Annotated in this window: 48 protein-coding genes and 2 pseudogenes (1 of these 50 running past the window's edge); 29 read left to right on the top strand and 21 right to left on the bottom strand. The window is 65.1% G+C overall.

From position 1 onward, the window contains the following. The 4 genes from CWO91_RS15720 to CWO91_RS15705 all read left to right on the top strand — a co-directional run. On the top strand, positions 1 to 533 hold the 3' portion of the coding sequence (locus tag CWO91_RS15720; RefSeq protein ID WP_130214246.1) for a transketolase. 313 nt of this gene lie to the left of the window's left edge; the window shows 533 of its 846 coding nt (coding positions 314-846); its start codon lies beyond the left edge, outside the window; the stop codon is at positions 531 to 533. Then, positions 530 to 1,540, top strand: a complete 1,011-nt coding sequence (locus CWO91_RS15715; protein ID WP_208753028.1) for a transketolase family protein — start codon at positions 530 to 532, stop codon at positions 1,538 to 1,540. The genes CWO91_RS15720 and CWO91_RS15715 overlap by 4 nt, the downstream gene beginning before the upstream one ends. A 165-nt stretch (positions 1,541 to 1,705) precedes the next feature. Beyond that, complete coding sequence (locus CWO91_RS15710) at positions 1,706 to 2,731, top strand: TRAP transporter substrate-binding protein (RefSeq protein ID WP_130214244.1); 1,026 nt, start codon at positions 1,706 to 1,708, stop codon at positions 2,729 to 2,731. Next, positions 2,728 to 4,620 carry a TRAP transporter large permease gene (locus CWO91_RS15705; RefSeq protein ID WP_130214243.1) on the top strand — a complete coding sequence of 631 codons (1,893 nt, stop codon included), beginning with the start codon at positions 2,728 to 2,730 and terminating at the stop codon, positions 4,618 to 4,620. Before CWO91_RS15710 ends, CWO91_RS15705 begins: the two co-directional genes overlap by 4 nt. A 36-nt stretch (positions 4,621 to 4,656) precedes the next feature. On the opposite strand, the gene CWO91_RS15700 is transcribed toward CWO91_RS15705, so the two are convergent. Continuing rightward, positions 4,657 to 5,061, bottom strand: coding sequence for a GFA family protein (locus tag CWO91_RS15700; RefSeq protein WP_130214242.1), 405 nt, complete (start codon positions 5,059 to 5,061; stop codon positions 4,657 to 4,659). 417 nt (positions 5,062 to 5,478) lie between these two features. On the opposite strand from CWO91_RS15700, the gene CWO91_RS45005 reads away from it, so the two are divergent. After that, positions 5,479 to 5,610 carry a hypothetical protein gene (locus CWO91_RS45005; protein ID WP_283810961.1) on the top strand — a complete coding sequence of 44 codons (132 nt, stop codon included), beginning with the start codon at positions 5,479 to 5,481 and terminating at the stop codon, positions 5,608 to 5,610. A gap of 29 nt (positions 5,611 to 5,639) precedes the next feature. Continuing rightward, positions 5,640 to 6,140 (top strand): GlcG/HbpS family heme-binding protein, encoded by a 501-nt coding sequence (locus CWO91_RS15690; RefSeq protein WP_130214254.1) that lies wholly within the window; start codon positions 5,640 to 5,642, stop codon positions 6,138 to 6,140. Positions 6,141 to 6,148: 8 nt separating this feature from the next. Here CWO91_RS15690 and CWO91_RS44305 read toward each other — a convergent pair whose 3' ends face one another. After that, positions 6,149 to 6,349, bottom strand: a complete 201-nt coding sequence (locus CWO91_RS44305; protein ID WP_245471270.1) for a hypothetical protein — start codon at positions 6,347 to 6,349, stop codon at positions 6,149 to 6,151. A 595-nt stretch (positions 6,350 to 6,944) separates the two neighbouring features. On the opposite strand from CWO91_RS44305, the gene CWO91_RS15680 reads away from it, so the two are divergent. Further along, a complete protein-coding gene (locus CWO91_RS15680; protein WP_130214241.1) occupies positions 6,945 to 8,546 on the top strand; it encodes a hypothetical protein in 1,602 nt (533 codons plus the stop codon). Positions 8,547 to 8,568: 22 nt separating this feature from the next. Then, entirely contained in the window at positions 8,569 to 9,135 is a 567-nt protein-coding gene (locus CWO91_RS15675) for a hypothetical protein (protein ID WP_130214240.1), read from the top strand. Positions 9,136 to 9,472: 337 nt separating this feature from the next. On the opposite strand, the gene CWO91_RS15670 is transcribed toward CWO91_RS15675, so the two are convergent. The 3 genes from CWO91_RS15670 to CWO91_RS15660 are packed head-to-tail and all read right to left on the bottom strand — an operon-like array spanning position 9,473 to position 12,930. Further along, positions 9,473 to 10,057 carry a DUF1254 domain-containing protein gene (locus CWO91_RS15670; RefSeq protein ID WP_130214239.1) on the bottom strand — a complete coding sequence of 195 codons (585 nt, stop codon included), beginning with the start codon at positions 10,055 to 10,057 and terminating at the stop codon, positions 9,473 to 9,475. Continuing rightward, complete coding sequence (locus CWO91_RS15665) at positions 10,054 to 10,632, bottom strand: DUF1214 domain-containing protein (RefSeq protein ID WP_130214238.1); 579 nt, start codon at positions 10,630 to 10,632, stop codon at positions 10,054 to 10,056. The genes CWO91_RS15670 and CWO91_RS15665 overlap by 4 nt, the downstream gene beginning before the upstream one ends. Before the next feature lie 9 nt (positions 10,633 to 10,641). Next, entirely contained in the window at positions 10,642 to 12,930 is a 2,289-nt protein-coding gene (locus CWO91_RS15660) for a transglycosylase domain-containing protein (protein ID WP_130214237.1), read from the bottom strand. Positions 12,931 to 13,225: 295 nt separating this feature from the next. Between CWO91_RS15660 and CWO91_RS15655 the strand changes: the two genes are divergently transcribed. Next, entirely contained in the window at positions 13,226 to 13,741 is a 516-nt protein-coding gene (locus tag CWO91_RS15655; RefSeq protein ID WP_128934941.1) for a YcgN family cysteine cluster protein, read from the top strand. Positions 13,742 to 14,064: 323 nt separating this feature from the next. Continuing rightward, positions 14,065 to 15,642, top strand: a complete 1,578-nt coding sequence (locus CWO91_RS15650; RefSeq protein WP_130214236.1) for an MDR family MFS transporter — start codon at positions 14,065 to 14,067, stop codon at positions 15,640 to 15,642. A gap of 3 nt (positions 15,643 to 15,645) precedes the next feature. Here CWO91_RS15650 and CWO91_RS15645 read toward each other — a convergent pair whose 3' ends face one another. Further along, the gene (locus CWO91_RS15645) at positions 15,646 to 18,141 is read right to left on the bottom strand and encodes a GAF domain-containing sensor histidine kinase (protein ID WP_165405489.1); all 2,496 of its coding nucleotides are present in this window, start codon (positions 18,139 to 18,141) and stop codon (positions 15,646 to 15,648) included. 107 nt (positions 18,142 to 18,248) lie between these two features. Beyond that, on the bottom strand, positions 18,249 to 19,904 hold the full coding sequence (locus CWO91_RS15640; RefSeq protein WP_283810962.1) for a thiamine pyrophosphate-requiring protein: 1,656 nt from the start codon (positions 19,902 to 19,904) through the stop codon (positions 18,249 to 18,251). A gap of 41 nt (positions 19,905 to 19,945) precedes the next feature. Here CWO91_RS15640 and CWO91_RS15635 point away from each other — a divergent pair, with 41 nt between their 5' ends. Genes CWO91_RS15635 through CWO91_RS15620 form a run of 4 tightly spaced genes read left to right on the top strand, consistent with a single transcriptional unit; the run spans position 19,946 to position 23,627 of the window. Beyond that, positions 19,946 to 20,239, top strand: coding sequence for a hypothetical protein (locus CWO91_RS15635; protein WP_130214233.1), 294 nt, complete (start codon positions 19,946 to 19,948; stop codon positions 20,237 to 20,239). Between the two features lie 28 nt (positions 20,240 to 20,267). After that, positions 20,268 to 20,729, top strand: a complete 462-nt coding sequence (locus tag CWO91_RS15630; RefSeq protein WP_165405488.1) for a (2Fe-2S)-binding protein — start codon at positions 20,268 to 20,270, stop codon at positions 20,727 to 20,729. 1 nt (position 20,730) lies between these two features. Beyond that, the gene (locus CWO91_RS15625; protein ID WP_130214232.1) at positions 20,731 to 22,986 is read left to right on the top strand and encodes a xanthine dehydrogenase family protein molybdopterin-binding subunit; all 2,256 of its coding nucleotides are present in this window, start codon (positions 20,731 to 20,733) and stop codon (positions 22,984 to 22,986) included. Positions 22,987 to 22,994: 8 nt separating this feature from the next. Further along, on the top strand, positions 22,995 to 23,627 hold the full coding sequence (locus tag CWO91_RS15620; RefSeq protein ID WP_130214231.1) for a hypothetical protein: 633 nt from the start codon (positions 22,995 to 22,997) through the stop codon (positions 23,625 to 23,627). A 37-nt stretch (positions 23,628 to 23,664) separates the two neighbouring features. Here CWO91_RS15620 and CWO91_RS15615 read toward each other — a convergent pair whose 3' ends face one another. From CWO91_RS15615 to CWO91_RS15595, 5 genes are all read right to left on the bottom strand, one after another. Continuing rightward, complete coding sequence (locus CWO91_RS15615; RefSeq protein ID WP_130214230.1) at positions 23,665 to 24,084, bottom strand: hypothetical protein; 420 nt, start codon at positions 24,082 to 24,084, stop codon at positions 23,665 to 23,667. A gap of 297 nt (positions 24,085 to 24,381) precedes the next feature. After that, a complete protein-coding gene (locus CWO91_RS15610; RefSeq protein WP_091890949.1) occupies positions 24,382 to 24,546 on the bottom strand; it encodes a Flp family type IVb pilin in 165 nt (54 codons plus the stop codon). A gap of 205 nt (positions 24,547 to 24,751) precedes the next feature. Then, positions 24,752 to 25,018 (bottom strand): hypothetical protein, encoded by a 267-nt coding sequence (locus tag CWO91_RS15605; RefSeq protein ID WP_130214229.1) that lies wholly within the window; start codon positions 25,016 to 25,018, stop codon positions 24,752 to 24,754. A 108-nt stretch (positions 25,019 to 25,126) separates the two neighbouring features. Further along, on the bottom strand, positions 25,127 to 25,363 hold the full coding sequence (locus tag CWO91_RS15600) for a hypothetical protein (protein ID WP_130214228.1): 237 nt from the start codon (positions 25,361 to 25,363) through the stop codon (positions 25,127 to 25,129). Between the two features lie 59 nt (positions 25,364 to 25,422). Next, positions 25,423 to 26,406: a Ku protein gene (locus CWO91_RS15595; RefSeq protein WP_130214227.1), complete on the bottom strand. Its 984-nt coding sequence runs from the start codon at positions 26,404 to 26,406 to the stop codon at positions 25,423 to 25,425. 234 nt (positions 26,407 to 26,640) lie between these two features. Between CWO91_RS15595 and CWO91_RS42970 the strand changes: the two genes are divergently transcribed. From CWO91_RS42970 to CWO91_RS15530, 14 genes and pseudogenes are all read left to right on the top strand, one after another. After that, positions 26,641 to 26,796, top strand: coding sequence for a hypothetical protein (locus CWO91_RS42970; protein WP_164934544.1), 156 nt, complete (start codon positions 26,641 to 26,643; stop codon positions 26,794 to 26,796). Between the two features lie 241 nt (positions 26,797 to 27,037). Then, positions 27,038 to 27,709 carry a response regulator transcription factor gene (locus CWO91_RS15590; protein WP_128934932.1) on the top strand — a complete coding sequence of 224 codons (672 nt, stop codon included), beginning with the start codon at positions 27,038 to 27,040 and terminating at the stop codon, positions 27,707 to 27,709. Positions 27,710 to 27,793: 84 nt separating this feature from the next. Further along, entirely contained in the window at positions 27,794 to 29,170 is a 1,377-nt protein-coding gene (locus tag CWO91_RS15585; protein ID WP_130214226.1) for a sensor histidine kinase, read from the top strand. Between the two features lie 161 nt (positions 29,171 to 29,331). Next, on the top strand, positions 29,332 to 30,732 hold the full coding sequence (locus CWO91_RS15580) for a hypothetical protein (protein ID WP_130214225.1): 1,401 nt from the start codon (positions 29,332 to 29,334) through the stop codon (positions 30,730 to 30,732). A 99-nt stretch (positions 30,733 to 30,831) separates the two neighbouring features. Continuing rightward, positions 30,832 to 31,101, top strand: a complete 270-nt coding sequence (locus CWO91_RS15575; protein ID WP_130214224.1) for a hypothetical protein — start codon at positions 30,832 to 30,834, stop codon at positions 31,099 to 31,101. Positions 31,102 to 31,231: 130 nt separating this feature from the next. Then, a pseudogene (gene ccmI / locus CWO91_RS15570) lies at positions 31,232 to 32,340 on the top strand (c-type cytochrome biogenesis protein CcmI). A 37-nt stretch (positions 32,341 to 32,377) separates the two neighbouring features. Next, positions 32,378 to 32,917, top strand: a complete 540-nt coding sequence (ccmE, locus tag CWO91_RS15565) for a cytochrome c maturation protein CcmE (protein ID WP_130214223.1) — start codon at positions 32,378 to 32,380, stop codon at positions 32,915 to 32,917. Continuing rightward, the gene (locus CWO91_RS15560) at positions 32,914 to 34,896 is read left to right on the top strand and encodes a heme lyase CcmF/NrfE family subunit (RefSeq protein WP_130214222.1); all 1,983 of its coding nucleotides are present in this window, start codon (positions 32,914 to 32,916) and stop codon (positions 34,894 to 34,896) included. The genes ccmE and CWO91_RS15560 overlap by 4 nt, the downstream gene beginning before the upstream one ends. A gap of 4 nt (positions 34,897 to 34,900) precedes the next feature. Beyond that, entirely contained in the window at positions 34,901 to 35,383 is a 483-nt protein-coding gene (locus CWO91_RS15555) for a cytochrome c-type biogenesis protein (RefSeq protein ID WP_091890976.1), read from the top strand. A gap of 115 nt (positions 35,384 to 35,498) precedes the next feature. Further along, positions 35,499 to 36,842 (top strand): methyl-accepting chemotaxis protein, encoded by a 1,344-nt coding sequence (locus CWO91_RS15550; RefSeq protein ID WP_130214221.1) that lies wholly within the window; start codon positions 35,499 to 35,501, stop codon positions 36,840 to 36,842. A gap of 222 nt (positions 36,843 to 37,064) precedes the next feature. Further along, positions 37,065 to 38,648 (top strand): Do family serine endopeptidase, encoded by a 1,584-nt coding sequence (locus tag CWO91_RS15545; RefSeq protein ID WP_130214220.1) that lies wholly within the window; start codon positions 37,065 to 37,067, stop codon positions 38,646 to 38,648. Positions 38,649 to 38,931: 283 nt separating this feature from the next. After that, a complete protein-coding gene (locus tag CWO91_RS15540) occupies positions 38,932 to 39,612 on the top strand; it encodes a response regulator transcription factor (RefSeq protein WP_130214219.1) in 681 nt (226 codons plus the stop codon). Then, on the top strand, positions 39,596 to 41,056 hold the full coding sequence (locus CWO91_RS15535) for a sensor histidine kinase (RefSeq protein ID WP_130214218.1): 1,461 nt from the start codon (positions 39,596 to 39,598) through the stop codon (positions 41,054 to 41,056). The genes CWO91_RS15540 and CWO91_RS15535 overlap by 17 nt, the downstream gene beginning before the upstream one ends. After that, positions 41,053 to 44,043: a bifunctional [glutamine synthetase] adenylyltransferase/[glutamine synthetase]-adenylyl-L-tyrosine phosphorylase gene (locus tag CWO91_RS15530; protein ID WP_130214217.1), complete on the top strand. Its 2,991-nt coding sequence runs from the start codon at positions 41,053 to 41,055 to the stop codon at positions 44,041 to 44,043. The genes CWO91_RS15535 and CWO91_RS15530 overlap by 4 nt, the downstream gene beginning before the upstream one ends. On the opposite strand, the gene CWO91_RS15525 is transcribed toward CWO91_RS15530, so the two are convergent. From CWO91_RS15525 to CWO91_RS15505, 5 genes and pseudogenes are all read right to left on the bottom strand, one after another. Further along, the gene (locus CWO91_RS15525; protein WP_165405487.1) at positions 44,000 to 44,233 is read right to left on the bottom strand and encodes a formate dehydrogenase subunit delta; all 234 of its coding nucleotides are present in this window, start codon (positions 44,231 to 44,233) and stop codon (positions 44,000 to 44,002) included. The genes CWO91_RS15530 and CWO91_RS15525 overlap by 44 nt on opposite strands. After that, complete coding sequence (fdhD, locus tag CWO91_RS15520; protein WP_130214215.1) at positions 44,223 to 45,050, bottom strand: formate dehydrogenase accessory sulfurtransferase FdhD; 828 nt, start codon at positions 45,048 to 45,050, stop codon at positions 44,223 to 44,225. The genes CWO91_RS15525 and fdhD overlap by 11 nt, the downstream gene beginning before the upstream one ends. A 4-nt stretch (positions 45,051 to 45,054) precedes the next feature. Continuing rightward, positions 45,055 to 47,928, bottom strand: coding sequence for a formate dehydrogenase subunit alpha (gene fdhF / locus CWO91_RS15515; protein WP_130214214.1), 2,874 nt, complete (start codon positions 47,926 to 47,928; stop codon positions 45,055 to 45,057). Between the two features lie 10 nt (positions 47,929 to 47,938). Beyond that, a complete protein-coding gene (locus tag CWO91_RS15510; protein WP_130214213.1) occupies positions 47,939 to 49,495 on the bottom strand; it encodes a formate dehydrogenase beta subunit in 1,557 nt (518 codons plus the stop codon). Next, positions 49,492 to 49,964: pseudogene (locus CWO91_RS15505) on the bottom strand (formate dehydrogenase subunit gamma). Before CWO91_RS15505 ends, CWO91_RS15510 begins: the two are co-directional and overlap by 4 nt. Before the next feature lie 224 nt (positions 49,965 to 50,188). On the opposite strand from CWO91_RS15505, the gene CWO91_RS15500 reads away from it, so the two are divergent. Beyond that, entirely contained in the window at positions 50,189 to 51,082 is an 894-nt protein-coding gene (locus CWO91_RS15500; RefSeq protein ID WP_130214212.1) for a LysR family transcriptional regulator, read from the top strand. Between the two features lie 66 nt (positions 51,083 to 51,148). Here CWO91_RS15500 and CWO91_RS15495 read toward each other — a convergent pair whose 3' ends face one another. From CWO91_RS15495 to CWO91_RS15480, 4 genes are all read right to left on the bottom strand, one after another. Then, a complete protein-coding gene (locus tag CWO91_RS15495; RefSeq protein WP_130214211.1) occupies positions 51,149 to 53,476 on the bottom strand; it encodes a PAS domain-containing sensor histidine kinase in 2,328 nt (775 codons plus the stop codon). 223 nt (positions 53,477 to 53,699) lie between these two features. Then, positions 53,700 to 55,073 carry a cation-efflux pump gene (locus CWO91_RS15490; protein ID WP_130214210.1) on the bottom strand — a complete coding sequence of 458 codons (1,374 nt, stop codon included), beginning with the start codon at positions 55,071 to 55,073 and terminating at the stop codon, positions 53,700 to 53,702. Between the two features lie 231 nt (positions 55,074 to 55,304). Continuing rightward, on the bottom strand, positions 55,305 to 56,276 hold the full coding sequence (locus CWO91_RS15485) for a zinc-binding dehydrogenase (protein ID WP_130214209.1): 972 nt from the start codon (positions 56,274 to 56,276) through the stop codon (positions 55,305 to 55,307). Positions 56,277 to 56,394: 118 nt separating this feature from the next. Then, positions 56,395 to 57,390, bottom strand: coding sequence for an NAD(P)H-dependent flavin oxidoreductase (locus CWO91_RS15480; RefSeq protein WP_091891017.1), 996 nt, complete (start codon positions 57,388 to 57,390; stop codon positions 56,395 to 56,397). Positions 57,391 to 57,671: the final 281 nt, after the last annotated feature.

Genomic DNA, 57,671 nt, shown 5'->3' with positions numbered 1-57,671 from the left:
CGATGTCCGGCATGGCGTCCTATACGCCGGGCATGGAGATGTCGGGCGGCTCGCTTGGCCTTGGTCTTGGCATCGCCGTCGGCATGGCACTTGGGCTGAAGCGCAAGCGGTCGGCGTCGCGCATCTTCACGCTGTTCTCCGACGGCGAGCTGGACGAGGGCTCCAAATGGGAGGCCATCATGTCGGCGGCTCACCACCAGCTCGACAATCTGATCGCGATCGTCGACGTCAACAATCAGCAGGCCGATGGTCCATCGAAGCAGATGCTGGGCTTCGAGCCTCTGGTCGACAAGCTCGAGGCGTTCGGCTGGTTCGTGCAGCGTGCCGACGGCAACGATCTCGACGCGGTGTTGGGTGCCTTCGATGCCGCGATGGCGCATCCCGAGGCAAAGCCCCGCATGATCGTCGCGGACACGCTGATGGGCAAGGGCGTTCCTTTCCTGGAGCAGCGCGAGAAGAATCACTTCATTCGCGTCGAGCCGCATGAATGGCAGCTCGCGCTATCGGCACTGGACGCGGGAGAGCAGTCATGAAGTCCGTGGGATCGACACCGTCCGGAAAGCCGCGGCTGACCACCTCGGCCATGATCGCCTCGATCGCGGCGGAAGGGCAACGCACCAAGCCCGCGCCATTCGGCCATGCGCTGGTTGAGCTTGCCCGCAGCCGCGAAGACGTCTTGGGCATGACAGCCGATCTCGGCAAATACACTGATCTGCACATCTTCGCTCAGGCCTTTCCCGATCGCTACTATCAGATGGGCATGGCCGAGCAGCTTCTGTTCGGCGCCGCCTCGGGGCTCGCCGCCGAAGGCTTCATGCCGTTCGCCACGACTTATGCGGTGTTCGCCTCGCGCCGCGCCTACGACTTCATCCATCAGACCATCGCGGAAGAAGACCGCAATGTGAAGATCGCCTGCGCGCTGCCCGGCCTGACCTCGGGCTACGGACCGAGCCACCAGGCCGCCGAGGACCTCGCGCTGTTTCGCGCGATGCCCAACATGACGGTGATCGATCCCTGCGATGCGCATGAGATCGAGCAGATCGTGCCGGCCATCGCCGCGCATCACGGGCCTGTTTACATGCGCCTGTTGCGCGGCCAGGTGCCGCTGGTGCTCGACGAGTACAACTACCGTTTCGAGCTCGGCAAGGCCGCGCTGCTGCGCGACGGCGCCGACGTCCTGATCATCTCCTCGGGCATCATGACCATGCGCGCACTGGAGGCGGCCCAGTCCCTCCAGGACGATCGCGTCAATGCGGCTGTCCTGCACGTGCCCACGATCAAGCCGCTCGACACCGAGACGATCCTGCGCGAAGCGGGCAAGCCGGGCCGTCTGGTCGTGGTCGCCGAGAACCACACCGTGATCGGCGGCCTCGGCGAAGCGGTCGCGGCGCTGCTGATGCGCGCGGGCGTTCATCCGGCGTTCCGGCAGATTGGGCTCCCCGATGAATTTCTCGCCGCCGGCGCGCTTCCGACCCTGCACGACCGCTACGGCATCTCGACCGCGGAAGTGACGCGGCAGATCAAGGAGTGGCTGCGCTAACGCCGCGGCCACCTTTCGTAACTGACCAGATCGACATGCTTCGCGGCAACGCTGTGGAGAACGAGAGCTGCTGTCCAATGCCGGCGCATCGAGAGCCGGCCAGCAGCAACAGCTGGTGGCGAAAGCCGTCGCTGCAGATCAATCCATGCTCAACAGGAGGAAACGATGACCTTGCGCAAGCCGACCACCCTCAGCCGTCGCAGATTGCTGATGGCGGGCGCCGCCGTGCCACTCTGCGGTATTCTCACACGCCCGGCGTCGGCGGCGGAGTTCACTTACAAGCTCGCGACGGGGCAGGACCCGACGCATCCGGTCAACACCCGCGCCAAGGAGGCGATCGACCGCATTCGCGAGGCGACGAGCGGCCGGCTCGAGATCAACCTGTTTCCGGCCAACCAGCTCGGTTCAGACACCGATCTCCTGACGCAGGTGCGCAACGGCGGTGTCGAGTTCTTCAACCTGTCGTCGCTGATTCTCGCAACGCTGGTGCCGGCTGCGGGCATCGTGAACCTCGGGTTCCTCTTCACGAGCTATGACGCCGTCTGGAAAGCTATGGATGGCGAGCTTGGCGCCTATATCCGCACGCAGATCGCCAGGACGCCGATCATGGCGGTGTCGAGCCCCTGGGACAACGGCTTCCGCCACGTCACCTCGTCCGGCCGCGAGATCAGGACGCCGGAGGACCTGAAGAATTTCAAGCTGCGCGTGCCGGCGGCTCCCAATCTGACCTCTCTGTTCCAGGCCCTCGGTGCGGGACCTGCGCCGTTCAATTTCAATGAAGTGTACTCCGCGCTCCAGACCAAGGTGGTCGACGGGCAGGAGAACCCGCTGCCGATCATCGCGACCGCCCGTCTCTACGAGGTGCAGAAGACCTGCTCCCTGACCGGGCATGTCTGGGACAATTACTGGATCCTCGGCAACAAGCGCGCCTTCGCGAAATTGCCGAAAGACGTACAGGCTATCGTGACGCGCGAGTTCGATCGTTCGGCCAAGGACGAGCGCGCCGATATCGCGAAGCTGAGCGACTCGCTGCGCGCGGATCTGACCGCCAAGGGCATGCAGTTCATCGAGGTCGACCGCGGTGCGTTCCGGCAGGCGCTCGCCAAGACGAGCTTCTACGCCGACTGGAAGGGCAAGTTCGGCGAAGAGGCCTGGGCGCAGCTCGAGAAGGCGGCGGGCAAGCTGTCATGACGGCCATCAACCATACGCCCAACATCGACGAAGGTGTCGCCGTGGCGGCGCCTCAAGCTGGTGTGCGCCTGTGGGCCGTCAAGGTCAACAAGGTGCTCGGTCATGTGGTTGCGATCCCGGCCGCCCTCCTGGTGCTGGCCGAGATCGTCGTATTGTCGGCCGGCATTGTAGGCCGATACGTGTTTCATGCCCCGATCATCTGGGCTGACGAGCTTGCCGGCATCCTGTTCCTGTGGCTCGCCATGCTGGGATCCGTGATCGCCTTCCAGCGCGGCGAGCACATGCGGATGACGGCCATCATCGGCATGCTCCGCGCCGATGCGCGCGCCTTCCTGGACGTCGTTGCCGCCGCAGCGTCACTGGCATTCCTGCTGCTGGTGATCCATCCCGCCTACGAATTTGCGGCCGATGAGGTGTTCGTCACGACGCCGGCGCTCGAGATCGTCAACAGCTGGCGGGCCACGGCATTGCCCGTCGGCATCGGATTGATGCTGGTCGCGGCGGTTCTGCGGCTCGTTCGCATCGCCGGCCTGCGCAGCCTGCTGGCGGCCGTCGCACTCGTCTCCGGCATCATCGCCGTGCTCGTGCTAGCAGCGCCGGTGCTGAAGCCGCTCGGCAATCTGAACCTGCTGATCTTCTTCGTGGTCATCGTCGGCGCCATGGTGCTGGCGGCGGTGCCGATCGCGTTCGCCTTTGGCCTTGCCACAGTCGGCTATCTGACTTTGACGACGAGCACGCCGGATGTGGTCATCATCGGACGGATGGACGAAGGTATGAGCCATCTGATCCTGCTGGCGGTGCCTCTGTTCGTGTTCCTCGGCCTGCTGATCGAAATGACCGGCATGGCGCGGGCCATGGTCGGCTTTCTCGCCAGCTTGCTCGGCCACGTGCGCGGCGGCCTGCATTATGTCCTGGTCGGGGCGATGTACCTGGTGTCGGGCATCTCGGGGTCGAAGGCGGCCGACATGGCGGCAGTGGCGCCGGTCTTGTTTCCCGAGATGACCAAGCGCGGCGCCAAGCCTGGCGATCTCGTCGCGCTTCTTGCGGCAACCGGAGCGCAGACCGAGACCATTCCGCCGTCGCTGGTGCTGATCACGATCGGCTCGGTCACCGGCGTGTCGATCGCGGCGCTGTTCACCGGCGGTCTGCTGCCTGGCATCGTGCTGGCGATCGGTCTCTGCTCCGTCGTCTGGTGGCGATACCGCGGCGAAGACCTTTCGCATGTGAAGCGCGCGACGGGGAGGGAGATCGGCCGCGCCTTCGTCATCGCAATTCCGGCCATGGCGCTGCCCTTTGTCATCCGCGCCGCGGTGGTCGAGGGCGTCGCGACCGCGACCGAAGTGTCGACGATCGGCATCGTCTATTCGGTTCTCACCGGGCTCCTGATCTACCGCCAGTTCTCCTGGCGCCGGCTTTATCCGATGCTGGTGGAGACCGCATCGCTGTCCGGCGCGATCCTGCTGATCATCGGCGCCGCGACCGGCATGGCGTGGGCCCTGACGCAATCGGGTTTCTCCGCATCGCTCGCGAAGTTCATGACCGCGCTGCCGGGCGGAACGCCGGTCTTCCTGGGCGTGACGATTCTCGCGTTCGTCATTCTCGGCAGCGTGCTCGAAGGCATTCCGGCGATCGTGCTGTTCGGGCCGCTACTGTTTCCGATCGCCCGCCAGGTCGGTGTGCACGAGGTGCATTACGCGATGGTCGTCGTTCTCGCGATGGGCATCGGGCTGTTCGCCCCGCCATTCGGGGTCGGCTATTATGCGGCATGCGCGATCAGCCGCATCAGCCCCGACGAAGGCATCAAGCCGATCGTCGGCTATATCGTGGCCTTGCTGGCCGGCACGCTGGTGGTCGCCGCGATCCCGTGGATTTCGACCGGGTTCCTGTGATGCGGGAGATATTGTCGGCGCGTGTCACTGCTCGCGCTACGGCTGTGGGGGAAACCGGTCGAACGTCGGCAGTTCGTGCGCATGCTCCATCCAGCGCAGGCGCTCGGCGACCTGGATGTGCATCGTCGGCGGTATGGCATTGGGATCGTCATAGGTTGCGCTCTGGACGTCGATGATCCCAGGCATGCTGGCGTTGAAATAGAACAGGCCGGTTCCGCAGTTAGCGCAGAAGTGCCGCCGCACATGTTCCGAAGACCGGTACACCTTGGGTTCACCCTTGGTCACCTTGACGGCATCCTCCGCGTACATCGTCCAGCCGACCACCGGGGCGCCGGCGTGAAGCCTGCAATCGCGGCAGTGGCACAGCGCGTGCACGATCGTTTCGCCCTCGACCTCATAACGGATTGCGCCGCAGTGACAGCCGCCGGTGATGGTGCTCATGCGTTCCTCCCGTTTTGAAGGCTTCGCAGATCGGTAGCTCTCAAGGCTTGCTGCTTCAACAACGCAATCGATTTACGATTGCGTCCTACTGTCGCCTGACAGCTCCCGCCATCGTTCGGCGCTGCCGAATGCGTCGGTACCAGTTCACCGCCAGAATTCCGCGGCGCGCCAATCGCACCGTTGCTCATGCCGCCCTAGCCCTCGCGCCGGAGTCATCTGGCGCGCCAAGGACGCCGACAATTACTACGTCGTGCGAGCCAACGCGCTGGAGGACAATGTCGTGCTTACAAGACAATCAACGGCATACGAAGTTCGCTGGAGATTGTCGGTCGCAAGGGCGGCTACGGCGTCAGTACGCCGGTGCCGCCTGGACGGTGGCACGCGTTGCGTTGCGACTTCGCCGGAAGTCGGTTCAAGGTGACCTATGACGGAAAACCCTTATTCGAAGTGGACGACGCCACGATTACAGACGCCGGCATGATTGGCCTGTGGACCAAGGCGGATAGCGTGACCCTGTTCGATGATCTGTCATATGGTGAGATCAAATAGATCTTTGTCCACCCTTGCCGGAGATCGTCATGAATGTTCGATGTCTGCCGGTCGCGACGGCCCTGCTGATCGCGTCCATCAGTCCAATCCGGGCGGAAGAAGCCCTCGTTGCCTACAGATCGCTTAGTCCGGAGCTGGCGCTCGATCTTGCGCGCGCTGCGTTGGACAGCTGCCGCACCCGGGGATATCAGGTCGCCGTCGCTGTCGTCGATCGCTTCGGCGTCACGCAAGTGATGCTGCGAGATCCCTTTGCAGGCCCCCACACGCCATTGACCGCATCCGGCAAAGCGTGGACGGCTGCGTCATTCAAAACCAGCACGACTGAGCTGAATGCGATGAGCCAGCCGGGCATGATGCAGGCGGGCATTCGTCATCTTCCCGGAACGGTCATCATCGGAGGAGGGCTGATCGTCGAGGCAGGCGGCTCTCTGGTCGGAGCGGTCGGCGTATCCGGTGCTCCGGGCGGTGACGCGGACGAAGCTTGCGCGAAAGCCGGGATCGAGGCCATACGTGACAAGCTGGAGTTTTGAGGCGCGGATCAAGCTCGCGGCTGGAACGCCCTCAAACGTTGGCGCGAAGCCGGACCGGGGCTGTCGCTACGGCTGCGGAGGAAAGCGGTCGAACAAGCACCGGCTTGAAGCCGGCAATCGCGGCAGTGGCACAGCGCGTGCACGATCGCGTCGCCCTCGACTTCATGACGGATTGCGCCGCAGTGACAACCGCCGGTGATGGTGCTCATGCGTTCCTCCGATCGAGGATTGATTTCTCCGATCGGTAGCTTTCGAGATGTGCGGGTTCAACGACATAATCGATTTGCGATTGCGTCCTACTGTCGCGTGACAGCTCCTGCCATGGGGCTCACGCTGACTGCCGCGGGAAATGTGCAGGGGGCGTGCCGCAGTTCCGCGCGCCCGAGCTTGAATGATCCTCGACGCGCTGTGTCGCACGGCTGCGTTTCGGTCAATGCCGGTCATCGGGCCACCGAAGAGCCAGGGTCGGGCTTCGACTCGAAGTCACTTGCCGAAACGGCCATCGAGCACGGCAATATCCGCGAGTGACCCACAAGCCGTCATTGCGGCCTACATGCCGGGAAACCGGAGAGCCTCGCCTGATATTGCAATGTTAATGACGGAGGAGGGGCGTACGATTCGCGCACAGGCGGATGGAGCCTGACAGGCGTGCTTCCCTAACGCTCCTATTGACTCGCATCGCGAATGGGCAAATCCTTCCAACACGCAATTGCCATCGCCAATTTCAGCACTGCGAACTTCAGCGCCCCGGCTTTTATCGGCGCCATCTGACCAAATTTGTTCTGAACAGAAACGGAGGGGCCCATGCGCGCGCTCGCCTTGAGAACCGTCTCTCTTCTCGCCCTCGCTACGCTGGGCTTGATCTCCGCCACGCCTGCGGCACGCGCGGAGGACGGGACCGACGAGCAGTTTGGCAAAGTTCACTTCCAGACCTCCTGCAATGAGGTGGCGCAGCGCCGCTTTGACCGCGGAATGCGCTATCAGCACTCGTTCTGGTATCGGCCCGCGAAAGAGATCTTCGAGGAGACGTTGCAGGCCGATCCGGAATGCGCGATCGCCTATTGGGGCATTGCCCTGAGCCTGCTGTATAATCCGCATTTTCCCGCGCCGAAGGAAAACCTCACCGAGGGCCTCGCCGCGCTGCAGAAGGCCAAGGCACTCGGCGCCAAGAGCGAACGCGAACGCGACTATATCGACGCGCTGCTGGCCTTCTACTCGGGTGACGAAAAGACGACGTTTGGCCAGCGCGCGCAGGCCTATCTCAAGGCAACCGAAGCCGTCGCCGCGCGCTATCCCGATGATGACGAGGCGCAGATCGCCTACGCCATCACGCTGAATGTCACAGCGTCACCAAACGACAAGACCTATGCGAACCAGCTCAAGGGCGCTGCCATCCTGGAGCCGATCTTCAAGCGGCAGACGCGGCACCCCGGCGTCGCGCATTACCTGATCCACCTCTACGACTATCCGGCGATCGCAGAGCAAGGTCTCGACGCTGCGAAGCGCTATTCCGAGATCGCGCCGGCGGCGCCGCACGCTTTGCATATGCCGTCGCACATTTTCACGCGCGTCGGCTACTGGAACGAATCCATCGACGCCAATAGCCGTTCCGCCAAGGCTGCCAAGGAGGGCAAGGACCCCAGCGAGCAGCTGCACGCCGAAGACTATATGGTCTACGCCCTGCTCCAGCTTGCGCAGGACAACCGAGCCCGCGACGTCATCGCGGACATGGTTGCAACCACGGGCTATGCGCCGGCCGTCCGCGCCGGTCCTTACGCGATAGCTGCCAGTCAGGCGCGCTATATGGTCGAGCGCGGCGATTGGCAGGGCGCTGCCGCGCTGAAGGTCGAGCCGAGCCGATTTGCCTATGTCGATGCGATCACCTATTTCGCCCGCGCCCTTGGCGCCGCGCGCTCCGGCAATGCAGACGCCGCAACGGCGGACATCGCCAAGCTGGCGGAGCTGCGGGACAAGCTGCAGCAGGACAAGGATCCGTATTGGGCCGAGATCGTCGACATTCAGCGGCAGGTCGCCACAGCCTGGCAGCTCAATGCCCAGGGAAAACAGGCGGACGCGTTGGAGGCGATGCGCCTTGCCGCCGACGCCGAAGACAAGACCGAAAAATCGATCGTGACGCCGGGACCGCTTGCCCCGGCGCGCGAACTTTACGGGACCATGCTGCTCGAACGCGGCATGGCGACGGAGGCATTGGCCGCGTTCGAAAGCACCATGCGCAAGGAGCCGAACCGCTTTGGCGCGACGATCGGCGCCGCTCACGCCGCCGAGAAAGCGGGTGATGCCGTGAAGGCACGTCAGTACTACGCGAAAGTCGTCGACATGGCGCGCAATGGCGACTCCTCGCGGGAAGACCTCGCGGCCGCACGAAAGTTCATGGCTCAGAATTAGCAAAAGTGCCGTGGCAGCTTCCATGCGCCTGACAGGCAAAGTCGTTGCGATCGGCGCAGCCACCGCACTGCTCTGCGCAGTCGCTGCAGTCTGGACATTGCGATCCGGCGAACCGGCGCGCGCTACAGCGGCACTCGGCGAGGTCCGCCCGGTGTGGTCAGAAACCGACTGGCCTTTCAGCGCAGATCCCTGGGGGAAAGGAAAGGCATTCCGCTGCAAAGCCGAGGATTGCGGCGGCGAGGTCCAGCTCTACGTTCGCGCCAAGCTCGGGTTTTGCAATTGCGTCACCGGCGTCGCCGACGATGACGACCTCGAGAAAATGGGCGACCTGGCGCTGATTGGCAAGGCAACGCCGATCGGTGCCGGTCGAGAGATCATCGTCGGTCCGATGCGCGGCCGCAGCCGGGCTTATCGCGTCGAGGGAAATCGCAACGCCGCGCTCTCACTCGCCTTCAATCAGCGCTGTGACATGGTGGCCGCGACGGCTTTGGTTGGACCGGGCGCGCCCGCGTCACTGGAGCCGGCGGTGCTGGCGTTCCTCAATAGCGACCGCATGTTGAAATGGGCCGAGATCGCGCTTGGGTTATGACTCAAAGCAATTCGGCTTCCGTCATTCCTAGGACCCTCCTACTCTGATCGAACTGGCACGATGGTCTTGATTGTCGTGGGGAACGATAGTGATCCCTCAGTCATCGCAGTCCGCGCTCCCAAATCAAAACACCCGCGACGGACTGCTCCGCGCGGGTATGACGAACTCTCGATGATGCCAGTATGCCGGTGTTTTGCCCGACTAGTCAAAGGTGCGTACACGTCCGTCCAGTAGCTTCGTTATCGCCAACCGAAGAGCGCAATGATTTCAATGCCCCGCTACTGTGCATGGGGTTGTTTTTGCAGTTTTTGTTGTTGCGCTGCCGAAGCGGCCCGCATCAGCGCCGGCCGCGTGGCGCTTCGGCCTTGGCTGGCGGCTCGGTCTGCGGGGCGCAGGTCGCAGCCGCGAGCGAGCCTTGCGCCTGCTGCATCAGGCCGGGCTCGGGGGCGAGCGCCTTCATCACGATCAGGCCGGTGGTAGCAGGGGAATCGATAATCAGCCGGTCGGCCGCGGTGACCTCCTCGTCCTCGGGCAGCTCGTTGTGCTGCGCTTCCGTCATCAGGTCGAGCTCGATCACCTTGCGGCCGGCCGAGCGGTCGTTGATGGCGTAATAGGCGATCTCGTTGCGGGTGTAGAACGACACCGAGGTGTAAGCTTGGCTCACCGGCACGGCCAGCTTGATCGGACCGCCCGACAGATCGTAGCGGCAGATCGCGAGCGCAAAGGCCGGGTCCATGAACGGCATCGGTGAGGTCTGTGGGTCGGCGAGGGGCAGCTGGGTGACGGCGTTCACCTTCGTCATCGGCGTCAGGCGCGAATAGGCATCCTGCGTCGCGATCCGCGGCAGCGCCAGCACGCTGACGAGATGGACCACGAGGCCCAGAACGATGCCGGCAACGATGGTGAACAGCAGCCGGATCATGAGCAGCCCACCGTCGTGATCGTAGGCATCGGCGCATCGCGCTGGGTGCGTGTGGCAACGCCGACCGGGGTATCGTAGAGGCGCAGCATCAAGGCGTAGCGCTCGATGCCGCCGGTCGGCAGCCAGTTGCCGGCGCGCGAGCGTGAGGCGATGCGGATCTCGAATGAGCCGTCGGACTGGCGCACGATCTCCTGGCTGGTGAAGCCGTAGCGGGCAAGCGAATTGGCGACGAGATGGCCCTTGCGGTCGTACAGCGTCAGCGTCCAGAACCGCGCCGGCGGGGTCACGCCGGAGACGACGACGTCACAGCGGCCGTCGAGCGCCTTCTTCTTGTCATCGGCGGTCGCGGTGAAGGCGACGCCGTCGCCGGTGCCGATCGGCAGCTCGCCGTTGCGCACGATGGTGGCGCGCGAATAGGGATCGACGTCGGCCGTGCCGGTGCGCGGGCGGGCGGTCCAGGGGCCGATGGTCAGCGCGCCGATCTCGGTGCCGCGCGTCGTCGTCATCCAGGTCGCGCCGACGCCGACGACGGTGGCGAGCAGAAGGGCCGTCAATGTGATCAGGATCAGCCGCACGGGTTTCGATCAGTTCTTGCGCGGAGCGGAGGTGTTGGCGTTCTCTTCCGCATAATTCTGCGGGAAGGCGAGCGCACTCGTCGACGAGGCTGGCCTCGCCGCCTTGCTGTCGTTGCTAGTGGATTTGGTCGCCGTCTTGGCCGCGTCATCCAGCAGCTTCTCGACGCGCACCAGGATGTCGGCGCCGCGCTTGGTCAGCACTGGCGGCGGACCGGGCTTGGTCTCCAGCACCTTCGGCGCCGCATTGGCCTGCGCGTTGGCGATCTGCTGCGGCGGCAGCTTCTGGCCCATGCCGATGCCGGGGATCTCCCGGACCTCGACGCCCTGATGCGCCGCGACCATGATGTCGTGCCAGGTCTGCGCCGGCAGCGAGCCGCCGGTCATGCGGTTGGTTGGCGAGTAGTCGTCGTTGCCATACCACACCGCGCAGGTGAAATTGCCGGTGTAACCGACGAACCAGGCGTCACGATACGCATTGGTGGTGCCGGTCTTACCCGCGGTCGGAATGCCGTCCAGCGCGGCGCGGCGCGCGGTGCCTTCGCTGACGACGTGACTCATCATGCCCGCCATGTCGGCGGCGATGTTCGGCGGAATGGCCTGCTTCGGCTTCGGCCCGTCGCGATCCCAGCGCCAGACGAGGTCGCCTGCGCCGGTGCGCACCTCCAGCACCGAATGCGGCGTCACCGCCTTGCCGCGGTTCGGGAAGGTCGCGTAGGCGACGGCGTGCTCCAGCACGGTGACTTCGTCCGAGCCGATCGGCAGCGACGGCGTGTCGGGCAGCGGCGCCTTGAGGCCGAAGCGGCGCGCGACCTCGACGATCTTGGCACGGCCGATCTTGGCCGGGTTCGGGGCCTTCGGCTGCTCCTTCTGGCCGATCGCGATCGACAGCTTGACCGGCACCACATTGATCGAGCGCGTGATGGCCTGCGTCAGCGTCACCGAGCCGGAATAGGAGTGACCATAGTTCTGCGGACACCAATTGCCGATGCAGACCGGGCCGTCGACCACGATCGAGTTCGGCGTGAAGCCGTTCAGGAGCGCAGTGGTGTAGACGTAAGGCTTGAACGAGGAGCCGGGCTGGCGATAGGCGTCGGTGGCGCGGTTGAACTGGCTGGCGCCGTAGTCGCGGCCGCCGACCATGGCACGGATGCCGCCGTCGAGATCGGCGACCACGGTCGCCGCTTGCGTCGCGTGATAATCGCGGCCGAACTGGCGCAGCTGGTTCTCGATCGCGTCTTCGGCGGCCTTCTGCACATTGGTGTCGATCGCAAGCCGCACCACGAAGACGCGCTCGGTGTAGGACTTCGGGAAGGTGTCGACGAGCTTGCGCATCTCGTCGAAGGCGTAGTCGAGATAATAGTTCGGCGACGCCTCGTCGCGGCGGTCGACCGCGAAGGCCGGGTTGCGGCGGGCACCGAACACCTGGCCCTCGGTCATGAAGCCGGCATCGACGAGGTTGTCGAGCACGACGTTGGCGCGCGCGCGGGCAGCCGGCAGGTTGATGTGCGGGGCGTATTTCGTCGGCGCCTTGAACAGGCCGGCGAGCATCGCCGCTTCCGCCAGCGTCACGTCGCGCGCCGATTTGTTGAAGTAGAAATGCGCGGCGCCATCGACGCCGAAGGTGCCGCCGCCCATATAGGCGCGGTCGAGATAGAGCTTGAGGATCTCGTTCTTGGTCAGGCGCCATTCCAGCCAGACCGCGAGGAAGGCTTCGTTGACCTTGCGCTCGATGGTGCGCTCGTTGCTCAGGAACAGGTTCTTGGCGAGCTGCTGGGTGATCGAGGAGCCGCCCTGGCGGACGCCGCCGGCCTGGGCGTTGGTGACAAGGGCGCGCGCCGTGCCGGCGATGTCGATGCCGAAATGGTCGTAGAAACGGCGGTCCTCGGTCGCCAGCGTCGCCTTGATCAGCACGTCCGGGAAATCTTCCAGCGGGATCGAGTCGTTGTGCTTGATGCCGCGGCTGCCGATCGGGTTGCCGTAGCGGTCGAGGAAGGTCACCGCGAGATCGGACTTCTTCAGCCAGTCCTCGTCCGCGGTCTCGCGGAAGGCGGGGATGGCGAGCGTGAGCATCACGACCAGGCCGCCGAGGCCGAGGGTCGCGGCTTCCGACAGCGGCTCGATGAACACCCAGCGCTTCCAACGCCCGACATAGAACCGGTCCATGAAGGTCGAGTAGCGCTCGTAGAGCTCGCGGATGCCCTTGGCCGAGGAGAACAGCGAGGAATCGATGCGCGCATCGAGATCCAGGAAGAAATTCCGGACCTTCTGCTTCCAATGCGGTGGTATGATCTGGCGCACCTAGAACCCTTGCGGCTTGCTTCGAAAGCGTTCAAGCACCCGGCCGGGGGCGGCATCGGAACGTCTTGCGGGAATGTTGCGGCAAACCCAAGGCGCCCGGTTCGCGTCCTTCGGGGACTTGCTGTTCCTTCTAGCCGAGCAGGGCCCATAAACCAATGGCCACGCTCGCGATTTTGAACAACAGGCCTAATTGACCCCGGGACATTACGGGCCTTCCGAGGGCGTTGCTTGCACCGTCACGGCCGCTCGCTCTAGATGACTTCGCCGTAGCTCTTTCGAACCTTTGTTGAGGCGCATGACCGCAGCTCCCAAACGACCTTCAGGCCAGGAAGGATTCTTCTGGAAAACCAAGACGTTGGAACAGCTGTCGGCGGCCGAATGGGAGAGCCTGTGCGACGGCTGCGGCCGCTGCTGCCTGAACAAGCTCGAGGACGAGGATACCGGCCAGATCTATTTCACCCATATCGGTTGCAAGCTGCTGGATGGGGCGAGCTGCGCCTGTAAGGACTACCCGAATCGCTCCGACAAGGTTCCGGACTGTGTCCGCCTGACCCCGGCCAATGTCCGCACCCTGAACTGGCTGCCGCCGAGCTGCGGCTACAAGCTCGTCGCCGAAGGCCGCGATCTCTATTGGTGGCACCCGCTGGTGTCGGGCGATCCCAATACCGTGCATGAGGCCGGCGTCTCCGTGCGCGGCCGGGTCGAGGGCAGCGAAGAGGAGATCCCCGACGAGGATCTCGAGGACCACATCGTGCAATGGCCGGCCGTGCTGCCGAAACGGGCCCGCCTGAAGCGACGTCCGAAGGACTGATCCGCCTTTCAGGGCAGGATCAGTCCTCTTCAGTCATCAGCCGTTCCGCAAACTCGTCATGCACGGGCTTGTCCCGGGCATCCACGTTCTCCGTACCGCGCGAAAGATCGTGGATGGCCGGGACAAGCCCGGCCATGACGATGAGAAAGCATCTGACCTCGCGGATATTCCGTTCATCCGGATGATCACGTGTTCGGGATGACCCTGCGGTGGGATGCACCCATGCGCCGCGGTGTCTGCCCGGGAAGGATTTTGCTGTCTACATTCGACTACATAGAACGAATCCTTCGCGGCGTTGTGCCGCCCCACGACGTCCGATCGAGATGAACAAGTTCGACCGGCAGAGCAGTTCTGCCGACATCCAGCCGTTGCCTGACGACATTGCCGAAGAGCTGTCCCGCCTTCCGAGCGAGGTCATCAGCGTCGACGACGCGCCGTCCATCGCGCCGCCGGTGCCGCTGTCACAGGACGAGGTCCGCACCATCGTCATCAGCCTGATGCTGACGATGTTCCTGGCAGCGCTCGACCAGACCATCGTGGCGACCGCGCTGCCGACCATCGGGCGCCAGTTCCAGGACGTCTCCAGCCTGTCCTGGGTGATCACGGCCTACCTGCTCGCCTCGACTGCGGTCGCGCCGGTGTTCGGCACGCTCAGCGACATCTACGGCCGCAAGGCCATGATCATTACCTCGCTCAGCCTGTTCGTCGCGGGCTCGGTGCTGTGCGCGATCGCGCCGAACATGCCGATGCTGATTCTGGCGCGCGGCCTTCAGGGGCTCGGCGGCGGCGGCATCATGCCGGTGGTGCAGACTGTGATCTCGGATGTTGTGAGCCCACGCGAGCGCGGCCAGTACCAGGCTTATTTCTCCAGCGTCTGGATGGTCGGCGGCATCCTCGGCCCGGTCATCGGCGGCGTGTTCGCCGAGCATCTGCACTGGTCGATGATCTTCTGGATCAACCTGCCGCTCGCGGCCGCCGCGATCGCGCTGCTGCTGCCGAGGATGAAGAAGATCCCGGTGTTCCACCGCAAGCGCAAGGTCGACTGGCTCGGCGGCGTGTTGCTGATGGCCTCCGCCGTCGTCTTCATGCTGGTGCTGACCTGGGGCGGCACGCGCTATCCCTGGCTGTCGCCGACCGTGCTTGCGATGGTCGGCGGCGCGGTCGCGCTCGTCGTCACTTTCGTGTGGCACGCGCGGCGGGCGGACGAGCCGTTCCTGCCGCTGCCGCTGCTCGGCGGACGTGTCGTACCGTTTGGGCTGATGGCCGGCGGCTGTGCGCTCGGCGCGATCACGGGCCTCACGGTCCAGCTCCCGCTTTATTACGAATCCGTCTATCACCTCAGCGCCAGCGAGGCGGGCCTTGCGCTGATTCCGCTCGCAGCCGTCTCGACCTGCGGTGCGGCCATCGCCGGGCGTACCATGGCGCGGGCCAAGCACTACAAACGCGTCGCCATCATCGGCACGTCCTGGGCCGCGCTGTGCGGCCTCGCACTCACGTTGACGACGCTGCCGTTATGGGGCCTGCTGACGCTGATGGCCGCGTTTGCGCTTGGTCTCGGCACGACCTTTCCGGTCTGCGTGGTCTCGGTGCAGAACTCGGTCGCGCGGCCGCAGATCGGCACCATCACCGGTGCCTTGAACTTCTTCCGCTCGCTGATGTCGTCCTTCACGGTCGCGGCGTTCGCGGCGATCCTGCTGATCGCGCTCGGTGCCGACATCCCGCTCGGCGAGCATCACGCCGCCGTCAGCACGATTCCCGCCGACGACATGCGGCATGCGTTCCGCTACGTCTTCGGCGCCGCCACGGCGCTGATGACCGGCGCTGCGCTCTGTCTCATTGCGATGGAGGAGCGGCCGCTGGCTGGTCCCGCCACGTCGCAGCCGGTGGAGATGGCGGAGTAGGGCCTAGCCCCCTGCATTCGCAAAACTGCTCTTGCGCGGCAGCCGGATCGTGAACTCCGTGAACGCGCCGGGCTCCGTCGCGACGTCGATCGTGCCGCCGTGCTGTTTCACCACGATGTCGTGGCTCATCGACAGTCCGAGGCCGGTGCCTTCGCCGGCCGGCTTGGTGGTGAAGAACGGATTGAACATCTTCTCCCTGACCTCGTCCGCAATGCCGATGCCGTTGTCGCGGATGCGGATCTCGATGCTGTCGCCGCGGTCGCGCGTCGCGGCGATCACCACCGGCTCGTAGTCGGCGGCGCCCTCGGCCTTGCGCTTGGTGACCGCGTGGAAGCCGTTCGAGATCAGATTTAGCAGCACCCGGGTGATCTCCTGCGGAAACACTTCGGCTTGCCCGGTCGCGGGATCGAGCTCGCGCTTCAGCGTCACGTCGAACCCCGGCTTCTCGGCGCGCGCGCCGTGATAGGCGAGGTTGAGGCTCTCTTCCACCAACGCGTTGATGTCGCTCAGCCCATGCTCGCCGCCGCCTTCGCGCGAATGCAGCAGCATGTTCTTGACGATGGAATCTGCCCGCCGCCCGTGCTGCACAACCTTTTGCAGATTGTCCTTCAGAAGCCCCGTGAGCTCGTCGACCTCCGCGCGGACCTCGTCTGCGAGCTTAACCGGCGCAAGTACCTCGTTCAGCTCGTCGGTCAGTTCGGAGGAGAGCGAAGCAAAATTGTTGACGAAGTTGAGCGGGTTCTTGATCTCATGCGCGATGCCGGCGGTGAGTTGGCCGAGTGATGCAAGCTTCTCGGTCTGGATTAGACGGTCCTGCGCGGCGCGCAGATCGTCGAGCGATTTGGCGAGCTCCTGCGTGCGGTCCTGCACCTCGTTGAACAGGCGCGTGTTCTCGACCGCGATCACGGCCTGGTCGGCAAAGGTCTTGAGCAGGTTGATCGCCTTGTCGGGGAAATGACCGGGCTCCGGCCGCGTGACGGCGATGGTGCCGATCGCGACGCCATCGCGCAGCATCGGCACCACGAGGATGCTGCGATAGCCTCGCGTCCGCGCCAGCTCCTTCATGGCCTCGGTGAGATCAGGTTCGCTCTGCATGTCGCTGCGGAACGCATATTGGCCGCTCCTTGCCACCCGGCTGTGAATGCCTGACGCCGATAGCGGCGTCGGGAACGAGCTGAGTAAATCCGCATTGCCGGCCTCGTTGTCGGTGGTGAAGGCCGCCAGATGCAGCATGCCGTCGATGACGCGGGTGACGGTGGAGGAGTGCCCGCCGATCAGCGCCTTGGCGCTGTCGGAGACGGCCTGGAACACCGGCGTGACATCGGCGGGCGAAGCCGCGATCACCTTGAGGATGTCGGCGGTCGCGGTCTGACGTTCCAGCGCTTCCCTGGTGGCGTTGAACAGGCTGACATTCTTGATCGCGATCACTGCCTGGTCGGCGAAAGTCTGCAGCAGTCGCACGTGATGCTCGGTGAAGCGGCCAATCGCCCGGCGCGTGGCGATGATGATGCCGATGGCTTCGCCCTCGCTCATCAACGGCGTGAACAGCATGCTGCGATAGCCGCGGGCGCGCGCGATGTCGCGCGCGGCCGGCTCGAGCTCGGTGTCGGGCAGTTGCGCCGCGGCGCCGTTGGCCACGAGCTGGTAAGGCGGGAATTGCGTGAACGCTACCGGAAACGAAGCCTGGAGCACGCGATCGCCCGCGGGATCGGTCGGCGTGAATGCCGCAATATGCGCGGCGCCGTCGACATAGCGCAGCACCGCCGTGGAGAAGCCGCCGATCAGGCGATTGGCGTTGGCGGCGATGGCCTCGAACACCGGCTGCACGTCGGAGGGCGAGGCAGCCATCACCTTGAGGATGTCGGCGGTTGCGGTCTGGCGCTCCAGCGCCTCGCGCGTCTCGTTGAACAGGTTCGCATTCTCGATTGCGATCACGGCCTGGTCGGCAAAGGTCTGGAGCAGCTGCACCAGATCGGGCGCGAACGCGCCGGGCTCGGCGCGCGTGACGCTGATCATGCCGACCGGCGCGCCCCGGTTCATCAGCGGCATGAACAGTACGCTGCGGAAGCCGCGCAGCCGCGCCAGCTCCCGGTTCAGCTCCGGGACGTCGGCGGCCTCGCTGTCGGGAAACTGGATCGTCTCGCCGTCGCGCACGAGCGCAAAAGTCGGGAAGTCCGCGATCTTGCGCGGGAACGACGCCTTGAGTCCTTCGTCCGCCTCCGGGCTGGTCGGCGTGAACGCCACGAGGTGCAGCTCATCGCCGATGAACTGAAGCACGGTGGCCGAAAAGCCGCCGAGCAGGCGCCTTGAGCTGGACGCGATCGCCGCGAAGACCGGCCGGGCGTCGGAGGGCGAGGCCGCGATGGTGCGCAGGATCTCGGCGCTGGCGTTCTGGCGATCACGCGCAACCGCAAGCTCGCCGCGCAGCCGTACATTCTCGGCTGCGGCCGACTGCAATCGGCGCTTGAGTTCCTCGATTTCGTTGGAAGGGGTGGTCATTCCTAATCCGGCTTGATGCCGCGGCTTGCGCGGCACCGGGCCGGATTATCACATCTTCTGCGGCCGGAGCCAGCGCACGCGGCCTTGCCGCTGACGCCCGTTCCAGCTCACGTGCCCGGCCGCGACACCTCGGTTTCCTTGCTGGTGATGAACTCCAGCAGCACCGGCACGCCTTCCTGCGTCTTCTGGATGCCGCGCTTGATCGCGGGCACGATCTCCTCCGGACTCGTCACCCGCTCGCCATGGCCGCCGAAGGCGCGCGCCATCGCGGCGTAGTCGCCGGAAATGTCGGTCGAGCGATATTTCTCGGTCGAGACCGGCATCACCTTCAATTCGATCGCCATCGAGAAATTGTTGAGCAGGATCGACATGATCGGGATGCGCTCGCGCACTGCGGTCTCGAAATCCATGCCGGTAAAGCCAATCGCCGCATCGCCCCAGACATTGATGCAGAGCTTGTCCGGCTTTGCGAGCTTGGCGCCCATCGCGAGCCCAAGGCCATAGCCGAGCTGTGTCGTCTTGCCCCAGCCGAGATAGGTGAGGGGCTCGACCGATTTCCAGAACGGCGAGAGCTGGTCGCGCGGGCTGCCGGCATCATGCGTGATGATGGTGTTGTGGATGTCGACGGTGTGCTGAAGATCCCACAGCACGCGATAGGGGCTGAGCGGCGCGTCATTGCTGGTAAGTTTCGGCATCCATTTCGCCAGCCACTCCTTGTGCGAGGCCGCAATCTCGGCCGCGACCGCCGAGGCGTCGCGATCGGATGTAACCGACTTGCCGACCTCCTCCAGCAGCGCATCGAGCACGAGGCCGGCATCGCCGACGAGGCCGATCTTGGCTTCCACATCCTTGTTGAGGTGGTTCGGGTCGAGCGTGGAGTGGATGATGGTCTTGCCCTTCGGCATCGCGATGCCGAAATTGGTCTCGGTGAAGGAGCAGCCGATGCCGAAGATGACGTCGGCTTCTGCTAGAAACTTCGGCACTGCGCGCGGCACCGCGAGCCCGCCCGAGCCGAGCGAGAGCGGATGCGTTTCCGGAAACGACGACTTGCCGCCAAGGCTGGTGGTGACGGGGATCGCCAGCCGCTCGGCGAGCCGTTTCAGTTGCGGCCACGCCTGCGCGTAATGCACACCCTGGCCGGCATAGATCACCGGCCGTTTTGCATTCACGAGCAGGCTGGCTGCTTCCTTCACGTGAACAGGGTCGGCGCCGTAGCGGGTGCGCAGCACCGGCGTGTAGTTCAGCGGCTCCGGCACCTCCTCGTTCCACATATCGGAGGGGATCTCGACGATGACAGGCCCGCCGCGGCCGTTCTTCAGCTTGGTGAAGGCGCGGCGAAAGATGTTGGCGACTTCGGCGGCGAGAATGATTGGCTCGGAGGATTTCGCGAACGGCTTCATCGCCTCGCTGGAATTGAAGTTCGGCTCGATATGCGCAAGCCGGCGCTGATAGCCCATCGGCAGCACCAGCACGGGAACGGATTCGCCGAAGCACTGCGCAACGCCGCCCATCGCGTTCTCCGCGCCCGGCCCATGCTGCATGCAGAACGCGCCGATGCTGCGGCCCGACGTCACCCGCGAGATCGCATCCGCCATATGGATGCCGACACGCTCCTGCCGCACCATCACGGGTCGGATCTCGGCTTTCGCCGCATGCTCGATCAGATGGTTGACCGGATAGCCGCAGAGGATCTCGATCCCCTCACGCCGCATGATTTCCGCAATGGCGGTGCCGAGCTTCATGGCGTCTCTCTCCCTGGGCAGGCCGGTTGGTCCGGCTGATTGGAGGAGAGAGGATCAGGAAATTGGAGAGGCGTAAAGCGCAGTTGATCGCGCCTGCAGGTAGGTCTGCCATGCAGCAGGTGTGCAAGGACCGTCGTCGCCACTCTGCGGTTCGCAGTGTCCTCGCCAAATCGATCAAGATGTCGCGCGACGAGAAGGCGCACTCACGCAATGCACTGCTGTCGAAAGAGGCAGCTCAACGCATGCAGGCTGCCCCCAAAATGCAAACTCGCCGCGGTTATCGTGCAAATTTGAAAGTGAGCGCAGATGCGATGGGGATTCGGTTTGACAGTGTTGAAGCTTCGAAGGCACGCTAGTTCCAACATTGCGAAGGGACACATCGACATGATCGAGCTCACCGTCAATGGGATCAAGCACAGGGTCGATGTCGTTCCCGAGATGCCTCTGTTGTGGGTGCTGCGTGACGAGCTCGGTATCACCAGTCCCAAATACGGCTGCGGGGTCGCGCAATGCGGCGCCTGCACCGTCCAGATCGACGGAATGGCGGTCCGATCCTGTCAGTCGCATATCGGCGAGGTCGCCGGTAAGTCGGTCATCACGATCGAAGGCTTGGACAAAAGAGAGCAGCACCCGGTCCTTCAGGCCTGGATCGAGCATCAGGTCCCGCAATGCGGCTACTGCCAGACCGGCCAGATCATGCAGGCCATCTCGCTTCTTGAGCTGATCTCCCGGCCGACGGACGAGCAGATCGATCAGGTGATGTCCGGCAATCTCTGCCGCTGCGGTACCTATCCCCGCATTCGCGCCGCGATCCATGCGGCGGCCAACAAGATGGCGGAGAAGTGAGATGGGCCACATGCAGAGTCTTTCGCGTCGGGCCTTCGTTTTCGGCTCCGCCGCCGTCGCCGGCGGCATCGCCTTCGGCGCCTACGGCAATGCCGAGGCCGCAACGCCGAGCGCTAATGGCAATCCGTTGGCTGCCGGCCTCGGGCCGGACTCCGTGACCTTCAATCCCTGGGTCGAGATCAGTCCGGACAAGATCACGCTCATCGCCCAGCACGCCGACATCGGCCAGGGCGTCGGCTCGGCGCAGCCGATCATGATCGCCGAAGAGATGGACCTCGATCCCGGTCAGTTCGAAATCCGGTTTGCAGGGCCTAGCCCGGCCTATTTCAACACGGGTTTTGCAGATGAGTTCGCGCCGTTCCTGGCGGCCGACCAGAGTTCGGCGGCCGAGGAAGCGCGCGCCGCTGTCCTCGAAAATCTCAGAAAATCCGGCCTGCAAATGACCGGCGGGTCGAGCACGATCCCGGACACCTATGAAAAGCTGCGCGTTGCCGGCGCTGTCGCGCGCGAGACGCTGAAGGCGGCTGCGGCCAAACGTTCCGGCATTGCTGTGGCCGACCTCCGCACCCAATCCGGCCATGTGATCCTGCTGGGCGGAACCAAGATCGCCTATGTCGAGCTCGCGGCGGAGGCCGCAAAAGTACCTCCGGTGCTCGATGCCAAGCCGCGCGACCCGTCCAAATGGCGCATGCTGGGTAAGCCGATGACGCGCCTCGACGTTCGCGCGAAGGTCATGGGCGAGTTGAAGTTCGGCATCGACCAGAAGATGGACAGCATGCTGTACGCCTCCGTCAAGCTGAACCCCAACAAGGGACAACCGCTGAAATCGTACGACGCCAGCAAGGCGCGGTCGATGCCGGGGGTCAAGAAGATCCTCGAAATCAAGAATGGCGTTGCGGCGATCGCCACGAACAGCTGGTACGCGATCAAAGCGGCCGACGCGATCGCTTGCGAGTGGGCGCCGTCAGTGTATCCCGCCGAGCAAGCCGACCATTGGAAAGTTCTGGAATCCTCGTTCAAGCCCGAATTCCTGGGCAAGGAGTGGCGGAAGATCGGCGATGTCGAAGCCGGCCTGAAGACGGGCACACGCGTCGAGGCCGAGTATCGCGCGCCCTATGTGGCTCATCAGCCGCTCGAGCCGCTCAATGGGATCGGCCTCGTTACCGACAAGGGGATGGAGATCTGGGTCGGTCACCAGAGCCCCCAATTCGTGCAGCATGTCGCTGCGACGGCGATCGGTCTGAAGCCGGAACAGGTCACCTTCCACAATCAGTGGAGTGGCGGCAGTTTTGGCCATCGTCTCGAATACGAGAACGTGCGTGTTCTCGCCGAGATCGCAAACCAGATGCGCGGGACGCCGATCAAGCTGGTGTTCTCGCGCGAGGAAGATTTTCTCCAGGACATTCCGCGACAGATTGCGATCGCCCGGCATAGGGGAAGCGTCGACAAGGGCAAGATCGTCGCGGCCGATTTGCAACTGGCCTCGACGGCTCCGCTCAAGGGGCTGCTTGAGCGTTCGGGCATTCCTTCGAAGGATCCCGATGGTCAATTGGCTGCCGGCCTGTGGAACGTCTATTACGACATCCCCAATTTCCGGGCCACGACCTATGAGGCGCAGGGCTTGTCGCCGAGCACCACGTGGCGGTCAGTCGGAGCCTCGACGGCCGGCTTCTTCACCGAAAGCTTCATCGACGAACTGATCCATGCGGCGGGCCTCGATCCGATGAAGGCGCGCATCGAGATGTGCGCCGTTCCGACCTACCGCAAGCTGCTTGAGACGCTCGCTGAAATGTCGGATTGGAAGGGACCGCTCGGGAACGGCCGAGGACGAGGCGTCGCGTTCGTCGAAGCCTTTGGGACACCGACAGCCGAAGTCGTCGAGGTCACGAAGACCGACAGCGGCATCAGGATCGATAAGGTCTGGGTCGTGGTCGATGTCGGCAAGGTCGTCGATCCCGTCAACTTCGAGAACCAGGTGCAGGGCGGCGTCATCTGGGGACTGGGCCACGCCATCAACTGCGAGCTCACCTACGCAAAGGGCGCGGTGCAGCAGACCAATTACAACCACCACGAGGCCATGCGGATCTACCAATGCCCGGTCATCGAAGTTCGTGGGCTCGAGAACGATCCCAAAGTTCGCGGCGTCGGAGAGCCGCCTGTTCCGCCGGCCGCCCCCGCGCTCGCCAACGCGATCTTCGCGGCGACCGGACTGCGCATCCGTGAAATGCCCTTCAATAAGTTCATCGATTTCGTGTGAGGCAGGCCATGAAGGGATCTCTGATTGCGCTCGTCCTCGCCGGCGCGGCAATGGCCGCTCTCACGGGAATTGTCGTGGCCAAGGACGAGGCCGCCAAGAACGTGCTGCCGCCGGGCAGCGTCAGCCGCGCCGAGGGTCTGGAGGCCTGGAAGCGGATTGAAGCGGTGGTGACACATCCGCGTTGTGCCAATTGCCATGTCGATGCCAAGGCAATTCCGATCTGGACGCCGGCCGGCGAAACCAAACCGCGCGCGCATGGCATGAACATCCACGGCGGCGAGAGCCGCATCGGCGCGGAGGCGATCCCGTGTTCGACCTGTCACATGACCTCCACCCAGGCGAACGAGCCGGCACCATCGCCGCCGCGCGCCGGCATCGACTGGCAACTCGCTCCGGTCGATTTCATCTGGTTCGGCAAGAGCGGCGCCGAGATTTGCGCGCAGATGAAGGATCCCAAGCGCAATGGCGGTCGTGACGCCGCCGGTCTCGTCGAGCACTTGCGGCACGATGCGTCGCTGAGCGGCTTCATTCCGCGGGGCTGGGCGCCCGGGGCAGGCCGCGCGACGCCGCCGGGCACTTTCGAAGATCACGTCAAGGACATGGCCCTGTGGGGCGCCGCCGGACAACCCTGTCCGAACTAGCTTGCAATTGATCTCCGCGCGCGAGCAACAAACTTCCCTATTTGCAGTTCTTGCAAATCGTCAGCTTTCGTTGCAACGCCTCGTCGTCCTGATCGATCGACGACTGTCCGGCGAGGCCGCTTGTATCCGGATTGGACCTGGAGCCCTTTGCTGCGCGTGTCCTCACGGGCGGCGTCACCTGACTTGGGGTGTCATTGTCGTCGGTGCCGACGCTGAAGCCATCGTAGTCGGCGGCCGGATTCGGCACCTGTGGAAGCCCGCCGACCACAGGTGGCGAAGCCTCTCTGCCGGATGGCGCCGGCGGAATTCTTGAATTTGCGGCGCTCCCGCGTGGCGGCGATGCATTGGGCGGGGCAAGCGAAACCGGCGGCGCGGCCGAGGTCTGTCCTCTCGCGCCGTCGCCCGACCAGACGCCGACAAAAATGAGGCTGAGCGCCAACAGCGTCACGCTTCTCATCTGCATCCTTCAAGCAGCTCTGGTTCATCGATAGACAGCATGGCTCGTCGAGCCACGCCGCGGTTGCAGAGCGAGAATCCCGTAAGCAGACATTCGAGTCAATGGAACCGCGGCGTCGCTCCACACTCTGTCATTGCGAGCGCAGCGAAGCAATCCAGAGTCTTTCATCGGGCCGCGCTTTGCGCGGACCCGGTGGCTCTCAATGACGAGATTGGGGAGGCTGCATGCTCCGGCAAGGCCGCCGCAAGGCATGCTGAAGTCGACGCATAGGGACGTCGCGCCAGGCCAGGGCGGCCGTTACTTCAGCGACGAACTGATCGAGTTGAACTTGTTGTTGAGGAGCTGGCTGCCCGTGTTGTTCACAACGGTTACGATGGCCAGTGCAATGCCGGCGGCGATCAGGCCGTATTCGATGGCGGTGGCGCCAGTCTCATCGGCAAGGAAAGACCTAAGCAAACTCATTGCCAACTCCTCTTCATCCGAACCAATGTATGGCCGCGTCGTTTTCGAACTCGTAAATCGATCGAATAGATTTTATGCGCGCCAAAAGAATTAAATCCGGGCGAACGCGCCTCTGTTTCATACGGTGACATTCATTAAATTAAGGTTCCCTCATCCCATGCAAATGGATGCAAATCGGCGCACTCTCTGTGGCAGCCGCAGCGTGCTAGGAGGTGATCGCGGCGCTGGGGAGGCGGCGTTTCAGCATGGCGGTGAGGCGACCGACGAAGTCCTTCATCGTGCCCGGCTGCGACTGCGCCGTGCCCGCTGCCCGCTCACTCTCGGGCGCGTCGTTCAGGATGCTGATGTAGTTCTTTCTGACGTCCTGCTGCTGCACGGCACGCGAACCTTGGCTCGATCGGGGCTGGCACCATGCTGTGCGCAAGGACAACCGGTGCTTAATTTTGTCTCCCGTAGGAATACCCTGGTTCATGCGCAGAGCTCCGCCGTATCGGCAAACGACGGTCGCGCTTAACGGATTATTGAGCCTGTTCGTCGACGGCTCGGCAAGCATGCTGATCGAAGGGACCGACCATCGCTCTCATTCGCGCCGTCCGTCCGCATTCAGCGCCCGCAACATGGCGATGCGGGCGAACATCACCCAGCCCCCGCCGGTCTCGGCCGCATTGATCAAGGTCTCGATGGCGGTCTGCCAGTGCGCCTCGTGCTGGGCGTCCTCAGGCAGCTGCATGATGTAGTCCGCCGCCTCTTGAAGCGTGAGCAGCTTGCGTTTGTTGCTCACGCGAACCGGATCGTCGAACGCCGCCGACCAGGGCATGTCAGTCCGGCCGACCGGCGAGGGGGGACATCACGGCGCGATTGTTAGGTGCGATGCGTCTAGCTGGCCTTCTTCGCCCGCGCCGGCGCGCGCACCGGCTTATCGGCCTTCTTCGAAGCCTCCTTGGGCGCAGTCTTCGCCGCGGTGTCCTTGCCACCCTTGCCGGCGATCGGCAGCAGCATTTCGCGCTGGCCCTCGACGCGCTTCTTCGGCTTCTTGCCCTTGGCGGTCTCCTTGACGACCTTTGCCGCGGGCACCGCCTCCTTCTCGCTCGCGAGACTCTTCTTCAGCGCGTCCATCAGGTTGATGACATTGCCGCCGGTCTTCGGCGCTGCCTTGGCGGTGATCGGCATGCCGCTGCGCTTCTTGTTGATGAGATCGATCAGCGCGGTCTCGTAGTGATCCTCGAACAGCTCGGGCTCGAACGCGCCGGACTTCTTCTCGACAATGTGTTTTGCAAGGTCGAGCATATCCTTAGTCAGCTTCACGTCCTGGATGTCGTCGAAATACTCTGTTTCGCTCCGCACTTCGTAGGGATAGCGCAGCAGCGTGCCCATCAACCCGCTCTCGAGCGGCTCCAGCGCGATGATGTGCTCGCGGTTGGTCAGCACCACGCGGCCGATTGCGACCTTGTCCATGCTGCGGATGGTCTCGCGGATCACCGCATAGGCGTCGTGGCCGACCTTGCCGTCGGGCACGAGGTAATAGGGACGGATCAGATAGCGGTTGTCGATATCGGCCTTCGGCACGAACTCGTCGATCTCGATCGTGTGCGTGGAGTCCAGCGCGATGTCGTCGAGCTCGTCCTTGGTGACCTCGATATAGGTGTCGGTGTCGACCTTGTAGCCCTTGACGATGTCCTCGGACGTGACCTCGTCACCGGTCTCGGCGTCGACCTTGAGGTACTTGATCCGGTGGCCGGTCTTGCGGTTGATCTGGTTGAAGGAGACCTTCTCAGTATCCGAAGTGGCCGGATAGAGCGCGACCGGACAGGTCACGAGCGACAGACGCAGAAAACCCTTCCAATTGGCGCGGGGGGCCATGGGCTACTCCAAACGCAACGGGGACAGATGACAAGGATACCATCGGGGAACAACGAATCATAGCAAGACGGGTTGCTCAATCTTGCAACTGCGTTAACCGGCCGCTGGGCCTGCGGTTGCTGCCCGATCCGCGGGCAAAGGCCGGAACATCATATCCAATCACGCGTTGGCTCCGGATATCGGCTGCGAGGAGGTCGTGGCTATCTGAAGCGACATCCAAAGATTGAGGGCATCATGGCAACCACGCGAGAGCGGCATCAGATCGTGGAAACTCCGACCGAGGCCCGTCAGGGCGAGCCCGGGCCGTCGGTGGCAGCGCTGCTTGCCATCTCGACCGGCCTTGCGATCCTGATCCTCGCCGTCATCTGGTTCGTGTTCTTCCGGACCTGATCGGCCGGATCTGAACGTCTCGGACCTTCCTATTCGCCGCGTGACGCGGCACATTGCGCCCGCCATGCCGCCGGCTCGCCCGGTTGCCTGGCGGGCGCAGTCGCGTCGGCGCGTGGAAGGTCGTATATGACCAAAAAGTAACGTGCCGGTTCCCCGCGTTCATATTCAGTTCACGCCGGAATTGCTCATCTCTGGCCGTGGTCATGCAGCCTGTTCTTGCAGCCAATCTTTGGAGAGAAGCGTGCGCCTGCTCGTTGTTGAGGACGACCCTGATCTCAATCGCCAGCTCACCAAGGCGCTGACCGACGCTGGTTATGTCGTCGACCGCGCTTTCGACGGGGAGGAGGGGCACTATCTCGGCGACAACGAGCCTTATGACGCCGTGGTGCTCGACATCGGCCTGCCGAAGAAGGACGGCATCTCGGTGCTGGAGGCTTGGCGCCGCAACGGCCGCACCATGCCGGTCCTGATCCTCACCGCGCGTGATCGCTGGAGCGACAAGGTGCAGGGGTTCGACGCCGGCGCCGACGACTATGTCGCAAAGCCGTTCCACCTGGAGGAGGTGCTGGCGCGTATCCGCGCGCTGCTGCGCCGCTCGACCGGCCATGCCCAGAGCGAACTCAGCTGCGGCCCGGTCACGCTCGATACCAGGACCGGCCGGGTCAGCGTGTCAGGCAATCCCGTGAAGATGACCTCGCACGAATATCGGCTTCTGGCCTATCTGATGCACCATTCCGGGCGCGTGGTCTCCCGCACCGAGCTGGTCGAGCATCTCTACGACCAGGACTTTGACCGCGACTCCAACACCATCGAGGTCTTCGTCGGCCGCATCCGCAAGAAGCTCGACGTCGACATCATCCAGACCGTCCGTGGCCTCGGCTATCTTCTGACCCCGCCATCCCCCGGCGCTTGAAGCGCCTTGACGGACGGCCCGACAGGGGCCTTGGTCCGGTCATGACCGACGCCCTGCCATCCTGCGCCTCCCGGGATCGTCCCGATGCCCGCTAGCTCGCTTGCGAACCGCCTGTTCCTGTCGGCGACCGCCTGGCTCGTGGTGATCCTGGCCATCACCGGCGTGGTGCTGTCGTCGGTCTACAAGAACGCCACCGAACGCGCCTTCGACCGTCGTCTCAATCTCTATCTCCGCACGCTGATCGCCGAGGTCGCGACCCCCGACGAGCCGCCCGACCGCCAGTTCCAGTCGCTCGGCGAGCCCTTGTTCGAGCTGCCGCTGTCGGGCTGGTACTGGCAGATCACGCGGACCGACACCGAGAAGCCGGAGGTGCGCTCCTCGCGCTCGCTTTGGGACAAGAAACTGCCGAAGCTGGAAGAGCAGGGTGCCGAGCTCACCGCCGCCGGCATCCGGCTCGCTTATGTCGATGGTCCCGAAGGGCAGAACCTGCGCATGGTGGAGCGTCCGGTCGATCTCGGCGCCGACGGCAAGTTTCTTGTCAGCGTCGCCGGCGACGACACCGAGATTTTCGACGAGACGCGGAGCTTCGACTATTATCTCGGCGGCACGTTTACGGCGCTCGGCATCGTGCTGCTGCTGACCACCGTGTTCCAGGTCCGTTTTGGCCTGGCGCCGCTCAAGCGCATCTCGGAATCCATCGCCGACATCCGCTCCGGCCGGGCAGAGCGGCTCGAGGGCGAATTTCCGGTCGAGATCGCGCCTTTGGCGCGCGAGACCAATGCGCTGATCGACGCCAATCGCGAGATCGTCGAACGGGCGCGCACCCATGTCGGCAATCTCGCCCATGCCATCAAGACTCCGCTCTCGGTCATCGTCAACGAGGCCGGCGCCCACGCGGCCAATCCGTTCGCGTCCAAGGTGATGGAGCAGGCGGACGTGATGCGCGACCAGGTCGCCCATCATCTGGAGCGAGCCCGCATTGCGGCGCGGGTCTCGGTGGTCGCGACCGTGACGGAGGTGGCGCCCGCCATCGAGGCGCTGCGGCGGACCATGGAAAAGATCCATCGCGACCGCGGCATCGTGATCGAGGCCAAGGCCGATCCGTCTGTGAAGTTCCGGGGCGAGCGTCAGGATCTGGAGGAGATGGTCGGCAATCTCGTCGACAATGCCTGCAAATGGGCGGCCTCGCGCGTCTTCATCGAGGTTCTGGTCGAGACGCCGCACCAGACCGGCGCCGGCCCGCGTCTGCGGATCATCGTCGATGACGACGGCCGCGGCCTGTCGGAGACCGAGCGCGCCAAGGTCTCCCGGCGCGGCCAGCGGCTCGACGAATCCAAGCCCGGCTCGGGTCTGGGGCTGTCGATCGTGACCGACCTCGCCGCGCTCTATGGCGGTAGCCTCTCGCTCGGCGGCGCGCCGATCGGGGGCCTGCGGGCCGAGCTGGTCCTTCCCGGGCTATAATCCCTTGTTCGCACTTGGTTTTCCGTTGCGGCCGATACTCATCGCGGGGAAAACCGGGGCATTCGAGGCGACTTCCTAAACGGCTTCTTAAGTGGGGACCTCTTAAGATCGCGCCCGGACGCATCCCATGTCCGCCATTTTACCGTGCATGACCCGGGCGCATGAGCCAGACATCGATCGAGCGGCTGAGGGAATATCTCGCGCAGCTCCCGCCGCAGTCGCAGGCGCTGCTGATGCGGGAGTTCGAGCGCGCGCTGGAGCGTGGCCAGGACACGGCTGTCGCGACCCTCGTGCTCGAGCAGTTGCGCAAGATCGTCCGCAAGAGCGAAGCCGACCAGGCTCCGCCGCCGCGCACGGACGATCTGTCGCGCCTTCTGTTCCAAGTATTGGAACCGTTCCTGGTCGAGGCGGGCGCCCCGATCCGGGTCGGACAAATCCGCCGCTCCTCGCTGCATCCGATCTGGCAATGGCTCGGCCGTGACGGCGCGCCGGACAAGGTGAACGAATTCGAGGCGGCGCTGGCCCGCATGCCGGCAGACAGTGCCGGACAGGTCGAGGCGCTGGCCTCAAAGCTCCAGGCGGTGGCTGCGGACGCCATCTTCGCGCTGACGGGGCCCGGCGGCGGCGACAAGTCGCGCGCGCTCGCCCGTGTCGGCCCGCCGAACGTGATCGAGGATCTCTATTCGATCGGTGCGGTGCTCCAGGTCCGGGAAGCCATCGCCGCCCTGAACGAGAAGCTGCCGCGCTTCCTGCGCGCCTTCGGCGATTCCCAGATCGCCTCGGTGACGTCAGCGCTCAACATTCCGGTCCTCCAGACCCCGCAGATGCTGCCCTTCGCGCTGTCGATGGTGGTGCAGCGGATGACCGCGCCGTGGCAGATCATCCGCCTTGCCATCAAGATTGCCGCATCGGACGACGAGATCCGCGTCGCCGCAACGCCCTACGGTGCCGCCGTCACGATCGCCCTGCATGATTTGTCCTGTGTTGCCGCGATCCTGCGCATGGACATCAAGCGCGGCCATTTCGACAATGTCGCCGGCAATCTCAAGGCGCTGCATGACGGCGTGCGCGGCCTGCGCACCGAGCTCGACCTGCGCAACGATTCCGCCTGGGGCAAGCAGCTGGTCTCGATCCGGGCCGACATCTCCAATGCGCTGCAATCCGAGATCGACAGCGTTCCCGGCCGCGTTCGCCGCATCCTGCGCCAGCGGGCCGAGAAGGACATTCCGCCGGGGGCGCGAATCGACAGCACCGAGGTCGAGGAAACCGTGGCGCTGATCGATTTCGTCGCAACCTGTCGCAACTATGCGAGCGAGCTTGCGATCAACGAGGTGACGCTGCGCACCTATTCCGACCTCCAGCAATATGTCGAACGCTCGACCGAGCAGCTGGTGCAGTCGCTGCGCGCCGCCGATCACAAGGTCCGCACCTATCGGCAGCAGCAGGTGCAGGCCGCGATCCGCTTCTGCCAGGTGCTGTTCGGCGACGATTACGCCTCGCTGATGAGTCGTGCGGCAGAAAACGCGCTCACGGGCGAGCGCAAATCGTCGCGCGCAAGCTGATATAGGCGCATATTTTTGTGATCACAATTTGAGGTTGACGCTGTCGGCGGCGAGCCCTACGGTCTCGTGCAAGTCCGGGGAATTTCTATTTGTGGGCGCATGAAACCCATTATCAGCTCCATCGAAATCGAGAACCGCGTCATCACTGCCAAATATCAACGACTGATGGTCGGCGCGAAGGTGGTGCTGGTCGAGAAGGCAAGCGGTCGGCAACTGCCGGAGACAGTCACCTGGGTCGCCTCGCCGGTTCCGGTGGGGGCGTTGCGTATCAGAATGCCCGCTGCAATCCGGCCCGGAACATACTTCCTGAAGGCCTTCAACGGACACGGCGAGGATGCCGCGCAAAGTGCGGACTTCGAGATCGGCTAAGCCGTTGGAGTTTCACCGTTTCGGGCCGCGCGCGGTCGCGCCGAATTGACAATTGTCAATTGCCGCCTCGTCCGGCCGTGGTGTAAAGCCACCTGTGGGCGCGGATCGTGCGCCGCCGGAAGCTTGCCAGATGACGCTATGGTTCGTGTTCGCGCTGATGACGGTCGCGGCGATTTTCGCCGTGCTTCTGCCGCTCGGCCGCAGCGGACGCGCGCAAAATCAAGGCAGCGAGGTCGCGGTCTACAAGGACCAGCTGGCCGAGATTGAGCGTGATCTCGGCGCGGAACTGATCGCAGCTCCTGAAGCCGAGGCTGCCCGCGTCGAGATCAGCCGCAGGCTGCTCGCCGCGGCCGCCAGCGAACCCGCAACGGCGCCGAAATCGAGCCTCAAATGGCGCCGCGCCGCCGCCGTGCTGGCGCTCGCCGGTCTGCCGCTGGTTGCGATCGGCGTCTACATGCCGCTCGGCTCGCCCCGGCTTCAGGACTTTCCCTTGGCGCAGCGCGAGCGCGGATCCGGGTCCGGCATGGCGCAATCGCTCGAGAACCTCGTCGTGCAGGTCGAGCAACATCTGGAAAAGAATCCGACCGACGGTCGCGGCTGGAACGTGCTCGCGCCGGTGCTGGAGCGGCTCGGCCGCTTCGACGATGCGGTGCGCGCCTATCGCAACTCGCTCACCTACAATGGCGAGAGCCCCGAGCGCCGGTCCGATCTCGGCGAGGCGCTCTCGGCCGCTGCCGGCGGCGTCGTGACCGCCGAGGCCAAGTCGGAATTCGAGCGTGCGCGCGCGCTCAATGCCGACGATCCCAAGGCGAACTACTTCCTGGGGCTCGCCGCCGAGCAGGACGGCCGCAAGGACGATGCGGCCAATATCTGGCGCGCGCTGCTGGCGAAGGCGCCGGCGGATGCGCCGTGGCGTCCGCTGGTGCAGTCTTCGCTGGCGCGGGTCGGCGGCGGCACGATGCCGGCGCTGTCGGATGAGACGATCGCAGCTTCCAAGGATATGGCCGAGGGCGATCGCAACGCGATGGTGCGCGGCATGGTCGAACGCCTCGCCACGCGCCTCAAACAGAACGGCGATGACGTCGAGGGGTGGCTGCGCCTGGTGCGCGCCTATCTCGTGATGGGCGACCGTGGCAAGGCGGTGGGGCATCGGCCGATGCCCGGCAGGCGGTCGCGAGCGATGCCGAGCGACTGCGCCAGCTCAATGAAGGCCTGAAGACACTCGGGCTCGGCGGATGACGATTTCGGGACGGGACGAGCGGAGAACGGATACGCCATGACGCGCAAGCAGCGACGTATGACCATCATCGGCGGCTCGCTCGCCGTGCTCGCGCTCGCGGCCGCGCTGGTGCTCAACGCATTGCGCGATTCGATCGTGTTCTTCTCGACCCCGACCATGGTTGCCGAGAAGCACGTCGAACCCGGCAAGCGGTTTCGCCTCGGCGGGCTGGTGCAGCCCGGCTCGCTCCAGCGCGGCGACAATCTCGCGGTGACCTTCGAGGTCGCCGATGGCAACGCCAAGCTGCCGGTCGCCTACAAGGGCATCCTGCCCGACCTGTTCCGCGAAGGGCAGGGCGTCGTCGCCGAAGGCGCGCTCGAAGCCAACGGCGTGTTCAAGGCCGACACCGTGCTTGCCAAGCACGACGAAACCTACATGCCCAAGGACGTTGCCGATGCCCTGAAGAAGCAGGGGCATTGGAAGGACGATTACGGCGCCAAGGCTTCCGATGCCAAGGCTTCTGATGCCAAGGCTTCGGGCGGCAGCAAACCTGCGGCCACGACCGCGCAAGGCAATCCGCAGGGAGCGGTGCGGTGATCGCAGAATCCGGACATTATGCGCTGGTGCTGGCGCTCGGGCTCGCACTGATCCAGTCCGTCGTGCCGTTGATCGGCGCGCGCCTGCGCGACGTTGCATTGATGAACGTGGCGCGTTCCACCGCGCTGGCGCAGCTGCTGTTTGTCGGCGCCTCGTTCACGGCGCTCGTGATGCTGCACGTGAACTCGGATTTCTCCGTCGCCAACGTCTACGAGAATTCCCACTCGATGAAGCCGCTGCTCTACAAGATCACCGGCGTGTGGGGAAACCATGAAGGTTCGATGCTGCTGTGGGTGTCGATCCTCGCGCTGTTCGGTGGGCTGGTTGCGGCTTTCGGCAACAATCTGCCGCTGTCGCTGCGCGCGCACGTGCTGGCCGTGCAGGCCTGGATCGCGAGCGCCTTCTATCTCTTCATCCTGGTGACATCGAACCCGTTCCTGCGCATCACCAATCCGCCGATCGAGGGGCGCGATCTCAATCCGGTGCTCCAGGACATCGGTCTCGCCGTGCATCCGCCGATGCTCTATCTTGGTTATGTCGGCTTCTCGATCTCGTTCTCCTTCGCCATCGCGGCGCTGATGGAGGGGCGGATCGACGCGGCCTGGGCGCGCTGGGTGCGGCCGTGGACGCTGGTCGCCTGGATCTTCCTGACGCTCGGCATCGCCATGGGCTCGTACTGGGCCTATTACGAGCTCGGCTGGGGCGGCTGGTGGTTCTGGGATCCGGTCGAGAACGCCTCGCTGATGCCGTGGCTCGCCGGCACGGCGCTGCTGCATTCGGCGCTGGTGATGGAGAAGCGCAACGCGCTGAAGGTCTGGACCATCCTGTTGTCGATCCTGACCTTCTCGCTGTCGCTGCTCGGCACCTTCCTGGTCCGCTCGGGCGTCATCACCTCGGTGCACGCCTTCGCCACCGATCCGACCCGCGGCGTGTTCATTCTGCTGATCCTCTGCCTGTTCATCGGCGGCAGCCTGTCGCTGTTCGCAGGCCGCGCGACCTCGTTGAAGCAGGGCGGCCTGTTCGCGCCGATCTCGCGCGAGGGCGCGCTGGTGCTGAACAACCTGCTGCTTACTGTCGCCTGCGCGGTCGTGCTGTTCGGCACGCTCTATCCACTGGCGATGGAGATGCTCGCCGACTTCAAGATGTCGGTCGGCGCGCCCTTCTACAATCTCACCTTCGCTCCGCTGTTTGCCCTGTTGCTGCTCGCCGTTCCGTTCGGGCCGATGCTGGCGTGGAAGCGCGGCGATCTGCTCGGCGTCACGCAGCGCCTGCTCGCGGCGGGCGTTGCCAGCCTCGTCGCCGTCGCCATCGCCTGGGCCTGGGCGCGCGGCGGTAGCGCGCTGGCGCCGCTCGCGATCGGGCTTGGTTTCTTCGTCGTCGCCGGCGCGGTCACCGACATCGTTGAGCGCACGGGCCTGGTTCGCCTGCCGTTCGCAGCGGTGCTGCACCGGGCGCGCGGACTGCCACGCTCGGCCTGGGGCACCGCGCTTGCGCATGCCGGCCTCGGTGTCGCGCTGATCGGGATCGTCTGTGAGACCACCTGGAACAGCGAATATATCGCGACGATGAAGCAGAGCGAGGTCGCTCACGTCGCCGGTTACGACGTGAAGCTCGACGGGCTGTTTCAACGTCAGGGGCCGAACTACCGCGAGATGATCGCCGAGTTCAACGTCAGCCGCGACGGCGAGACGCTCAGTGTCATGACGCCGTCCAAGCGCAGTTTCACCACGCGCGGCTCGTCGACGACCGAGGCGGCCCTGCTGACGCGCGGCGCGAGCCAGCTCTACATCTCGCTCGGCGATGCCACCGCCGAGGGCGCCATTGCCGTGCGCATCTATCACAAGCCGATGGTGTTGCTGATCTGGTGGGGACCGGTGCTGATGGCATTCGGCGGCGTGCTGTCGCTGTCCGACCGCCGCTTGCGGGTCGGTGCGCCGAAGCCGGCGCGGGCCAAGCAGCGCCTCCAGCCGGCGGAGTGATCCGATGCGCCGGATGTGGTTCGTGATCGTCGCGCTGATGTTGCTGGCCTGGCCTGCGGCGCACGCCGTGCAGCCTGACGAGATCATGTCGGATCCCGCCAAGGAGGCGCGCGCGCGCGACTTGTCGCGCGAACTGCGTTGCATGGTCTGCCAGAACCAGTCGATCGATGATTCTGACGCGCCGCTCGCGCGCGATTTGCGCCTGCTGGTGCGCGAGCGCATCGCGGCCGGCGACAGCAATTCGCAGGTGCTCGACTTCCTGGTCGCGCGCTATGGCGAGTTCGTGCTGCTGAAGCCGCGCTTCGAGCGCCAAACCATGCTGCTATGGCTGCTCGCGCCGCTTCTGTTGGTAGGCGGCGGCCTGGCGCTATGGCTGCAAATCCGGCGCCGCGCGCGAAGCGGTGCAGACCTACCGGCGCCGCCGCTCTCGCCCGACGAGGAGGCGCGGCTCGCCGCGTTGATGTCGGATGATGCCAAATCGTCCTAGCGTCCTGGCGGCCTCATGATGCGCAGGCCGCCGGTCGTCCCTGCGTGTTTCATGCTATGTTGACCTTTGTCTGGAAACTTGTCGCGAGATTTGATTCCAGATTCTGAGTCCCCCGATGTTCACGAATAGCAATCTGACGATCCGCTTCCTGGTCGGCGCTGTCGTCGCTGCACTATTGTTCCTGCTGGGCATCGGCGGCGGCACCGGATTCGTCGCGGTGCTCTACCTCGACAACGAGATCACCAGCCTGTCGTCGGACTTCGCCGCGCTGAGCGGTCCGGCGCGCGATCATGCGATGCAGATCTACCAGCAGGCGCAGACCGCCTTCGCCTATTTCCTGGTCGCCTGCGGCGTGATCGCGGTCGTCGCCGTCGCGATCTGCCTCACCACCTGGTTTGCCGTGCGCAACGGCATCCTGAACCCCTTGGCGGCGATCGTGCATGCCATGCGCGAGGTCGCCGATCAGAAATTCGAGACGCCGGTTCCAGGGCTCGGCGGCACCAACGAGATCGGCCTGCTCGCCGGTGCGCTGGAGGTCTTCAAGACCAACGGCCTCGAGCGGCGCCGCCTCACCGAGCGGCAATTGCATGAGGCGCAGCACAAGGCCGAGCGGTCGACATTTTTGGACGCACGGATCAAGCGCTTCAACGATCTCGTCGCCAGCGTCGTCGACAGCGTGGCGTCCTCGGCCGTGCACCTGAAGAGCAACGCCGAGACGCTGTCGCGGACGGCCAACGACACCAGCACCAAGGCCAATGCGGTGGCAAGCGCCGCGAGCCAGGCCAGCGCCAGCGTCCAGACCGTCGCGGGCTCGGCCGAGGAGATGACCAACTCGATCGGCACGATCAGCCGCCGCGTCACCGATGCGACCCAGCGCGCCGAGGGCGCAGCGTCCCAGGCCGAGAAGAGCCGCGACACCATCCACACGCTGTCCGATGCGGCCGACAAGATCGGCGAGGTCGTGCAGCTCGTGCAGGCGATCGCCTCGCAGACCAATCTGCTGGCGCTCAATGCCACCATCGAGGCGGCGCGGGCGGGAGAGGCCGGCAAGGGATTTGCGGTGGTCGCGTCCGAGGTGAAGAGTTTGGCGCACCAGACCAGCAAGGCGACGGAGGAGATCACCTCGCATGTCGCCAGCATCCAGGGCATCACCGCACAGACGCGCGGAGCGATCGACGGCATTTCCAAGACGCTGTCGGAGATCTCGTCGATCATGTCAGGCATCGAGGTCGATACCGCCCAGCAGCGCAATGCCACGCAGGAAATCACGCGCAGCGCTCAGGATGCCGCGCACGGCACGCTCGACGTCTCCAACCACATCGTCCAGATCACCTCGACCTCGGCCGAGACCGGGCGCATGGCCGCCGAGGCGCGCGATTCCGCGGTCGATCTGTCGCGGCAGGCCGAGACCTTGAAGCGCGAGGTCGACGAGTTCATCGTCAGCGTAAGGGCAAGCTAAAATCGTCCAAAGCGCGGTTCCGCGCTCATAGCGGGAACTCGATTAAGTTCCTGTAGAACCAAGATTTTCGGGCTGCGCTAAACTGCCGCATCCGCGCCGCCGCTTCATTACGAAAGTTTAACCCCGCCGCCAGCGCACGGTAAGGCGGGAGTCCCCATGTTCAGGACCGTAAGGTGCCGCTATCCGGCGCCAAATGAATTTCAAGGCCCTGGAGATCTCTGCATGACCGACCGTCCCGACCTCTCGAATCTTCCGTCCTACCGGCAGCCGCGCCGGTCGGTATTCTCTGCGCGCAAGATCGCGCTGATGGCTTCGGTCGTCGCCGGTCTCGGCGCGGCCGTCTATGGCTTCAGCCCGTCGACCTCGCCGGCGGACCTGTTCTCCAGCCCGGCGCATGCTCAGGTGAACCAAGAGGTTCGGAAGGTCGAGCGCCCGGTCGGCTTCGCCGATATCGTCGAGCGGGTGAAGCCGTCGGTGATCTCGGTGAAGGTCAACATGAAGGAGAAGACTGCGAGCAATGATGACGGCGACGATTCATCCTCGCCGTTCCAGCCGGGGTCGCCGATGGAGCGCTTCTTCCGCCGCTTTGGCGGTCCGGATGGTTTTCCGGGCCCGGGCCTGAAGGGCGGCCGTGGCCGCGTCGTGCAGGGCCAGGGCTCCGGCTTCTTCATCTCGCCCGACGGCTATGCTGTGACCAACAACCACGTGGTCGACGGCGCCGACAAGGTCGAGGTCACCACCGACGACGGCAAGACCTATACCGCCAAGGTGATCGGCACCGACCAGCGCACCGACCTCGCTTTGATCAAGGTCGAGGGCAGCTCGAACTTCCCGTTCGCAAAGCTTGCGGATAACAAGCCGCGGATCGGCGATTGGGTGCTCGCGGTCGGCAACCCCTTCGGCCTCGGCGGCACCGTGACTGCGGGCATCGTCTCGGCCAGCGGCCGCGACATCGGCAACGGTCCCTATGATGATTTCATCCAGATCGATGCGCCCGTGAACAAGGGCAATTCGGGCGGTCCGGCTTTCGACACCAACGGTGAGGTGATGGGCGTCAACACCGCGATCTATTCGCCCTCCGGCGGCAGCGTCGGCATCGCGTTCTCGATTCCCGCCAACACCGTCAAGAGCGTGGTGGCCCAGCTCAAGGACAAGGGCTCGGTCAGCCGCGGCTGGATCGGCGTGCAGATCCAGCCGGTGACGTCTGACATCGCCGACAGCCTCGGCATGAAGAAGGCCGAAGGAGCGCTGGTGGCGGAGCCGCAGGCGAACGGTCCGGCGGCGAAGGCCGGCATCGAGTCCGGCGACGTGATCACCGCGGTCAACGGTGAGTCCGTCAAGGATGCCCGCGAGCTCGCCCGCACCATCGGCGGCATGGCGCCCGGCGCGACGGTGAAGCTCAACGTGCTGCACAAGGGCCAGGACAAGGTTGTGAACCTCACCCTCGGCCAGCTGCCGAATACGGTCGAGGCCAAGGCCAATACCGAGAATGACAGCGGCAAGGGTGCGAGCCGCGGCACCGACGTGCCCAAGCTCGGCATGACCGTTGCGCCCGCCAATTCGGTGGCCGGTGCCGGCAAGGAAGGCGTCGTGGTCACCGAAGTCGATCCCAAGAGCGCCGCGGCCGAACGCGGCTTCAAGGAAGGCGACGTGATTCTCGAAGTCGGCGGCAAGAGCGTGAGCACCGCCGGCGAAGTCCGTGACGCCATCAACACGGCGCGGACCGACAACAAGAACAGCGTCCTGATGCGCGTCAAGAGCGGCGGCCAGTCGCGCTTCGTCGCCGTGCCCATCGCCAAGGGCTAACAAGGGCTGAAGCCTCAGGAGGCTACGAGATGAAGGGTGTCGCCGGCATCAGTCGCCCCCGCCGCCGGCGCCCTTCGGGGGAGCAGCGCAACGTTTGCTTCCCTCATCTACCTTCCGGTGGAATTACGCCCCCCTCCGTCGGAAGGCCTAGGGCGGTGAAGTCCCCCCAGCTTCACCGCCCGCCTTTTTGCCGATCCGAGATCGTTCCGCTCGGCTTGCATGCGATTGCCGCTCGCGCCATGTTTAGAGAAGGTTCACTCCCTTGACCGCCGCCGAACGCACGATGCGCCTCCTCATCATCGAAGACGACCGCGAGTCCGCCGACTATCTCGTGAAGGCGTTTCGCGAAGTCGGACACATTGCCGATCACGCCGCCGACGGCGAGGAAGGCCTCGCCATGGGCGAGAACGGCGATTACGATGTGCTGGTGGTCGACCGCATGCTGCCCAAGCGCGACGGGCTGTCGCTGATCGGCGCGCTGCGCGAGAAGGGCACCACCACGCCGGTGCTGATTCTCTCCGCGCTGGGGCAGGTCGACGACCGCATCAAGGGCCTGCGTGCCGGCGGCGACGATTATCTGCCAAAGCCCTATTCCTTCGCCGAACTGCTGGCCCGGGTCGAGGTGCTGTCGCGCCGACGCGGCGGCCCGGCCGAGGACACGCTCTACCGCGTCGGCGATCTCGAGCTCGACCGGCTATCCCACCGCGTCGCCCGCGGCAGGGACGAGCTGACACTCCAGCCGCGCGAATTCCGCCTGCTCGAATACCTCATGAAGCACGCCGGCCAGGTGGTGACGCGCACCATGCTGCTCGAGAACGTCTGGGACTATCATTTCGATCCGCAGACCAACGTGATCGACGTGCACATTTCGCGGCTCCGCTCCAAGATCGACAAGGGTTTCGAGCGCCCGCTGCTGCACACGATCCGGGGCGCGGGGTACATGATCCGTGACGGCATTCGGTAAACTCGTCCGCACCACGGCATTCCGGCTGACGCTGGTCTATCTGCTGCTGTTCGCGATGTTCGCGGCCTCGCTGCTCGGCTATTTCGCCTGGAATACGCGCCGGCTCATCACCGAAGAGATCACGGAGACGGTCAATTCCGAGACCTCGGAGATCAACGAGATCTACGGCCGCCGCGGTATGTTCAGCCTCGTGCGCACGATCGAGTATCGGGCGCTGCGGCCGGGCGCCAACCTCTATCTCGTGACGACGCCGACGGGGCAGGCGATCGCCGGCAATGTCGGCTCGCTCGCGCCCGGCGTGATGGCGACGCGCGGCTGGTCGGAGACCGCCTATCGGCGGATCGAGGATGCTGACGAGCGCGACCATCGCGCGCTCGTTCGCGTCACCGAATTGGAGAACGGCTTCCGCCTCCTGATCGGCCGCGACCTCGACGAGCGGCGGCGGCTGTTCGGCATCGTCGCCAAGGCCGCGCAATGGTCGATCCTGATCGTCGTGGTGCTCGGCCTCGGCGGCGGCATCTTCGTGGCGCGACGTGTCTTGACGCGCATCGACGCGATGAGCGGTACGGCGCATCGCATCATGATCGGCGATCTCAGTGAACGCCTGCCGGTAGGGCGCAGCGGCGACGAGCTCGACCGCCTCGCCGAAAACCTGAACGCCATGCTGGAGCGGATCGAGGCGCTGATGGCGGGGCTGAAGGAAGTCTCCGACAATATCGCGCACGACCTCAAGACGCCGCTGACGCGCTTGCGCAACCGCGCTGAGGAAGCCCTGGCGAAATCGGGTTGCGAGGCCGATTACCGCGCTGCGCTGGAGCGCACCATCGAGGAATCCGACGGGCTGATCCGCACCTTCAACGCGCTCTTGATGATCGCGCGTGCCGAGTCCGGGCAGGCGCGCGGCAACATGGACGATTTCGACGCCGCCGAAGTCGCGGGTGGCATCCATGAGCTCTACGAGCCACTTGCCGAAGATGACGGTATGACCCTGAAGGTCAAGGCCGAGCCGACGCCGGTTCACGCCAATCGCGAGCTGATCAGCCAGGCGCTCGCCAATCTCGTCGAGAACGCGATCAAATACGGCAAGCCGGCGGCTCAGGCTGCGGGAACCGTGGTCAGCATGGACGCCAGGCAGATCACGATCGAGGCGAGGCGCGATGGCGACCAGGTGCTGCTCAGTGTCACCGACCGTGGTCCGGGGATCCCCGAAGCGGATCGCAAGCACGTCGTCGAGCGATTCGTGCGGCTCGAGGCCAGCCGCACGCTGCCGGGCTCCGGTCTCGGCCTCAGCCTCGCCTCGGCGGTTGCGACATTGCACGGCGGCGAATTGCGCTTGGGCGATGCCCATCCCGGTCTCGTCGCCACGCTGGTGCTGCCGGCGCGCGCGGGCGCCGGCGACAGGGTTGCTCCGCCAATACAGGATGTGCCACAGAAGGTGGCATGAACCACTCCGCGCCGGGAAACGCGGACAAGCATGGTGAGAGCCTCGCGGCACGCTTCGCGGAGGCTCCCTATGTTGCCGCTTCCACAACCGACGAAAGACGTTTTGGGAATTGGCTGGCCGAGCTCGAGCCAGCGCAATCGGCCCGTCTCGAATCCCTGCTGGTTCATCCCTTTGCGCGGGATATTTTGACCGGCATCGCGGAATTCTCGCCCTATCTGTTCGATCTGGTGCGCGCCGATCCCCTGCGCCTGATCCGGTTGCTCGAATGCGATCCGGATGTGCATCTGGCGGCGCTGATGGCGGAAGCGAGGGGGGCGGTGCTCGCGGCGCCGGATGAGCCCGCGATGATGCGCCTGCTTCGCCGCATGAAGGCGGAGGCAGCGCTGCTGACCGCGCTGTGCGATATCGGCGGCGTCTGGCCGGTGATGCGGGTGACGGCGGCGCTGACTGATGTCGCGGTGTTCTCGGTCCAGGCGGCGCTCCAATACCTGCTGCGACAGGAAGCCGCACGCGGTAAGCTCTCACCGGCCGATCCCGAGGCGCCCGAACAAGGCTGCGGGCTGATCGTGCTCGCGATGGGCAAGATGGGCGCGGGCGAGCTGAACTATTCCAGCGACATCGATCTCATCGTGTTCTTCGATCCCGATGCGACGACGCTTGCGCCCGATATCGAGCCGCAGCCGTTCTTCGTCCGCGTGACGCAAGGCATGGCGCGCATCCTCCAGCAGCGCACCTATGACGGTTACGTGTTCCGCGTCGATCTTCGCCTGCGGCCCGATCCGTCCTCGACCCAGGTGGCGATCTCCCGCGACGCCGCGCTGAACTATTACGAGCGGGAAGGGCGCACCTGGGAACGCGCGGCGATGATCAAGGCGCGCGCCTGCGCCGGCGATGCCAACGCGGGTGAAGCGCTTCTGGCGGAGATCGCGCCCTTTGTCTGGCGCAAGCATCTCGATTTCGCGGCGCTTGCCGACGTGCACGACATGAAGCGGCAGATGCAGACCTATCGCGGCCAGAGCGAAGTCGCCGTCGAAGGCCACAACGTCAAGGTCGGGCGCGGCGGCATCCGCGAGATCGAGTTCTTCGCCCAGACCCAGCAATTGATTGCCGGCGGCCGCCATCCGGAATTGCGGGTGCGGCCGACGCTCAAAGCGCTCGATGTGCTCGCCTCCAGCAACTGGATCACCTTTGCGGCGCGCGACGAGCTCACCACGGCCTACGAATTCCTGCGCCGGGTTGAGCACCGTCTCCAGATGATCGCCGACGAGCAGACCCATACGCTGCCCGAGGACAAGGAAGCCGTCGAGCGCTTCGCCTGGTTCTTCGGCTATCCGGATCGAGAGGCCTTTGCGCGCGACCTGTTGCGGCAGCTCGAAATCGTCCAGGGACACTACGAAAAGCTGTTCGAGGGCGACGATCCGACTGGGACAGACAAGCTGCTGCCGGCGCTCGACTACAGTGCCGGTCCCGACGATCCGCGCCTGCTTCAGCACCTGGTGACGCTCGGCTTCAAGAAGCCGGCCGCCGTCGCGCAGACGGTGCGCGACTGGATCACCGGCGATTATCGCGTGTTCCGCAATGAAGCGACGCGCAGCGCCTTCGTCGAATTCGTGCCGGCCCTGATCGATGGTCTCGCGCATGCCGAGGAGCCGGATCGCGCGGTGGTGGCGTTCGATCAGTTCCTGGGGGCGCTCCAGCGCGGTGGCCGGCTGATCACGCTGCTCGGCCAGAACCGCGAGCTGGTCGCGCTGGTGGCGCTGGTGCTGGGCGCTGCGCCCCGCCTCGGCGAGATGCTGGCGCGGCAGCCGCAGCTCATGGACGGTCTGATCGATCCGCGCTTCTTCGGCGCCATGCCCGACAGGCAGGAATTGTCGGGACGGCTCGCGACGACCGTGCAGGACGCGGGCTCATACGAGGAGTTCCTCGATCGCCTGCGCCTGTTCGGGCAGGAGAGCCTGTTCCTGATCGGCACGCGCATCCTGTCAGGCACGGTCTCGGCGCAGCAAGCGAGCACCGCTTTTGCCGACGTCGCCGAAGGCATCGTCCATACCGTGCATGGCCTCGTCGCCGATCGCTTTGCAGCCCAGCACGGCCGCATCAGGGATCAGCAGACCGCGATCATCGCGATGGGCCGCCTCGGCAGCCGCGAGATGACCGCCTCGTCCGATCTCGACCTGATCCTGCTCTACGATTTCGACAGCGACAATCCGGACTCTGACGGTGCGAAATCGCTGCAGGGTGCCCACTATTTCGCCCGCTTCACCCAGCGCCTGATCAGCGCCTTCACGACGCGCACCAATTACGGCGTGCTCTATGAGATCGACATGCGGCTGCGTCCTTCGGGGCGTGCCGGTCCCGTGGCCTCGAGCCTCGTCTCATTCGCGGACTACCAGGCCAACGAGGCCTGGACCTGGGAGCACATGGCGCTGACGCGCGCCCGCGTGGTGTCGGCGTCGCCTGAATTCCGCGAACGGATTGAACGTGTCATCCGCGATGTCCTGACCCGCCGCCGCGATTCCGCCATCACCACCCACGACGTCGCCGACATGCGGCGCGCGATCGCCCAGGAGAAGGGCGAGACCGATTGCTGGGATATCAAACATGCCGCCGGCGGCATGGTCGATATCGACTTCATCGCTCAATATCTCCAGCTCGTGCATGCCCACGACAAGCCGGAGATCCTCGACGTCAACACCCTGCAGGTGCTGGAAAATGCATGCAGGCTCGGCGTGCTCGCGCAATCGGAGACCGAGATATTGCGTGCCGCAGCGCGGCTCTATCACGACCTCACGCAGATCTTGCGGCTTTGCGTCAGCGACCGCTTCAAGCCGGAGAGCGCCGGCACTGACCTCCTGCGCGTGATGGCGCGCGCCGGCGACGCGCCGGACTTCTCGTCGCTGGAGGCGCGCGTGAAGGAAACCCAGAGCGAGGTGCGGCGCGTGTTCAGGGCGCTGCTGGAAGGGACGTCGCCTGCTTCAGCGAGGTGAGGGCCTCGCGCACATCAGGCTCCAGGCCCGCGCCGCCCGCATCGAGATGGACGAAGATCGCGCGCTTCATGCGGGGGTCCCAGAATTTCTTGATGTGTTCGGCAATGCCAGTCACGGCCTTGTCATGGCCCTGGCTCTGGAAGAATTTGCCGATCTGGTTGGCCATGTAGATCAGGCGGTCAGGCGACATCGGCAACCTCCGTGGCATGGCGGGCGACGACCCGGTCACCATGCGAAAACACTTCGAACCCGTCCTGGCGGGCAATGGCAATCAGTGTGATGCCGGCGGCTTCCGCCGTGCGTACCGCGAGCGCGGTCGGCGCGGACACGGCGACCATCACGGGGGCGCCGATCGCGGCCGTCTTCTGCACCATCTCCACCGAGACGCGGCTCGTCAGCAGCACCATGCCGCCGCGCGCATCCGTGCGGCTGCGCGCTAGCGCCCCGGCGAGCTTGTCCAGCGCGTTGTGGCGGCCGACATCCTCGCGCAGCGCGATGATGCCCCCGGCGGGGGACCAGAACGCGCCGGCGTGAACGGCGCGGGTCTGCAGATTGATCGATTGCAGGGGCGCGATGGCCTGCATCGCCGCCATGATTTCGTCCGGCGTGAAGCTCTGCCCCTGCGGCACCACGGCCGCCGGCCGCACCGCCTCAGCAATGGACTCGATGCCGCAGATGCCGCAGCCGGTTGGGCCTGCGATGTGGCGCCGACGCTCGCTGATGCGCGCGGCGTCTTCCGATGCCAGCCACATGCGCAGCTCGATGCCGTCGTCGAGGCGAACCACTTCGAGCGAGCGAATGTCGTCGGCCGATCCGACGATGCCTTCGCTTACGCTGAAGCCGACCGCAAAATCTTCCAGGTTCTGCGGCGTCCCCATCATGACGGCGTAGGTGCCGCCATTATAGGTCAGCGCCAGCGGCGTCTCCTCCGGGACCAGCCGCGCCCCTTCGGACGCGGCACCGTCGCGCCAGCTGTTGCGGTCGATGGCCTGGACCGGCACGTGCATGCGGTTACTCCGCAGCCTCGGCCGGCACGATGCGGCGGGACTGCCGCGCCTGCGCGTCATAAGCCTTCTGCCAGTCCGACGGGCCGTTCGAGGGCGAGACCTGCACCGCCGTGACCTTGTATTCGGGGCAGTTGGTCGCCCAGTCCGAATAGTCGGTGGTGATGACGTTGGCCTGCGTGTCCGGGTGGTGGAATGTGGTGTAAACGACGCCGGGCGCGACACGATCGGTGATCTCCGCGCGCAGCGTGGTCTCGCCGGCGCGGCTCTTCAGCCGTACCCAGTCGCCGTCGCGTACGCCGCGCTGCTCGGCATCGTGGGGATGGATCTCGAGCCGGTCCTCGGCATGCCAGACCACGTTGTCGGTGCGCCGGGTCTGCGCGCCGACATTGTACTGGCTGAGGATGCGGCCCGTGGTGAGCAGCAGCGGATAGCGCGGGCCGGTGCGCTCGTCCGTCGCGACATATTCGGTGACGACGAACTTGCCCTTGCCGCGGACGAAGCCATCGATATGCATCACCGGCGTACCCTCCGGCGCCTTCTCGTTGCAAGGCCACTGCACCGAGCCGAGCTCGTCGAGCTTGGCGTAGGAGACACCGGCAAAGGTCGGGGTCAGCGCCGCGATCTCGTCCATGATCTCGGAGGGATGGCTGTAGTTCATCTCGAAGCCCATGGCCCTGGCGAGGCCGATAGTGACCTCCCAATCGGCCATGCCGTTCTTCGGCGTTATCACCTTGCGCACGCGCTGGATGCGGCGTTCGGCGTTGGTGAAGGTGCCGTCCTTCTCCAGGAAGCTCGAGCCGGGCAGGAAGACGTGGGCGTAGTTCGCGGTCTCGTTCAGGAAGAGATCATGGACGATGACGCATTCCATCGCCGACAGTGCCGCCACCACGTGCGAGGTGTTGGGGTCCGACTGGAGGATGTCCTCGCCCTGCACGTAGATTCCCATGAAGGTGCCTTCGACCGCGGCATCGAACATGTTGGGGATGCGCAGGCCGGGCTCCGGGTTGAGCTTGACGTTCCACAGCGCCTCGAACTGGTCGCGCACGGCATCGCCCGAGATGTGGCGGTAACCGGGCAGCTCGTGCGGGAACGAGCCCATGTCGCAGGAGCCTTGCACGTTGTTCTGGCCGCGCAGCGGGTTCACGCCGACGCCGGGACGGCCAATATTGCCTGTTGCCATCGCGAGGTTGGCGATCGCGATCACGGTGGTCGAGCCCTGGCTGTGCTCGGTGACGCCGAGGCCGTAGTACATCGCGCCGTTGCCGCCGGTGGCGTAGATGCGGGCAGCCTCGCGCAGCGCCTTGGGATCGACACCGGTGAGGATCGCGGTCGCTTCCGGGCTGTTCTTGGGCTGGGCGACGAAGGTGGCCCATTCCTCGAACTCGCTCCAGTCGCAGCGCTCGCGCACGAAGGCTTCGTTGACGAGGCCTTCGGTAACGATGACATGCGCCAGCGCGGTCATGACGGCGACGTTGGTGCCGGGCATCAAGGGCAGGTGCAGCGCCTTCACGTGCGGCGATTCCACCATCTCGGTGCGGCGCGGATCGATCACGATCAGCTTGGCACCCTGGCGCAGCCGCTTCTTCAGCCGCGAGGCGAACACCGGGTGCGCCGAGGCGGGGTTGGCGCCGATGATGAGCACGACATCGGTGTCTTCCACGGAGTCGAAGTCTTGCGTGCCGGCGGAGGTGCCGAAGGTCGTGGCGAGGCCGTAGCCGGTTGGGGAGTGACAGACGCGGGCGCAGGTGTCGACATTGTTGTTGCCGAAGCCGGCGCGGATCAGCTTCTGCACCAGGTAGGTTTCCTCGTTGGTGCAGCGCGACGAGGTGATGCCGCCGATGGCGTCGCGGCCGTACTTCTTCTGGATGCTGCGCATCTTCGTGGCGGCGAACGCGAACGCCTCGTCCCAGGACACCTCGCGCCAGGGGTCCTCGATCCGCTCGCGGATCATGGGTTTAAGGATGCGTTCCTTGTGGTTGGTGTAGCCCCAGGCGAAGCGACCCTTGACGCAGGAATGGCCGCGATTGGCCTTGCCGTCCTTGTACGGCACCATGCGCACGACTTCCTCGCCGCGCATCTCCGCTTTGAAGGCGCAGCCGACGCCGCAATAGGCGCAGGTGGTGACGACGGAGTGCTCGGGCTGGCCGATCTCGATCACCGACTTCTCCGTCAGCGTCGCGGTCGGGCAGGCCTGCACGCAGGCGCCGCAGGAGACGCATTCGGAGCCCAGGAAGCTCTCGCTCATGCCGGGCGAGACGCGGCTGTCGAAGCCGCGGCCCGAGATCGTCAGCGCGAAGGTGCCTTGCACTTCCTCGCAGGCGCGGACGCAGCGCGAGCAGACGATGCACTTGGAGGGATCGTAGGTGAAGTAGGGGTTGGATTCGTCCTTCGGCATCCAGTGGTCGTTGGTGCATCCGTCCGTCTTCGCGAAGACGTGGTTCTCGCCCTCATAACCATAGCGCACGTCCCGCAGGCCCACCGCGCCGGCCATGTCCTGCAACTCGCAATCACCGTTGGCGCCGCAGGTGAGGCAATCGAGCGGATGGTCGGAGATGTAGAGCTCCATCACGCCCTTGCGCAGCTGCTTCAGCCGCTCGGTCTGGGTGTGCACGACGAGGCCGTTCATCACGGGCGTGGTGCAGGAGGCCGGCGTGCCGGCGCGGCCTTCGACCTCGACGAGGCAGAGACGGCACGAGCCGAATGCGTCGACCATGTCGGTGGCGCAGAGTTTGGGAATCTGATGGCCGGCTTCCATCGCCGCGCGCATGATCGAGGTGCCCTCGGGCACCGAGATCTGCTTGCCGTCGATGGTCAGCGTCACCATCGTTTCCGATTTCGAGCGCGGCGTGCCGAAGTCGATTTCTTCGATCAGAGACATTGTCGTTCTCCTATTCCGCGGCCTGAAGCGTGGTCGGCGCCGGGATGAAATCCTCCCGGAAGTGCTTCAATGCGCTGAGCACGGGGTAGGGTGTGAAGCCGCCGAGCGCGCAGAGCGAGCCGAATTTCATGGTGTTGCAGAGGTCTTCGACGAGCGCGAGGTTCTCGCTCACGCGCTCGCCGTTGATGATCTTCTCGATGGTCTCGACGCCGCGGGTCGAGCCGATCCGGCAAGGCGTGCACTTGCCGCAGGATTCGATGGCGCAGAACTCCATGGCGAAGCGCGCCTGCCTGCGCATGTCGACGCTGTCGTCGAACACGACGATGCCGCCATGGCCGATCAGGCCGTCGCGCGCGGCAAAGGCCTCGTAGTCGAACGGTGTGTCGAACAGCGCGCGAGGGAAATAGGCGCCGAGGGGCCCGCCGACCTGCACGGCACGGACCGGACGGCCCGTGAACGTGCCGCCGCCGATATCGTCGACGAGCTCGCCGAGCGTCACGCCGAACGCGGTCTCGAACAGTCCGCCATGGCGGATGTTGCCGGCGAGCTGGATCGGCATCGTGCCGCGGGAACGGCCCATGCCGAAATCCGCATAGGCCTTGGCGCCTTCGGCGAGGATGAAGGGGATGGCGGCGAACGACAGCACGTTGTTGATGACGGTCGGCTTGCCGAACAGGCCGTGATGCGCCGGCAGCGGCGGCTTGGCGCGCACGATGCCGCGGCGGCCTTCGAGGCTTTCCAGCAGCGAGGTCTCCTCGCCGCAGACATAGGCGCCGGCGCCGACGCGCACCTCGAGATCGAAGGCTTGCTTCGAGCCGCCGATGTTCGCGCCGAGATAGCCGCCGCGCTTCGCCGCCGCGATCGCGGCGTTCATCGCCTCGACCGCGTGCGGATATTCGCTGCGGATGTAGATGTAGCCCTTGGTCGCGCCGACGGTGATGCCGGCGATCGTCATGCCCTCGATGACAAGGAAGGGATCGCCTTCCATGATCATGCGGTCGGCGAAGGTGCCGCTGTCGCCTTCGTCGGCGTTGCAGACGATGAATTTGCGGTCGGCTTTTGCCTGCGCGACCGTCTTCCATTTGATGCCGGTCGGAAAGCCCGCGCCGCCGCGGCCGCGCAGGCCGGACGCGGTGACTTCATTCAGGATCGCATCCGTGCCGAGCGATAGGGCGCGCTCCAGGCCCTTGTAGCCGCCATGGGCGCGGTAGTCGTCGAGCGAGCGCGGATCGATCACGCCGCAGCGGGCGAAGGTGAGGCGGGTCTGGCGCTTCAGCCAGGGGATCTCGTCGGTCGCCCCCAGCCGCAGCAGATGCGGCGTGTTGTTGGCGAGCGCATCGAGCAGGGAAGGCACGTCGGTCTCGGTAACGGGGCCGAAGGCGATGCGGCCCTGCGGTGTCGCGACCTCGACCAGCGGCTCCAGCCAGTACAGGCCGCGCGAGCCGGTCCTGACGATTTCGATCGCAATGCCGCGCTTGGCCGCAGCCTGCTCCAGCGCCAGCGCGACCTCGTCGGCGCCGACGGCAACCGCACCGGCATCACGTGAGACGTAGAGACGCATGCTCATCGCTGTGCCTCCGCAACCAGCGCATCGAGGCGCTTCTGGTCGAGCCGGCCAATGAGGCGGCCATCGAGCATCGCGGACGGCGCGGTCGCGCACAGGCCGAGGCAGTAGATCGGCTCCAGCGTGACGCGATCGTCGGCGGTGGTGCTGCCGAGCGACACGCCGAGCTTTGCCTCGGCGCGCGCAGCGAGCGCATCGCCGCCGGCGGCCTGACAGGCTTCAGCGCGGCACAGTTTCAGCACATGGCGGCCGGCGGCTTGTGGCGGAAATCATGATAGAACGTGAACACGCCGTGCACTTCGGCGCGTGACAGGCTCAGCGCCTGCGCCACCATGGGAATGGCGGCCTCCGGCACGTAGCCGAACGCTTCTTGAAGAGCATGCAGGATGACGAGCGTCGCGCCTTCCTGCTGAGCGTGTTCGGCGATGATCTCGGCGCCGCGCGTCTCGTCCCAATCATAAACCGCTGTCATTCTTCATTCTCAACCAGAGCGTTTCTTCCTCCCAAACTATTTGGAATCATTCGAAGATCAATAAAGCTGTCCCGTGCTGCGATTGCGAATTCGGATCGATTGGCAAAGACGATCGGTCGATCTGAAAATGCAATTATGGGCGTTCTGCGCGGTGTTTTTGCGTGTTGAGAGGGGGGCGAGCGTGCTAGCTTGCATGCCACGACAGAATTCGAGGGGACGACCGGTTGATCGACAAGCTTGAATTATTGCTGGCGCTGGCGAAGGAGCGGCATTTCGGACGCGCGGCGGAGGTCTGCGGCGTGACGCAACCGACGATGTCGACCGGGCTGAAGCAGCTTGAGGAGATTCTCGGCGTGATGCTGGTCCAGCGCGGGTCGCGCTTCCAGGGCTTTACGCCGGAAGGCGAGCGGGCGCTGGACTGGGCGCGGCGGATCGTGGGCGATGCCCGCGCCATGCGCGACGAGATCAACGGGCTGAAGCATCAGCTCTCCGGCGAGATCCGCATCGCGGCGATCCCGACCGTGCTCGGCATGGTCGCCGCGCTGACGACGCCGTTCCGCGCCAGGCATCCCGAGGTGCGCTTCCGCATCCAGTCCACCACCTCGTCCGAGGTGCTGGGGCTGCTCGAAAATCTCGAGGTCGATGCGGGGCTGACCTATATCGAGAACGAGCCGATCGGCAAGGTGCGCACCATCCCGCTCTACAACGAGAGCTATCGCCTCCTCACCGCGCCCGATGCGATGTTCGGTGACCGCGAGACGGTGACCTGGACCGAGGTCGGGCAGGTGCCGCTGTGCCTGCTCACGCCCGACATGCAGAACCGCCGCATCATCGACCGTGCGCTGCGCTCGGTCGGCGCGGAGGCGACGCCGACGCTGACGTCGAACTCGCTGCTGGTGCTGTTCACGCACGTCAAGACGGGGCGCTGGGCGAGCGTGATGCCGGCCAAGCTCGCCGAGACGCTCGGCCTGTCCGACACGGTGCGCTCGATTCCGATCGTCGATCCGGAGGTCAATTACAGCATCGGCCTGGTGATCCCGCAGCGCGATCCGATGACGCCGCTGATCGCGGCACTGGTCAATGTCGCGCGTGAGGTCGCACCGACGCTGCAATTGTAGAGATCTAGAGCGTGATGTGCCGCGGCAATCGATTCAACCGAAAGCCATTCCGCTTTAGAGCGAGCTTTACGCCGCAGCCGATATCCCGGAGGCCTTGACCGCGTCGCGCGGCAGCGTCACGCGCACCACCGTGCCGACATCGATCTTGGAGCGCAGCCGCATCGAGCCGCCGTGGAGCTGCGCCAGCGAGCGGGCGATGGCGAGGCCCAGTCCCGAGCCGTGATAGGTCTTGGTGAGCTGGCTCTCGACCTGCTCGAACGGGCGGCCGAGCCGCGCCAGCGAATGCGGCGCGATCCCGATGCCGGTGTCGGCGATCATCAGCACGATCCGGTCGTCGAGCTGCCGGCTGCGCACCACGACGCGTCCGCCGTCGGGTGTGAACTTCACTGCGTTGGACAGCAGGTTGACGATGATCTGCTTGGTGGCGCGGCGATCGGCGACGACGGAGATGGATTTGGCGATGTCGGCGTCGAGCGTCAGGTGCTTGTCCTGCGCGCGGCCGGTGACGACCCGCAAGGATTCCGCCAGCGTCCGCGACAGGTCCAGCTCTTCCATGTCGAGCTTCATGCGGCCGGCCTCGATCTTGGACATGTCGAGGATGTCGTTGATGACCTCGAGCAGATAGTGGCCGCTGGTCAGGATGTCGTCGCAGTATTCCTGGTACTTCTCCGAACCGAGCTCGCCGAACATGCCCGAGCCCATGATCTCGGAGAAGCCGATGATGGCGTTGAGCGGCGTGCGCAGCTCGTGGCTCATATTGGCGAGGAATTTCGACTTGGTCTGGTTGGCTTCCTCGGCGCGGGTCTTCTCGCGCTGGTACTTTTCGGCGAGATCGGCGAGCTCGACCGCCTGGCGTTCGAGCGCGGCCTGCGAGCGCTTGAGGTCGATGACGGTGGCACGCAGCCGCAAATCGTTGTCGACCAGCTTCTGCTCGTGCTCCTTGATGCGGGTGATGTCGGTGCCGACCGAGACGTAGCCGCCGTCCTTGGTGCGGCGCTCGCTGATGTGCAGCCAGCTGCCGTCGTCGAGCTGCGCCTCGAAGGTACGCGCGCCCGGGCCCTGGCTCGCGGTCTCGTTGTGGCGGGTGCGCACCTCCGGCATGCGGCCGACCTCGAGCACGGTCTCGTAGGAGGTGCCGGGGATCACGGCGGTGTCCGGCAGCTTGTGCAGGCGCTGGAAGTGCGAATTGCAGAGCACGAGGCGGTCGCTCGCGTCCCACAGCACAAAGGCTTCCGGAATGGTCTCGATCGCGTCGCGCAGCCGAAGGTCGGCTTCCACCGTCTTCTCGGCGAGGCTCTTCTGCTCGGTGATGTCGACCGCGATCCCGATCAGGTGCACGCTGGAATCGGTCGCCCCGCGCGTCTTCTCGCAGCGGACGCGGAGCCAGATCCAGTGGCCGTCGACATGCTGCATGCGGAAGGTCTGGTCGATGTGGTCGATCTTCTCGGAGATGAGCCGATCGGCGATCTCGAACAGATCGATGTCGTCGGACTTCACCAGCGCGTTGACCTCGCCGAAGGTGAGAAGCTCGTTGCGGCCGTCGAGGCCGAGCATCGAGAACATCGACTGCGACCAGAAGATCCGGCCGCGCGACAGATCCCAGTCCCACAGGCCGCAGCGGCCGCGGTTGAGCGCGGTGTCGATGCGGCCGCGCACGGCGTCGTTGATGAGGTCGCCTTCGCGGGCGCGGGTCGACTGCCAGTGGAAGGCAAAGCCGAGGATCAGGACCACGAAGCCGGTGGTCGCCGACAGCGTCACCGAGAGCGCGGCGTCCGAGCCCCAGATCGGCTCGTTGCGTTCCTGGATCACGGTGACGAAGCCGGGCAGCGACCTGATCTGCCGCGAGGTCGCCATCGCGGTGTTGCCGTTCGGCAGCGTCATGTCGGCGATGTTGCCGTCGCGCGGCGGCGCCGCGATAAGTTGCGCCGTCGTGATCGCATCGAGCAGGCGGTCGTTGCCGGAGGGATCGCTCTCGACCGGGATGCGGGCGAGGATACGGCGGTCGATGCCGGCCGAGGTGACGATGACGTGGCGGCCCGAGGCCGTGCCCCAGGATGGAATGAGGTCAGGCAGCAGCGTCGGCAGGCTCTCGATGTTCTTGAGCCGCTCCTGCCGCACGGAGGTGAGGCGGTCGATGCGTTCGGCCAGCAAATCGGCGAGCGCCGAGATGTCGTGCCGGATCACCAGCCGCTTCTGGCGCATCTGGTCGACGACCTGCACGAACGCGCCGAGGCAGATCGTGATCAGGAAGGCGATGATGAGCGTCGGCACGGCGCGGCGCAGCGCTGGCTCCGCGATCAGTAGCCGGTGATAGGCAGGTTTCGCGATCGATTGCGCCAATCCCTTGATCGAATCGGATTGGACGCACGCGTTCGCGGCGTCTGCACGCGACATGCCTTCGGCCCCCTGAAAACCTGCTTGCAACTAGGCTCGAAAGCAGCCCCACGTCGCTTTCGAATCACACCGATTTGAATCCAGTTTTCGCGGGCTGTCGAGAGTCAACGAATCGTTAACGCGAAATTATTCTTATCCAACGCGCAGTTTGCACACCGCGTGTCGGTAAATGGACGTGCGCAACGAGTCCGAAACGAGAACGTGTGACCCCTCGCGCACCAAGTCACGCACGCGGCGGCTCGGCGTGGCTGATGACGCGCTTCACGCTCGGGAACGCGCGCCGCAATGCGCGCTCGATCGCGTCGACATGCTCGTGCACCCTGATCACGCTCATTGACGGCGCGGCGCGGCAGTGGAAGTTGACGATCTCGCCGGCGTCGGTGTTGCGGACGCGCACATTGTGGATGTCGTGGATCTCGCCCTCGCCGGCAAACTCGGCCAGCGCGGCGGCAATTGTCTGCACGCGTTCCGGCGCGGCGTCGACGCCGAACGGCAACTCCGGTTCCAGCGGCTCGATATGGACGTCGACCTCGACGTCCTCGCCGAATTCCTCCTGGATGTTGCGCTCCAGCGTGTTGGCGACGTCGTGGGCGGCCTCGAGCTGCATCTCGCCGTCGACCTCGAGATCGATGCCGACGATCAGCTTGGCGCCGAGATCGTGCACCGTGACGTGGTGGATGGCGAGGCCGGAATTGCGTGCGATCACCATGATGCGGTCGCGCACGGTCTCGTTGTTGCGTGCGACGGGGACGGCCGTGAAGGTGAGATCGGCATCGCCGAACGCTCTTGTAACGGCCGCCTGCGCGTTGTGCTTGATGTCCTCGACGCGGTCGATCGGATAGGTCCGCGGCACCTTTGCGATGGTGTCGATGAACATGGTCGCTCCGACCATGCGCAGGCGCAGCCGCTCGACGTCGATCACGCCGGGCACGCTGCGGATCGCGGCCGTGGCCTTCTCCTGGGCGCCCTCCGGCGCGCGGTCGACCAGCGTCTGCACCGTCGAGCCCGCCATGCGCAGGCCGAGAGCCGCGATCATCACGGCGACGGCGGCCGCCGCGGCCGCGTCGCCCCACCAGAAGCCCAGCCCGGCGAGGACCAGGCCCACGATCACGGCAGACGAGCCCATCACGTCGGAGGCGAAATGCAGCGCGTCGGCGGCCAGCGCCTGGCTCCTGGTCTCCTGCGCGGCTCGGTGCAGCGCGCGGGCGCGCCAGAGATTGACGGCGATGTCGATCACCAGCACGACGAAGGGCACGGCCGAAATGGTCGGCGGCGGGGTTCCCTCGCGCAGCCGGCTATAGGCCTCGACCAGGATGCCGCCGGCGAGCACGTAGAGCAGGGCGGTGACGCCGAGCGCGGAGATGCTCTCCAGCTTGCCGTGGCCGTAATGGTGCTCCTCGTCCGCCGGCTTGTCGGATACCCGCACCACCGCCCAGGTGATGATGGTCGCGACCAGGTCGATCGAGGAATGCAGGGCTTCGGAGATCAGCGCCAGCGAGCCGATCCCGATCCCGACCACGAACTTGGCCGCCGCCATGCCGCCGCTGGCGAAGATCGAGATCGCCGCGACCGTGGTCTTGTTGTGCCGGGAGGTCATGGCGGGGATTTAGCAGGGCGTGGGTGAACATCAAGCCACGATCCACAGCTTCAGTCGCTAGTGAGTTGCAAGAGCGAAGTCATTGCGAATGCTTCCGAATTGAATGCTCGCCTATGCCACTAGCTCACTCTCGTAGGGTGGGCAAAGGCGCGCAGCGCCGTGCCCGCCATTCTTCCATGGTGGGCACGCTTGCGCTTTGCCCACCCTACGAGACCGAGACTGGATCGACGGCTACGGCAACGTTACGACGATCTTCCCGAGATGCTTGTTGGCCTCCATGTGCTCGAACGCCTTGTCGATGTCCTCGAACGCGAACACCTTGTCGATCGGCAGCTGCAGTTTTCGCGACTCGACCGCGCCCCAGATGTCCTTGCGGACCTCCGCAAAAATCTCGCGGACCTCCTCGATGGTGCGGGTGCGGAAGGTGACGCCGACATAGTCGATGCGGCGGGCGGCGTGCAGGTCGAAATTGAAGTCGGCATGGGTGCCGCCGAGCCGGCCGACATTGACGATGCGGCCCTTGACCTTCGCTGCAGCGAGGTTCTGGTTGGCGACCTTGCCCGAGACCTGGTCGACGATGAGATCGACGCCTTCGCCGTTCGTTGCCTTCAGGACCTCGTCGACCCATTTCGGATCGGAGCTATCGACGGCGAGATCGGCGCCGTACTCCTTCAGCCGGCCGCGGCGAGTGGCGTCGGTCGACGAGCCGATCACGAGCTTTGCGCCCTTGAGCCTGGCGATCTGCATTGCCATCAACCCGACGCCGGAGCTGGCGCCCTGGATCAGCACGCTCTGGCCCGCCTGCACGCCGCCGACGGTGACGACGGCGTTGTGCATGGTCGCGAGCGCGACGGGCAGGGTGGCCGCCTCCTCGAAATTCATGTTCGAGGGCGCGTGAAACAGCCGGCCATGATCGGCCAGCGTATATTCGGCAAACGCGGCGCCTCCCGAGCCCATGATGCGGTCGCCGACCCTCACGCCCTTCGCGTCCGGCCCGAGCTCGGCGACTTCGCCGGCCCATTCCATGCCGAGCACGGTGCCGACGCCGCCGGCCGCGCCGTGGGCGTGACCCTTGCGCATGCCGGTGTCGGCGCGGTTGAGGGCGCAGGCGCGGACGCGGACCAGCACCTGCGTGCCTTTAGGTTTTGGTTGAACGACGTCGGAAATCGTAGCGCCATCAGGGCCGTAGACGTAAGCCTTCATAAGTTGCTTTCTGGCATTTGACGAACTGGTTTAACCGGAGGCGGTGCTCTTCGCCTCTCCCGCAGCGGGGCGAGTGAGCATACCTTCGCGGTGGTGGACGCCGTGTTCAAATCAGCGATCACTCGGCAGCCTGCGCCGCAGCGCCCGCAATCATTCCCTCCAGCCGGCCGCGGATGATGGCTTCCGCCTCGCGCACGATGCGGGAGACCAGCTCGGCGCAGCTCGGGATGTCCTGGATCAGGCCCTGCACCTGGCCGGCCGACCAGATCCCTTCGTCCGAATTTCCCGTCGCGTAGACCATCTTGCCGCGGGCGCCGGCGACGAGCTCGCGGATGTCCTCGAACTTGGCGCCTTCCTTCTCCATCGCGACGACCTTGGTCGAGATCTCGTTTTTCGCGACGCGCGAGGTGTTGCGCATGGTGCGGAAGATCAGCTCGGTCTCGCGCTCGTCATTGGCGACGATCTTCTCCTTGATGAGCTGGTGGATCGGGCTTTCCTTGGTGGCCATGAAGCGCGTGCCCATGTTGATGCCGTCGGCACCGAGCGCCAGCGCGGCGACGAGGCCGCGGGCGTCGGCAAAGCCGCCGGAGGCGATCATCGGGATTTTGACCTTGTTGGCGGCGGCCGGGATCAGGATCAGGCCGGGCGTGTCGTCCTCGCCGGGATGGCCGGCGCATTCGAAGCCGTCGATCGAGATGGCGTCGACGCCCATGCGTTCGGCCGAGAGCGCGTGGCGGACGCTGGTGCATTTGTGCACGACCTTGACGCCGTGCCTTTTGAACTCGTCGACATGCTCCTGCGGCTTGTTGCCGGCGGTCTCGACCACCTTGACCCCGCTCTCGATGATGGCGGCGCGGTACTCGGCATAAGGCGGCGGCTTGATCGCGGGCAGGATGGTGAGATTGACGCCAAAGGGCTTGTCGGTAAGGTCGCGGCAGCGCGCGATCTCCTTGGTCAGGTCCTCCGGCGTCGGCTGGGTCAGCGCCGTGATGAAGCCGAGCGCCCCTGCGTTCGCGACCGCGGCGACCAGCTCGGCCCGCCCGACCCATTGCATGCCGCCCTGGACGATCGGGTGCTCGACGCCGACGAGTTTGGTGAACCGTGTCTGCAACATGATCTGTTTCCCCCGCCGGTGTGGCGCTCTGTTATCCGTTGATGGCGGGGAGGATGCCGCCGGGGCCTGGAAATGTCTATTGTCGCGCCGTGCGGTGCAGGCGGGGCGATCATGCGGGACGCGAAGGGATTCCGCGGGGCGGACAATCGAAGGGACAGTGCATACCGCAATCATCGCCGCCAGGACGACGCTGGGATGGTGCGCGCAATCACGGCGTGATTGTTAATTCGGTCGCGTAGATCCTATGGGTGACGGGTGGTCAGGGCTAAGTTGAGTTTGCG

It is taken from the genome of Bradyrhizobium genosp. SA-3 (genome assembly GCF_004212635.1).
GTDB lineage: Bacteria > Pseudomonadota > Alphaproteobacteria > Rhizobiales > Xanthobacteraceae > Bradyrhizobium.
The sequence above is the reverse complement of the archived record's forward strand: the minus strand, read 5'-3'. Positions and strand labels throughout refer to the sequence as shown.

Coding starts and splice junctions, on each gene's coding strand:
- CWO91_RS15715 (WP_208753028.1), top strand. CDS start 530: ATGAAGTCCGTGGGATCGACACCGTCCGGAAAGCCGCGGCTGACCACC.
- ccmE (WP_130214223.1), top strand. CDS start 32,378: ATGACGCGCAAGCAGCGACGTATGACCATCATCGGCGGCTCGCTCGCC.
- CWO91_RS15700 (WP_130214242.1), bottom strand. CDS start 5,061: ATGAGCACCATCACCGGCGGCTGTCACTGCGGCGCAATCCGTTATGAG.
- CWO91_RS44305 (WP_245471270.1), bottom strand. CDS start 6,349: ATGAGCACCATCACCGGCGGTTGTCACTGCGGCGCAATCCGTCATGAA.
- CWO91_RS15530 (WP_130214217.1), top strand. CDS start 41,053: ATGAACCACTCCGCGCCGGGAAACGCGGACAAGCATGGTGAGAGCCTC.
- CWO91_RS15540 (WP_130214219.1), top strand. CDS start 38,932: ATGCGCCTCCTCATCATCGAAGACGACCGCGAGTCCGCCGACTATCTC.
- CWO91_RS15580 (WP_130214225.1), top strand. CDS start 29,332: ATGAGCCAGACATCGATCGAGCGGCTGAGGGAATATCTCGCGCAGCTC.
- CWO91_RS15595 (WP_130214227.1), bottom strand. CDS start 26,406: ATGGCCCCCCGCGCCAATTGGAAGGGTTTTCTGCGTCTGTCGCTCGTG.
- CWO91_RS15705 (WP_130214243.1), top strand. CDS start 2,728: ATGACGGCCATCAACCATACGCCCAACATCGACGAAGGTGTCGCCGTG.
- CWO91_RS15675 (WP_130214240.1), top strand. CDS start 8,569: ATGCGCCTGACAGGCAAAGTCGTTGCGATCGGCGCAGCCACCGCACTG.
- CWO91_RS15555 (WP_091890976.1), top strand. CDS start 34,901: ATGCGCCGGATGTGGTTCGTGATCGTCGCGCTGATGTTGCTGGCCTGG.
- CWO91_RS15575 (WP_130214224.1), top strand. CDS start 30,832: ATGAAACCCATTATCAGCTCCATCGAAATCGAGAACCGCGTCATCACT.
- CWO91_RS15510 (WP_130214213.1), bottom strand. CDS start 49,495: ATGAGCATGCGTCTCTACGTCTCACGTGATGCCGGTGCGGTTGCCGTC.
- fdhF (WP_130214214.1), bottom strand. CDS start 47,928: ATGTCTCTGATCGAAGAAATCGACTTCGGCACGCCGCGCTCGAAATCG.
- CWO91_RS15585 (WP_130214226.1), top strand. CDS start 27,794: ATGCCCGCTAGCTCGCTTGCGAACCGCCTGTTCCTGTCGGCGACCGCC.
- CWO91_RS15630 (WP_165405488.1), top strand. CDS start 20,268: ATGATCGAGCTCACCGTCAATGGGATCAAGCACAGGGTCGATGTCGTT.
- CWO91_RS15650 (WP_130214236.1), top strand. CDS start 14,065: ATGAACAAGTTCGACCGGCAGAGCAGTTCTGCCGACATCCAGCCGTTG.
- CWO91_RS15605 (WP_130214229.1), bottom strand. CDS start 25,018: ATGAACCAGGGTATTCCTACGGGAGACAAAATTAAGCACCGGTTGTCC.
- CWO91_RS15625 (WP_130214232.1), top strand. CDS start 20,731: ATGGGCCACATGCAGAGTCTTTCGCGTCGGGCCTTCGTTTTCGGCTCC.
- CWO91_RS15525 (WP_165405487.1), bottom strand. CDS start 44,233: ATGTCGCCTGACCGCCTGATCTACATGGCCAACCAGATCGGCAAATTC.
- CWO91_RS15620 (WP_130214231.1), top strand. CDS start 22,995: ATGAAGGGATCTCTGATTGCGCTCGTCCTCGCCGGCGCGGCAATGGCC.
- CWO91_RS15645 (WP_165405489.1), bottom strand. CDS start 18,141: ATGACCACCCCTTCCAACGAAATCGAGGAACTCAAGCGCCGATTGCAG.
- CWO91_RS15610 (WP_091890949.1), bottom strand. CDS start 24,546: ATGAGTTTGCTTAGGTCTTTCCTTGCCGATGAGACTGGCGCCACCGCC.
- CWO91_RS15710 (WP_130214244.1), top strand. CDS start 1,706: ATGACCTTGCGCAAGCCGACCACCCTCAGCCGTCGCAGATTGCTGATG.
- CWO91_RS15600 (WP_130214228.1), bottom strand. CDS start 25,363: ATGCCCTGGTCGGCGGCGTTCGACGATCCGGTTCGCGTGAGCAACAAA.
- fdhD (WP_130214215.1), bottom strand. CDS start 45,050: ATGCACGTGCCGGTCCAGGCCATCGACCGCAACAGCTGGCGCGACGGT.
- CWO91_RS15550 (WP_130214221.1), top strand. CDS start 35,499: ATGTTCACGAATAGCAATCTGACGATCCGCTTCCTGGTCGGCGCTGTC.
- CWO91_RS15680 (WP_130214241.1), top strand. CDS start 6,945: ATGCGCGCGCTCGCCTTGAGAACCGTCTCTCTTCTCGCCCTCGCTACG.
- CWO91_RS15615 (WP_130214230.1), bottom strand. CDS start 24,084: ATGAGAAGCGTGACGCTGTTGGCGCTCAGCCTCATTTTTGTCGGCGTC.
- CWO91_RS15480 (WP_091891017.1), bottom strand. CDS start 57,390: ATGTTGCAGACACGGTTCACCAAACTCGTCGGCGTCGAGCACCCGATC.
- CWO91_RS15670 (WP_130214239.1), bottom strand. CDS start 10,057: ATGATCCGGCTGCTGTTCACCATCGTTGCCGGCATCGTTCTGGGCCTC.
- CWO91_RS42970 (WP_164934544.1), top strand. CDS start 26,641: ATGGCAACCACGCGAGAGCGGCATCAGATCGTGGAAACTCCGACCGAG.
- CWO91_RS15490 (WP_130214210.1), bottom strand. CDS start 55,073: ATGACCTCCCGGCACAACAAGACCACGGTCGCGGCGATCTCGATCTTC.
- CWO91_RS15495 (WP_130214211.1), bottom strand. CDS start 53,476: ATGTCGCGTGCAGACGCCGCGAACGCGTGCGTCCAATCCGATTCGATC.
- CWO91_RS15485 (WP_130214209.1), bottom strand. CDS start 56,276: ATGAAGGCTTACGTCTACGGCCCTGATGGCGCTACGATTTCCGACGTC.
- CWO91_RS15655 (WP_128934941.1), top strand. CDS start 13,226: ATGACCGCAGCTCCCAAACGACCTTCAGGCCAGGAAGGATTCTTCTGG.
- CWO91_RS15545 (WP_130214220.1), top strand. CDS start 37,065: ATGACCGACCGTCCCGACCTCTCGAATCTTCCGTCCTACCGGCAGCCG.
- CWO91_RS15690 (WP_130214254.1), top strand. CDS start 5,640: ATGAATGTTCGATGTCTGCCGGTCGCGACGGCCCTGCTGATCGCGTCC.